This is a genomic window from Vibrio kasasachensis (assembly GCF_050337565.1).
GTDB classification, from domain to species: Bacteria; Pseudomonadota; Gammaproteobacteria; order Enterobacterales; family Vibrionaceae; genus Vibrio; species Vibrio kasasachensis.
This window is the reverse complement of sequence record NZ_JAKJTB010000014.1, coordinates 55026-112696: the sequence shown is the minus strand read 5'-3', so window position 1 is coordinate 112696 and position 57671 is coordinate 55026. Positions and strand designations below refer to the sequence as shown.

At 44.6% G+C, this 57671-nt stretch carries 48 protein-coding genes and 1 pseudogene (1 of these 49 only partly in view); 33 read left to right on the top strand and 16 right to left on the bottom strand.

Features of this window, described 5'->3' with window-relative positions:
• Window positions 1-148: 148 nt before the first annotated feature.
• The gene (locus tag L4C38_RS12385) at window positions 149-2560 is read right to left on the bottom strand and encodes a bifunctional aspartate kinase/homoserine dehydrogenase II (RefSeq protein ID WP_428797867.1); all 2412 of its coding nucleotides are present in this window, start codon (window positions 2558-2560) and stop codon (window positions 149-151) included.
• Window positions 2561-3727, bottom strand: coding sequence for an O-succinylhomoserine (thiol)-lyase (locus tag L4C38_RS12380; RefSeq protein WP_428797866.1), 1167 nt, complete (start codon window positions 3725-3727; stop codon window positions 2561-2563).
• 221 nt (window positions 3728-3948) lie between these two features.
• Between L4C38_RS12380 and metJ the strand changes: the two genes are divergently transcribed.
• Complete coding sequence (gene metJ / locus L4C38_RS12375; RefSeq protein ID WP_428797865.1) at window positions 3949-4266, top strand: met regulon transcriptional regulator MetJ; 318 nt, start codon at window positions 3949-3951, stop codon at window positions 4264-4266.
• 131 nt (window positions 4267-4397) lie between these two features.
• Here metJ and L4C38_RS12370 read toward each other — a convergent pair whose 3' ends face one another.
• Together L4C38_RS12370 and rpmE are read right to left on the bottom strand one after the other, a co-directional pair.
• On the bottom strand, window positions 4398-5672 hold the full coding sequence (locus L4C38_RS12370) for a malic enzyme-like NAD(P)-binding protein (RefSeq protein ID WP_428797864.1): 1275 nt from the start codon (window positions 5670-5672) through the stop codon (window positions 4398-4400).
• A 215-nt stretch (window positions 5673-5887) separates the two neighbouring features.
• Window positions 5888-6109, bottom strand: coding sequence for a 50S ribosomal protein L31 (gene rpmE, locus L4C38_RS12365; protein WP_428797863.1), 222 nt, complete (start codon window positions 6107-6109; stop codon window positions 5888-5890).
• A gap of 317 nt (window positions 6110-6426) precedes the next feature.
• Between rpmE and priA the strand changes: the two genes are divergently transcribed.
• From priA to L4C38_RS12350, 3 genes are all read left to right on the top strand, one after another.
• Window positions 6427-8628, top strand: coding sequence for a primosomal protein N' (priA, locus tag L4C38_RS12360; protein WP_428797862.1), 2202 nt, complete (start codon window positions 6427-6429; stop codon window positions 8626-8628).
• A 240-nt stretch (window positions 8629-8868) separates the two neighbouring features.
• Window positions 8869-9912 carry a DNA-binding transcriptional regulator CytR gene (gene cytR / locus L4C38_RS12355; protein ID WP_428797933.1) on the top strand — a complete coding sequence of 348 codons (1044 nt, stop codon included), beginning with the start codon at window positions 8869-8871 and terminating at the stop codon, window positions 9910-9912.
• 155 nt (window positions 9913-10067) lie between these two features.
• A complete protein-coding gene (locus L4C38_RS12350; protein ID WP_428797861.1) occupies window positions 10068-10604 on the top strand; it encodes an SPOR domain-containing protein in 537 nt (178 codons plus the stop codon).
• A 111-nt stretch (window positions 10605-10715) separates the two neighbouring features.
• Here the strand turns inward: L4C38_RS12350 and galE are convergent, their stop codons facing one another.
• Entirely contained in the window at window positions 10716-11732 is a 1017-nt protein-coding gene (gene galE, locus L4C38_RS12345; protein WP_428797860.1) for a UDP-glucose 4-epimerase GalE, read from the bottom strand.
• A 172-nt stretch (window positions 11733-11904) separates the two neighbouring features.
• Between galE and hslV the strand changes: the two genes are divergently transcribed.
• The 3 genes from hslV to L4C38_RS12330 all read left to right on the top strand — a co-directional run bounded on the left by hslV (window position 11905) and on the right by L4C38_RS12330 (window position 15727).
• Window positions 11905-12447: an ATP-dependent protease subunit HslV gene (hslV, locus tag L4C38_RS12340; RefSeq protein WP_428797859.1), complete on the top strand. Its 543-nt coding sequence runs from the start codon at window positions 11905-11907 to the stop codon at window positions 12445-12447.
• A 42-nt stretch (window positions 12448-12489) separates the two neighbouring features.
• Window positions 12490-13824 carry an ATP-dependent protease ATPase subunit HslU gene (hslU, locus tag L4C38_RS12335; RefSeq protein WP_428797858.1) on the top strand — a complete coding sequence of 445 codons (1335 nt, stop codon included), beginning with the start codon at window positions 12490-12492 and terminating at the stop codon, window positions 13822-13824.
• 301 nt (window positions 13825-14125) lie between these two features.
• A complete protein-coding gene (locus tag L4C38_RS12330) occupies window positions 14126-15727 on the top strand; it encodes a BCCT family transporter (protein WP_428797857.1) in 1602 nt (533 codons plus the stop codon).
• 94 nt (window positions 15728-15821) lie between these two features.
• Here the strand turns inward: L4C38_RS12330 and frdD are convergent, their stop codons facing one another.
• The 4 genes from frdD to frdA are packed head-to-tail and all read right to left on the bottom strand — an operon-like array spanning window position 15822 to window position 19191.
• Window positions 15822-16199, bottom strand: a complete 378-nt coding sequence (gene frdD, locus L4C38_RS12325) for a fumarate reductase subunit FrdD (protein WP_428797856.1) — start codon at window positions 16197-16199, stop codon at window positions 15822-15824.
• 12 nt (window positions 16200-16211) lie between these two features.
• Window positions 16212-16595, bottom strand: a complete 384-nt coding sequence (frdC, locus tag L4C38_RS12320; protein ID WP_428797855.1) for a fumarate reductase subunit FrdC — start codon at window positions 16593-16595, stop codon at window positions 16212-16214.
• A 2-nt stretch (window positions 16596-16597) separates the two neighbouring features.
• Window positions 16598-17371: a succinate dehydrogenase/fumarate reductase iron-sulfur subunit gene (locus tag L4C38_RS12315; RefSeq protein WP_428797854.1), complete on the bottom strand. Its 774-nt coding sequence runs from the start codon at window positions 17369-17371 to the stop codon at window positions 16598-16600.
• Window positions 17371-19191: a fumarate reductase (quinol) flavoprotein subunit gene (gene frdA, locus L4C38_RS12310; RefSeq protein ID WP_428797853.1), complete on the bottom strand. Its 1821-nt coding sequence runs from the start codon at window positions 19189-19191 to the stop codon at window positions 17371-17373. Before frdA ends, L4C38_RS12315 begins: the two co-directional genes overlap by 1 nt.
• Window positions 19192-19603: 412 nt before the next feature.
• On the opposite strand from frdA, the gene epmA reads away from it, so the two are divergent.
• The 5 genes from epmA to cysE all read left to right on the top strand — a co-directional run bounded on the left by epmA (window position 19604) and on the right by cysE (window position 23837).
• A complete protein-coding gene (gene epmA, locus L4C38_RS12305; RefSeq protein ID WP_428797852.1) occupies window positions 19604-20569 on the top strand; it encodes an elongation factor P--(R)-beta-lysine ligase in 966 nt (321 codons plus the stop codon).
• Window positions 20570-20724: 155 nt separating this feature from the next.
• Complete coding sequence (locus L4C38_RS12300; RefSeq protein ID WP_428797851.1) at window positions 20725-21159, top strand: rhodanese-like domain-containing protein; 435 nt, start codon at window positions 20725-20727, stop codon at window positions 21157-21159.
• Window positions 21160-21306: 147 nt separating this feature from the next.
• Window positions 21307-21777, top strand: a complete 471-nt coding sequence (secB, locus tag L4C38_RS12295) for a protein-export chaperone SecB (protein WP_182108782.1) — start codon at window positions 21307-21309, stop codon at window positions 21775-21777.
• A gap of 170 nt (window positions 21778-21947) precedes the next feature.
• A complete protein-coding gene (gene gpsA, locus L4C38_RS12290; RefSeq protein ID WP_428797850.1) occupies window positions 21948-22982 on the top strand; it encodes an NAD(P)H-dependent glycerol-3-phosphate dehydrogenase in 1035 nt (344 codons plus the stop codon).
• 33 nt (window positions 22983-23015) lie between these two features.
• Entirely contained in the window at window positions 23016-23837 is an 822-nt protein-coding gene (gene cysE / locus L4C38_RS12285) for a serine O-acetyltransferase (RefSeq protein ID WP_428797849.1), read from the top strand.
• Between the two features lie 79 nt (window positions 23838-23916).
• Here cysE and L4C38_RS12280 read toward each other — a convergent pair whose 3' ends face one another.
• The 3 genes from L4C38_RS12280 to argE all read right to left on the bottom strand — a co-directional run bounded on the left by L4C38_RS12280 (window position 23917) and on the right by argE (window position 28975).
• On the bottom strand, window positions 23917-24456 hold the full coding sequence (locus L4C38_RS12280) for a PadR family transcriptional regulator (RefSeq protein ID WP_428797848.1): 540 nt from the start codon (window positions 24454-24456) through the stop codon (window positions 23917-23919).
• A gap of 433 nt (window positions 24457-24889) precedes the next feature.
• Entirely contained in the window at window positions 24890-27523 is a 2634-nt protein-coding gene (ppc, locus tag L4C38_RS12275) for a phosphoenolpyruvate carboxylase (RefSeq protein ID WP_428797847.1), read from the bottom strand.
• 312 nt (window positions 27524-27835) lie between these two features.
• Complete coding sequence (gene argE, locus L4C38_RS12270) at window positions 27836-28975, bottom strand: acetylornithine deacetylase (RefSeq protein ID WP_428797846.1); 1140 nt, start codon at window positions 28973-28975, stop codon at window positions 27836-27838.
• Between the two features lie 177 nt (window positions 28976-29152).
• Between argE and argC the strand changes: the two genes are divergently transcribed.
• The 4 genes and pseudogenes from argC to argH all read left to right on the top strand — a co-directional run.
• The gene (argC, locus tag L4C38_RS12265) at window positions 29153-30154 is read left to right on the top strand and encodes an N-acetyl-gamma-glutamyl-phosphate reductase (RefSeq protein ID WP_428797932.1); all 1002 of its coding nucleotides are present in this window, start codon (window positions 29153-29155) and stop codon (window positions 30152-30154) included.
• Window positions 30155-30176: 22 nt separating this feature from the next.
• Window positions 30177-30968 carry an acetylglutamate kinase gene (gene argB, locus L4C38_RS12260; protein ID WP_428797845.1) on the top strand — a complete coding sequence of 264 codons (792 nt, stop codon included), beginning with the start codon at window positions 30177-30179 and terminating at the stop codon, window positions 30966-30968.
• 55 nt (window positions 30969-31023) lie between these two features.
• Window positions 31024-32241 (top strand): argininosuccinate synthase, encoded by a 1218-nt coding sequence (locus L4C38_RS12255; RefSeq protein ID WP_428797844.1) that lies wholly within the window; start codon window positions 31024-31026, stop codon window positions 32239-32241.
• A 133-nt stretch (window positions 32242-32374) separates the two neighbouring features.
• Window positions 32375-33748: pseudogene (argH, locus tag L4C38_RS12250) on the top strand (argininosuccinate lyase); the annotation flags it as partial.
• Window positions 33749-34533: 785 nt separating this feature from the next.
• Here the strand turns inward: argH and L4C38_RS12245 are convergent.
• The 3 genes from L4C38_RS12245 to L4C38_RS12235 all read right to left on the bottom strand — a co-directional run bounded on the left by L4C38_RS12245 (window position 34534) and on the right by L4C38_RS12235 (window position 37766).
• Window positions 34534-34782: a DUF3624 domain-containing protein gene (locus L4C38_RS12245; RefSeq protein ID WP_428797843.1), complete on the bottom strand. Its 249-nt coding sequence runs from the start codon at window positions 34780-34782 to the stop codon at window positions 34534-34536.
• A gap of 561 nt (window positions 34783-35343) precedes the next feature.
• Complete coding sequence (locus L4C38_RS12240) at window positions 35344-36816, bottom strand: dihydrolipoyl dehydrogenase (RefSeq protein WP_428797842.1); 1473 nt, start codon at window positions 36814-36816, stop codon at window positions 35344-35346.
• Between the two features lie 221 nt (window positions 36817-37037).
• A complete protein-coding gene (locus L4C38_RS12235; RefSeq protein ID WP_428797841.1) occupies window positions 37038-37766 on the bottom strand; it encodes a glutathione peroxidase in 729 nt (242 codons plus the stop codon).
• A 165-nt stretch (window positions 37767-37931) separates the two neighbouring features.
• Between L4C38_RS12235 and oxyR the strand changes: the two genes are divergently transcribed.
• Window positions 37932-38822 carry a DNA-binding transcriptional regulator OxyR gene (oxyR, locus tag L4C38_RS12230; protein WP_428797840.1) on the top strand — a complete coding sequence of 297 codons (891 nt, stop codon included), beginning with the start codon at window positions 37932-37934 and terminating at the stop codon, window positions 38820-38822.
• Between the two features lie 108 nt (window positions 38823-38930).
• On the opposite strand, the gene L4C38_RS12225 is transcribed toward oxyR, so the two are convergent.
• On the bottom strand, window positions 38931-41447 hold the full coding sequence (locus tag L4C38_RS12225; protein WP_428797839.1) for a penicillin-binding protein 1A: 2517 nt from the start codon (window positions 41445-41447) through the stop codon (window positions 38931-38933).
• A gap of 141 nt (window positions 41448-41588) precedes the next feature.
• Between L4C38_RS12225 and pilM the strand changes: the two genes are divergently transcribed.
• The 16 genes from pilM to astD all read left to right on the top strand — a co-directional run.
• Entirely contained in the window at window positions 41589-42593 is a 1005-nt protein-coding gene (pilM, locus tag L4C38_RS12220; RefSeq protein WP_428797838.1) for a type IV pilus assembly protein PilM, read from the top strand.
• Window positions 42577-43155 carry a PilN domain-containing protein gene (locus L4C38_RS12215; protein ID WP_428797837.1) on the top strand — a complete coding sequence of 193 codons (579 nt, stop codon included), beginning with the start codon at window positions 42577-42579 and terminating at the stop codon, window positions 43153-43155. The genes pilM and L4C38_RS12215 overlap by 17 nt, the downstream gene beginning before the upstream one ends.
• Entirely contained in the window at window positions 43148-43738 is a 591-nt protein-coding gene (locus tag L4C38_RS12210) for a type IV pilus inner membrane component PilO (protein WP_428797836.1), read from the top strand. Before L4C38_RS12215 ends, L4C38_RS12210 begins: the two co-directional genes overlap by 8 nt.
• Complete coding sequence (locus tag L4C38_RS12205) at window positions 43731-44243, top strand: pilus assembly protein PilP (RefSeq protein WP_428797835.1); 513 nt, start codon at window positions 43731-43733, stop codon at window positions 44241-44243. Before L4C38_RS12210 ends, L4C38_RS12205 begins: the two co-directional genes overlap by 8 nt.
• A gap of 23 nt (window positions 44244-44266) precedes the next feature.
• On the top strand, window positions 44267-46003 hold the full coding sequence (locus L4C38_RS12200) for a type IV pilus secretin PilQ (RefSeq protein ID WP_428797834.1): 1737 nt from the start codon (window positions 44267-44269) through the stop codon (window positions 46001-46003).
• Window positions 46004-46167: 164 nt separating this feature from the next.
• Window positions 46168-46686, top strand: coding sequence for a shikimate kinase AroK (aroK, locus tag L4C38_RS12195; RefSeq protein WP_428797833.1), 519 nt, complete (start codon window positions 46168-46170; stop codon window positions 46684-46686).
• Between the two features lie 30 nt (window positions 46687-46716).
• The gene (gene aroB / locus L4C38_RS12190) at window positions 46717-47805 is read left to right on the top strand and encodes a 3-dehydroquinate synthase (protein WP_428797832.1); all 1089 of its coding nucleotides are present in this window, start codon (window positions 46717-46719) and stop codon (window positions 47803-47805) included.
• A 33-nt stretch (window positions 47806-47838) separates the two neighbouring features.
• On the top strand, window positions 47839-49275 hold the full coding sequence (locus L4C38_RS12185) for an SPOR domain-containing protein (RefSeq protein ID WP_428797831.1): 1437 nt from the start codon (window positions 47839-47841) through the stop codon (window positions 49273-49275).
• 133 nt (window positions 49276-49408) lie between these two features.
• The gene (locus L4C38_RS12180; protein ID WP_428797830.1) at window positions 49409-50233 is read left to right on the top strand and encodes a Dam family site-specific DNA-(adenine-N6)-methyltransferase; all 825 of its coding nucleotides are present in this window, start codon (window positions 49409-49411) and stop codon (window positions 50231-50233) included.
• 100 nt (window positions 50234-50333) lie between these two features.
• Complete coding sequence (gene rpe / locus L4C38_RS12175) at window positions 50334-51005, top strand: ribulose-phosphate 3-epimerase (protein WP_428797829.1); 672 nt, start codon at window positions 50334-50336, stop codon at window positions 51003-51005.
• Window positions 51006-51014: 9 nt separating this feature from the next.
• Window positions 51015-51695: a phosphoglycolate phosphatase gene (locus L4C38_RS12170; RefSeq protein ID WP_428797828.1), complete on the top strand. Its 681-nt coding sequence runs from the start codon at window positions 51015-51017 to the stop codon at window positions 51693-51695.
• A 245-nt stretch (window positions 51696-51940) separates the two neighbouring features.
• Window positions 51941-52957, top strand: a complete 1017-nt coding sequence (trpS, locus tag L4C38_RS12165; protein ID WP_428797827.1) for a tryptophan--tRNA ligase — start codon at window positions 51941-51943, stop codon at window positions 52955-52957.
• 135 nt (window positions 52958-53092) lie between these two features.
• Window positions 53093-53671 (top strand): aminodeoxychorismate/anthranilate synthase component II, encoded by a 579-nt coding sequence (locus L4C38_RS12160; RefSeq protein WP_428797826.1) that lies wholly within the window; start codon window positions 53093-53095, stop codon window positions 53669-53671.
• A gap of 422 nt (window positions 53672-54093) precedes the next feature.
• Window positions 54094-55308 (top strand): aspartate aminotransferase family protein, encoded by a 1215-nt coding sequence (locus L4C38_RS12155; RefSeq protein WP_428797825.1) that lies wholly within the window; start codon window positions 54094-54096, stop codon window positions 55306-55308.
• Between the two features lie 91 nt (window positions 55309-55399).
• Window positions 55400-56419: an arginine N-succinyltransferase gene (gene astA, locus L4C38_RS12150; protein ID WP_428797824.1), complete on the top strand. Its 1020-nt coding sequence runs from the start codon at window positions 55400-55402 to the stop codon at window positions 56417-56419.
• A 35-nt stretch (window positions 56420-56454) separates the two neighbouring features.
• Window positions 56455-57671, top strand: the 5' portion of a protein-coding gene (gene astD / locus L4C38_RS12145; RefSeq protein ID WP_428797823.1) for a succinylglutamate-semialdehyde dehydrogenase. Its footprint extends 241 nt past the window's final position; 1217 of the gene's 1458 nt are visible here — the first part of the coding sequence; its start codon is at window positions 56455-56457; its stop codon lies off the right edge, out of view.

Sequence of the window (57671 nt, the reverse complement as noted above, 5' to 3'; positions counted from 1 at the left end):
AGTGTATTGAATGCCATTTAAAGTCAACAAGCTGACTATGAATAATATTCAAGTTGATAATTATAAAAATTCAAGTTGGGTTTCTGGAGCTTAAAAAACTTGGGCTTAAAAAAAAGCGCGATGAATATCTCCATCGCGCCTTTAAGGGTTAAATTTGACTAGAAAGCAAATTCAAGTCTGACTGAATTGCCCCAGCGGTGACTTCACGCCCCGCTCCCGGACCTCGAATAACCAGTGGGTTATCTTTGTACCATTTACTTTCTATAGCGAAGATATTGTCACAAGGTAAAAGGTTAGCGAGCGCGTGTTCACGAGTGAGTGCCTCAACGCTAACGGTCGCTTTGCCATTTTTCTCTAGGCGAGCAACATAACGTAGTACTTTGTCTTCTCGCTGAGCTTTCGCTAAGCGCTCCGCTAATCGTTCACTCAGAAGATGGCTATTATCAAGAAAGTCATCGAGAGATAAGTCGGTTAGCTCTTCAGGCACCAAGCTTTCAACTTTTACATTCTCAGGTTCGAGAACTAAGCCAGACTCGCGCGCTAATATTACTAATTTACGCATGACATCAGAGCCATCAAGATCGTGGCGAGGGTCGGGTTCAGTCAGTCCTTGCTGCCAAGCGAGATCGACTAATTCGGCAAATGGTACGCTGCCATCATACTGCTGGAAAAGCCAAGATAATGTGCCTGAGAATATGCCAGATAGAGCGACGATTTCATCGCCACTTTCTCGTAAATCACGAACCGTGTGATTGATCGGAAGACCAGCGCCAACTGTAGCGTTATAGAGCCAGTGGCGATTAATTTTGGCAAAGGCATCTTGCACTTGGTGGTAATACTCACTAGAAGCAGAGCCCGCTAACTTGTTCGCCGATATTAAATGCATGCCTTGCTCTGCAATATCAATGTAGCGATCAGCTAGCTGTTGGCTTGCCGTCACGTCTAACACTACTACTTCATCATAGCCTTGAATTGCTCCGAGTTGTTCAATCCACGCTCCGGGTTGGTACTCAATGGCTTCAATATCAAATTGTGCGTTTGCTTGAGACGCGTCAATGCCTTGTGGGTTAAACCAATAGGTTTGGCTATCGATGATGGCAACCAGCTCGAAATTCATGCCACGGCGTTTTTCCAGTTCCGTTTTTTGTTCAGTAAACAGCGTGAGCCAACTACTGCCAATATTGCCTTTTCCACATAAGGCAATGGCAATACGTTTTTGCGCTTGAAATAGTTGACTGTGAATACCTTGAACAAGTTTTTCTGTATCAGTTTTACGTAGTACAGCCACCAGGCTTAACCCGGAGTGAGATTCACAAATAAACTCGATCGGAGCCATTTTTAGTTGTTGGTAAAAACCATAACAATGGTTGGGGTTTTTTGTTACGCCTGCACCAACGGCGGCGACCATTGAGTAACCTTCTTTTAGCTTCAGCTCGGCTTCGGTTGCGATATCTTGTAGATGACGCATTGCTCCGCCTGCAATTTCTTCCGTGTATGTTAAGCGTAGGCAGTGTTGATCGTCTTGTACTTCAAACGCGAGAGGTTCGAGTTGTGCACGAATCAGGCTGGCTAATGTTGCTTTGTGCTGACGAAGGAAGTCATGACCTGAGGGGAAATGTAGCTCAATGATTAGAACGTCATCTAACGAGGAGATGATTTTTGCCCCTCGACCAGATGCGAGTACTCGTTCGATACGGGTAGATCCTGATTCGGGCTCATAGCTGCAGCGAAGGTGACAATCCATGGTGCTTTGTGCGACAGGTTGTAACGTGCGGCTATGTAGAACAGGGGCGGCTAAACGAGCGAGCTCACTGGCTTCATCTAAGCGTAATAATGGCAATAGGCAAGCATCAGCAACAAGGCGAGGGTCGGCGCTGTAAACACCAGCGACATCACTCCAAATCGTCACTCTCGATACCTCAGCTAACGCACCAATGACGGTGGCTGAGTAATCTGAACCATTGCGGCCAAGTAGAACGGTTTGTCCTTGGCTATCTTGTGCCATAAAGCCCGTAATCACCACACGATGATGGCTGTGCTGAGTCAATATTTCTTTAAGTAATGGGTAAGATGCCCCTCGATCGACTTCCGGCTGAGTGCCAGATTCGGCACGTAAAAACGTTCGTGAATCTTGATCACGCGCAGGAAGATTATGTTGATTGAGAAGTGCGGCAAGTAAACGTGAAGACCAGCTTTCGCCACGCCCAAGAACGCAAGCCTGTTCGGCTTCAGTTAACGGCGCTTCTAGCTCACCCAATAATTTGAATTCGTCAGTGAGTTGTTCGAGTAGTTGTTCTTTTTCTTCACCGTCTAGTAGTTGTTCGATTAGATCAAATTGAAACTTTTTCAGCTCTTGCAGTGCTTCATGAGCGAGCCGACCATCTTTATGCAACCCATCAATAAACTCGATTAGGCGGTTAGTGGTTTTGCCTGCGGCTGAAACAACGATAAGGTCATCTTGTTTCGAATACTCCTTGAGAATATTAACTACACGGCGATAACACTCAGGGTCAGCCAAGCTGCTACCACCAAATTTATGCAGCTGTCTCTCAGCGCTCATTTAGTTTTCCTCCAATGCCAATTTAAAGGCTTGCTCAAGATCGGAAATTAGGTCTTGTACATCTTCCAAACCGATGGATAGACGCAGTAATTGCTGTGATATTCCCGCTTCTTCTAGAGCGGCTTCACCCATTGCTCGATGCGTCATGGATGCAGGGTGGCAAATCAAACTTTCAACACCACCCAAAGATTCAGCCAAAGAAAATAACTCAAGTGCGCCAACAAAGCTTTTTAGTTGTTCAAAATTGCCAGCAAACTCAAAACTCAGCATAGAACCAAAGCCGGATTGCTGTTTGGTGGCGATGCCATGACCAGGATGTTGAGGTAAGCTTGGATGGTAAATTGTGCCCACGCAGGCGTGGGATTTGAGATACTCGAGAATGTCGACTGAACTTTCTTCATGTACTCTCATTCGCGCTCCAAGAGTTCGTAAGCCGCGCAGAGTCATATAACTATCAAACGGTGTGCCGGTAGCACCAATGCAATTGCCCCACCATGCCAATTCTTCAGCGTGTTGTTCGGTTTTAGTGATCACCACGCCGCCAATCACATCAGAGTGACCGTTAATAAACTTTGTCGTGGAGTGAATAACAAAATCAGCGCCAAGTTCTAGCGGCTTTTGGAACACGGGTGTCAAAAAGGTATTGTCGACTGCCACTAATGCTTCGACTTGATGCGCTTGCTGGCAAACGTGTTCGATATCTACCACGCGTACCAATGGGTTAGATGGGGTTTCAATTAGTACTAGTTTGGGCTTTTGCGCCAACGCCTCTGTAAGGGCTTGTGGATCAGATTGATCAACAAACAATACCTTAAAATCTCCTTTCTGCGCACGAGTGTTAAATAGACGGTAGGTACCGCCATAGCAGTCATGCGGCGCGACAATTAAATCATCAGGTCCCAGAAAGGTGGTTACCCACAAGTTGAGGGCGGAGGTTCCACAGTTGGTAATGATCGCCCCTTTTCCACCTTCGAGCTCATACAGTGTTTGTTCCAACAAGCCACGATTTGGGTTGCCTGATCGGGTATAATCGTATTTTGGGACATCACCAAAAGCTGGGAAACCATAGTTGGTCGAAAGATAAATAGGTGGAACCACAGCATGGTGCTGGGTATCCGACTCGATGCCAGTGCGGACCGCGATAGTAGCAGGCTTGCGGGTGCTCATAAGTGTTTCCTTCCGAACAATAGTGACTTGTCAGTTTGAATGCGTTATATCTACACAATACTTGTTGATACAATACATTCACAATCCATTCACGCTACTTTACTGCTGTTAACTTAAGACGTCAACACATCCAGACGTCTATATGTCTTTGCTTGTAGCCTTAAAAGCCGCTAAAATTACACTTTGCATAAATTAATGACTAACAATAACGAAGGTGCGCAATGGCAGACTGGAATGGCGATTACATTAGCCCATATGCTGAACATGGAAAGAAGAGCGAACAAGTAAAGAAGATTACAGTTTCAATTCCATTGAAAGTATTAAAGGTATTAACTGATGAACGTACACGCCGTCAGATTAATAACTTACGCCATGCAACTAATAGTGAGTTACTGTGCGAAGCATTTTTACATGCTTATACAGGGCAACCACTGCCGACGGATGAAGATTTACGTAAAGATCGTCCTGATGATATTCCAACAGAAGCGAAGCAGTTGATGACCGATATGGGCATTGAATTTGAAGCGTTTGATGATTAATTGTTAGAAGCTGGAGCCTAGCACCAATCCAGCAGAAAACAAAAAACCGCAGATATTTGAGTCTGCGGTTTTTTGATCTGCTAATACTTAGGAATTGAAATGTATTGGCGTGAGAATTAAGTCGTATAACTCTATGCCATATAATTCTCAGGCATCTCGATTCGTGCCACACCAGAATCAACAGCTGCTTGCGCGACTGCCTTTGCTACTCTAGGCAGTAGGCGAGGGTCCATTGGTTTAGGAATAATGTATTCGTGACCAAATTCAAGCTTGTCAGCCCCAGCGGCAACGAGCACTTCAGCCGGTACTGGCTCTTTTGCTAATTGGCGGATGGCTTCAACCGCAGCCAGTTTCATCTCGTCATTAATCTCACTGGCGCGCACATCCAACGCCCCGCGGAAAATAAACGGAAAACAAAGCACGTTATTGACTTGGTTAGGGTAGTCGCTGCGACCTGTACCCATAATGAGGTCATCACGGACTTGATGAGCCAACTCAGGTTTTATTTCAGGATCAGGGTTAGAGCAAGCAAAGACAATCGGCTTATCTGCCATTAGCGTCAATGCCTGTTGTGGCATCAAGTTAGGTCCAGATACACCTAAGAAAATATCCGCGCCTTCAATCACATCTTCGAGTGTGCGCTTGTCGGTATTGTTGGCGAATAGCTTTTTATATTCATTAAGATCATCGCGTCGAGTATGAATAACCCCTTTGCGATCAAGCATGTAAATTTTCTCACGCATTGCGCCACATTTGATCAGCAATTCCATACATGCTACTGCCGCCGCTCCAGCGCCAAGGCACACGATAGTGGCCTCTTCTAGCTTCTTACCTTGCAGTTCAATGGCATTGAGCATGCCTGCTGCCGTGACAATTGCGGTGCCATGCTGGTCATCATGAAACACGGGTACATCGCAACGTTCAATCAGCTGTTTTTCAATCTCAAAACAGTCTGGTGCTTTGATATCTTCAAGGTTAATACCACCAAAGGTATCTGCGATATTCGCTACCGTATCAACAAACTCTTCAATTGTGCGGTGCTTTACTTCGATATCAATTGAATCAAGCCCTGCGAAGCGTTTGAACAGCAGTGACTTACCTTCCATGACAGGTTTTGATGCCAGAGGACCTAAATTACCCAAACCAAGAATAGCGGTACCGTTAGAAATAACCGCGACCATATTGCCTTTTGAGGTGTACTTATAAACATTGTCAGGATTTTGTGCGATTTCTCGCACTGGCTCCGCAACACCTGGGCTATAGGCTAGAGCAAGGTCTTTGGCTGTTTCTGCTGGTTTTGTTAGCTCGATAGAAATTTTTCCTGCGATAGGAAGGGCGTGGTAATCCAGAGCTTGCTGACGAAACAGTTCTTCGGCGGTCAATTCTTGTGTATGGTCATCTGACATAAGGGATGTTTCTCATTGTTGTTAATTGTTAAGCGGAAGTTATTTTAGTGGAAGCAAATCAAGCTGCATAGGTAAGATTGCGATTGATATTGTTATTATAGATATATTAATCGCTGATAAGACCAGTTTGCTCGCATTTTGGTAAAGGTTCCCCAAAAAACGGGTAATAAAAAAGGACGCCTGAGCGTCCTTTTAGAATCGGTCTAGAGAAGAAATTACTTCTTGCTAGTAGATAGAGCACCGAAACGCTTGTTGAAGCGATCAACACGGCCGCCTGTATCAACGATACGTTGCTTACCAGTGTAGAATGGGTGACATTTGTCACATACGTCTAGGTGGATAGAATCCTTAGCTAGAGTAGAGTTGAACTCAAAAGAGTTACCGCAAGAACAAGTAGCGCTTACAGCTTTGTATTCTGGGTGGATGCCAGTTTTCATTGGAGAACCTTAATAATAGGCCGTGTCGCTATCCGATTCTAAGCCGGACACCACACGTAGTTAATAAAAAATATCGCATACCGCTTGGTGATAAACATCAAGCCATATGCTAAGGCGCAATATAATAATGAATCTGTACTTGAGGATCAACTGATTTACTCGATTAGCTGCTACTTTTTTCACCAGTAGAGTGCCGCCAAGCAACAAGTACTAATTTTAGAGCTTGAGTGGGGGAAACTGGGGAGAAAATAGAATCGCTCTCCGTTTTGCTTTAGACTTGACGGTGTTTATTACTCAACAGTATTTAGCCAAACTTTATGCGTCCTACCATTGCTCGAGTAGCTTTGCCGGTTCCACTGGATAAGCAATTTGATTATCTAATCCCTAGCCATTTATTTCCGGTAATTGGAGGACGAGTGTCGGTGCCATTTGGTCCCAAAACACTGATCGGTGTTGTTACCGAACTGACCAACCAGTCCGCGTTTAAGCAAAGCCAACTTAAGTCTTTAAAACAGGTGCTTGATACACAACCAGTGTGGTCTGATTCTATCTATCAACTGCTGATGTGGTGTAGTCAATTCTACCAATATCCACTCGGTGATACGCTCGCCAATGCAATGCCTTCAGCGCTACGAAAAGGAAAACCAGCCGACTTTTCGACTTTAGTCGAGTGGCAATTGACCTCAAAAGGTAAAGACCAACTTATGTCTGGTTTTGGTCGCGCGGTAAAACAAGAGAGGGCAATGCGCGCGCTGGAAGACGGCGCAGTGTCGCATCAGCAATTGCTTGCTCAAGAGATCAGTGGCACGGTACTAAAAGCGTTGCAAGAGAAAGGCTGGGTTGAATCCATTGAGCGAAAACCAGTGGTTCAAGCTTGGAGCGAGCAGGTAGAAGCGGATGTTGATAAGCCAAAGCTGAACCAAGAGCAGGCAGTGGCTATTGCGACGGTAAATAGTGCTAACGGTTTTGGTTGCTATTTACTGGAAGGTGTCACTGGTTCAGGTAAAACAGAAGTGTACTTGAACTTGATTAAGCCAGTATTAGAGAAGGGCAAGCAAGCCTTGATACTGGTTCCTGAGATCGGTTTAACGCCACAAACTATCAACCGTTTTCGTCGACGTTTTAATGTACCAGTTGAAGTTATTCATTCTGGTTTAAATGAAACAGAGCGTATGAATGCGTGGCTTAGTGCCCGTGATAAGGTGGCAGGAATTGTCATTGGTACTCGTTCAGCGCTACTAACGCCATTTGCTGATTTAGGCATAATTATTGTCGATGAAGAGCATGATAGCTCTTACAAGCAACAAGACAGCTTGCGCTATCACGCCCGTGATGTGGCGGTAATGCGAGCGAATAAAGAACAGATCCCCATTTTACTTGGTTCGGCGACACCAGCGCTAGAGACACTGCAAAATGCGTTGAGTGGCAAGTACCACCATTTGCAACTTTCTCAGCGGGCGGGCAACGCTAAGCCAACCACGAATAAAGTACTCGATGTCAAAGGGCTGTATTTAGAAAGTGGCTTATCAGCCCCACTGATTGCTGAGATGCGTAGGCACTTAACAGCGGGTAATCAAGTCATGCTGTTTCTCAATCGGCGAGGCTTTTCACCGGCTTTAATGTGCCATGAATGTGGCTGGATAGCTGAATGTAAGCGTTGTGATGCTTACTATACTTACCATCAAAACAGCAATGAGATTCGCTGCCATCACTGTGGCTCGCAACAGCCTGTTATTCATCAGTGCCAAGGGTGTGGCTCGACCAACCTTGTTACGGTTGGTGTGGGTACCGAGCAACTCGAAACGCAATTAAAAACACTTTTTCCTGATTACAAAGCGATCCGTATTGATCGAGATAGCACTCGGCGAAAAGGCAGTTTAGAAAGTGCGTTAACGGCGATCCGAAAAGGTGAGTTCCAAATTTTAATTGGTACACAGATGTTGGCGAAGGGGCACCACTTCCCGGATGTCACTTTGGTCGCATTGCTGGATGTAGACGGATCACTGTACAGTAGTGACTTTAGAGCATCAGAGCGATTAGCTCAGTTATTTATTCAAGTTGCAGGGCGTGCAGGGCGCGCGAGTAAGCCTGGTGAGGTGATATTGCAAACTCACCATCCTGAACATGCCTTATTGCAAGCATTACTGAATCATAGTTATCGCCATTTTGCTGATACGGCGTTAGAGGAAAGAAAGGTAGCAATGCTGCCTCCTTTTACCTATTTAACCTTGTTTCGTGCCGAAGCGAACAACAGTGAAGTGGTTGAAGATTTCTTACGGCAGGTTCGCTTTACGCTTGAAGCGCACCCATTATTTGATGGTGAATGCCAAGTGTTGGGACCAACGCCTGCACCGCTAGCCAAAAAAGCAGGTAAGTTTCGTTGGCAACTGCTATTGCAAACTCAAACTCGACCAATAATGCAGCGTTTGTTAGCCAGTGCTAAACCAGCTATTGAGTTATTGCCTAATAGCAAAAAAGTACGTTGGTCGCTAGACATTGAACCGCAAGATTTAAGCTAGTTACCACTTTACAATGTTACGTACGCTAGATCAGAACGTAATTTTGTGACGTAAGTCTCTGTGCCGGGTTGGGTTTTGTTAAATCTCCCGTAACTTTATAGCTCGAAATAAATAAACTAGTACTAGGTGCATTACGCATCATAGTGAATACTTCGAAATGGCAATCGGTTGTGTGTTTTATAGACTTAATTAAGAGTGGGTATTAGCCCATCAATATCAATCAGGCTTGGGTGGCTCACGCTGCTTAACAAGGAAAAATTTAAGAGGGTTACATTTATGGCGACAATGAAGGATGTTGCCCAGCTCGCGGGGGTTTCAACAGCGACGGTGTCAAGGGCGTTGATGAATCCCGAAAAAGTCTCGTCTGCAACGCGAAAGCGCGTTGAGGATGCAGTCTTAGAGGCTGGCTATTCACCAAACTCATTAGCACGTAATCTACGTCGCAATGAGTCCAAAACTATCATCGCGATCGTTCCAGATATTTGCGATCCTTATTACACGGAGATAATCCGAGGTATTGAGGATGCGGCAATGGAGCATGGCTATATTGTTTTGCTCGGTGACAGTGCTCAGCAGAAAAAACGCGAGAACTCTTTTGTTAACTTGGTCTTTACTAAGCAAGCAGATGGCATGTTATTACTCGGAACGGATTTGCCATTTGATGTGAGCAAACCAGAGCAGAAAAATTTGCCGCCAATGGTAATGGCATGTGAGTTTGCTCCTGAGCTTGAATTACCCACGGTTCATATTGATAACCTAACCTCAGCGTTTGAGGTGGTAAATTACTTAACTCAACTTGGTCACAAGCGTATTGCTCAAATTTCCGGTCCTCAAGCTGCGGTACTGTGTCAGTTCCGTCAGCAAGGTTATTTGCAAGCGTTGCGTCGTGCCGGAATTAGCATGAATCCGGCTTACAGTGTTCATGGTCAATTTACGTTTGAAGATGGCGCGAAAGCCGTGCGTCAGTTGCTTACATTACCTGAGCCTCCAACCGCTATTTTCTGTCATAACGATGCCATGGCGATCGGCGCAATTCAAGAAGCGAAACGTTTGGGGTTGCGTGTACCACAAGATCTTTCGGTGGTTGGTTTTGATGATATTGAATTTGCGCAGTACTGTGATCCACCATTAACAACCATTTCTCAGCCTCGTTATGAGATCGGACGTCAAGCTATGTTAATGATGCTTGAAATCTTACGTGGGCATGATGTTCGAACTGGTTCTCGACTGCTAGAAACCAACTTAGTTGTGCGTAAGAGCGCGGGGCCACCGCGAGCGATCTAACTAAATTAACTACGGCGCTCATTGAGCGCCGTTTGTTTTTGCAACCTTGTGTCAAAAATCAAACTTCATTGTGTCAGGAATAGATTGCGACGCTATTATCCGATGACGTTCTGGATTAAGATGTCACGAGAACTAACTGATTTTGTAGTACAACTGTGGCAAGTAAAGATTACGTAAAACGTGGTGCTAGTAAAAGACCCGTAAAAAAGAAACCAGCACCAAAGCGCAAGCCTTGGCGTAGTGGTCTATTGGCGCTAATTATTCTGAGTGGCTTTGGTTATGGGCTGTATACCTTAAGCCAAGATCCTGAACCGCCAGCGACCGTTGTACAAAAAGAAAAACCAGCTAAAGCAAAACCTGCCAAGGTTATTCCACCACCACCAGAAGAGAAGTGGGACTATGTCGATAGCCTGCCGAATCGTGAAGTGGAAGTGAAAGCCAAAGAGCAAGTGATCTCTGATATCCCTTATATCATGCAATGCGGCGCCTATAAGAGCGAGCAACAAGCTGAAGTGCGTAAACTTGATATTGCTTTCCAAGGTATCAATAGCCAAGTTCGAAAGAAAAAGGGCAGTTCTTGGTACCGTGTGGTGCTAGGCCCATACAAACTCAAGCGTGATGCCGAGCGTGATAAGCATAAGTTGCAGCGCGCCAAGATTGAACCATGCGCTATCTGGAAAGAATCTCAGTAGAGTAGGAGCGCACTTTGGCGATATAGCCATGGCGGCGAATTGAATAAAAAGAGGCATACCTGTTGGTGTGCCTTTTTTATTTTGTCCGAGTTGAATGACGATCAGTTCGAGTTATTGATCAGAGAAACCGAGTGGGTTGTTAGATTGCCAACGCCAAGCATCTTGAGTCATATCTTCTAAAGATCGCGTGGCTTTCCAAGCGAGATCTTGTTCCGCTTTGCTCGGATCTGCCCAACACTCTGCGATATCTCCAGGGCGCCGATCAATTAACCGATAAGGTATTGGCTTATTGGATGCTTTTTCAAAAGCATGAATCATATCAAGCACGCTATAACCGTTTCCTGTCCCTAAATTATAGATATGTAGACCAGCTTTCGGTGCTATTTTTTCAAGTGCTGCGATGTGCCCATCGGCTAAATCCATCACATGAATATAGTCGCGAACGCCTGTCCCATCTTTGGTTGGATAATCACTGCCGAAAACAGAGACGAATTCTCTTCTGCCTACTGCGACTTGAGATACATATGGCATTAGATTATTTGGAATGCCTTGAGGATCTTCGCCTAGCTCTCCCGATGGATGAGAACCTACAGGGTTGAAGTAACGGAGCAGGGTAATGCTCCAATCTGGGTTGGCTTTTTGAAAATCAGAGAGGCACTCTTCGACAATCAATTTGCTACGACCATAAGGGTTTGTAGCACTGGTTGGAAAATCCTCAGTAATTGGAACACAGGCTGGATCACCGTAGACTGTGGCTGAAGAGCTGAAGATGAGTTTTTTCACACCCGCCTCTCGCATAGCATCAACCAACACTAACGTGCCGTTGACGTTATCATCAAAATACTCGAGTGGTTTTTCCACAGATTCACCAACGGCTTTTAGTCCAGCAAAGTGAATCACCGCTTCAATATGGTGGTTTATAAGTACATCCAATAACGCGTCTTTATCGCGAACATCAGCTTGAATAAATATAGGGTCGATAAAAGAAACTTGTTTCATTTTTCTTAGTACGGATTTCTTACTGTTGCATAAGTTATCCAATAGAACAGGAGTGATGCCAGCATGAAGCAGCTGGATGCTGGTGTGGCTCCCTATATACCCCGTTCCGCCTGTGACTAAAACGTTCATATTCTACCGAGTCCAATTCGTCCTTGTATTCTACAAAGTGTAGGTCTTGCTGGGAGTAATACCCAAAAAGAAATGCGGTATTTCTTAGAACAAGACTTCTCCCTTGAATTCTTCTTAATCGATCCGCATATAATGATTAATAACGAATTTTAAGAATTATGAGGCTCTACTCGTGACTACCATCGTATCAGTACGTCGAAATAATAAAGTTGTCATCGCGGGCGATGGACAAGTATCACTGGGTAATACAGTGATGAAAGGCAATGCACGTAAAGTTCGTCGTTTGTACAACGGCAAAGTATTGGCGGGTTTTGCCGGTAGCACTGCAGATGCATTCACATTGTTTGAGCGTTTTGAAAGCAAGCTGCAAATGCATCAAGGTCACCTAACTAAAGCGGCGGTTGAACTAGCGAAAGATTGGCGTAGCGATCGCGCATTGCGTAAGCTGGAAGCGCTACTCGCAGTCGCTGATGAAACGGCATCATTGATTATTACTGGTAACGGTGATGTTGTGCAGCCAGAGCATGATTTGATCGCGATTGGTTCAGGTGGCAACTTTGCCCAAGCCGCGGCAATGGCTCTGCTAGAAAATACAGAATTAGATGCGCGTGAAATTGCCGAAAAATCATTAACGATTGCGGGTGATATCTGTGTGTTCACCAACCATCACCACACTATTGAAGAACTAGAAGCTCCAGCTGAAAACGCGGAATAAAACCAAAGATAGTGGCACAACCATTTTTTAAGGAATTTGAATATGTCTGAGATGACACCTCGTGAAATTGTTCATGAATTAAACCGCCATATCATTGGCCAAGATAATGCAAAACGCTCAGTTGCAATTGCACTGCGTAACCGTTGGCGTCGAATGCAGCTTGAAGAGAGCTTGCGCGTAGAAGTGTCGCCCAAAAATATTTTGATGATTGGTCCTACAGGTGTTGGTAAAACGGAGATAGCACGCCGTTTAGCCAAGTTAGCCAATGCGCCATTCATTAAAGTGGAAGCGACCAAGTTTACTGAAGTTGGTTACGTGGGTAAGGAAGTCGAAACGATTATCCGCGATCTTACTGATGTTGCGATTAAGATGACCACCCAGCAAGCGATGGAAAAAGTAAAATTCCGTGCAGAAGAGCAAGCAGAAGAACGCGTTTTAGATGCACTGCTTCCGCCAGCTCGTGATGCTTGGGGTAAGAATGAGCAACAAGATGACAATAGCTCAAACACACGTCAGATTTTCCGTAAGAAGCTACGCGAAGGTCAGCTAGACGATAAAGAAATAGAGATTGATGTTGCTGCACCGCAAATGGGCGTAGAGATCATGGCTCCTCCAGGTATGGAAGAGATGACCAACCAATTGCAGGGCATGTTTTCGAATCTTGCTGGTGACACGACAAAAAAACGCAAACTGAAAATTAAAGATGCGTTGAAATCGTTGGTTGAAGAAGAAGCCGCGAAATTAGTTAATCCAGAAGAGTTGAAAGAGCAGGCGATTTATAACGCAGAAAACAACGGTATCGTATTTATCGATGAAATTGACAAGATCTGTAAGCGTGGCGAAAGCTCAGGTCCAGATGTTTCTCGCGAAGGCGTACAACGTGATTTATTGCCATTAATTGAAGGCAGTACCGTTTCAACTAAACATGGTATGGTTAAAACCGATCATATTCTTTTTATTACTTCGGGCGCTTTTCAGGTGTCTAAGCCGTCAGATCTTATCCCAGAACTTCAAGGTCGTTTGCCAATACGTGTTGAACTAGAAGCGCTTTCTAGCCATGACTTTAAGCGTATTCTAACCGAACCAAAAGCGTCTTTAACCGAGCAATACATTGCACTGATGAAGACTGAAGAAGTTGATATTGAATTTACTGAAGATGGTATTGTGCAAATCGCAGAAGCAGCATGGACGGTAAACGAAACGACAGAGAACATCGGTGCTCGCCGTTTGCATACCGTAATGGAGCGCTTGATGGATGAAATATCGTTTGAAGCAACCGACAAACCAGGTACCAAAATGGTGATTGATGCAGCTTACGTTAATCTTCGCCTCAGTGAGTTTGTTGAAGATGAAGATCTAAGTCGTTTTATTCTTTAGAAAGCGACCCAATTATTGAGCCTCACCATTTGGTGGGGCTTTTTTTATGCAACAACCATAGTGTTGTCAATAAAAATCGCATAAAAATTTATAAGAATAATTGTTTATTTATTATTGGCTTACGCACATTGCCACCTATCTTTGATAAATTTTTTTTAAGGTTTCCATTAGGTGGCTATGTGCAATTTGATAAAACTATATGTATGATAGCTCGCCTTTGTGATCAGCCTCACGCTATGGATGGATTTGTGAGGGAAATACGCCTAACCCGATAATTCGGGCCAATTAAAGCGAGACTACAATGTCTAAAGGCACTTTGGCGGCAGGACTTACCTGCATTTCTGACGCCGAGTATTCGGCTGAATCGTTTACCCAATCGAGTAAACCCTCTATCCGCTCTCAACTGGAGCTGTCTAACCCAGTGCTGTGGTTAAGTGGATCATTTTTAACACTTTTCGTTCTATTAGCGGTTCTAGATGCTGAGCTGCTGACTTCTTTAGTTAATACCGGTTTTAGCTATGCGACCCAATGGTTTGGTGGCTACTGGCAATTGTTACTTTTCGCAAATTTCATCATCGGTCTATTCCTTGCTTTAGGGCAAACGGGCTATGTTCGCTTAGGTGGACTTTCGTCGCCTGAAATGGACACCTCTAAATGGTTGTCGATTGTTCTGTGTACTTTATTGGCTGGTGGCGGTGTCTTTTGGGCTGCGGCTGAGCCTATTGCCCATTTTGTTTCCGCTCCTCCTTTTTATAAAACCAGTGGTGATGCAAGAGAGATGGCAATTAATGCCTTGTCTCAATCATTTTTACATTGGGGCTTTTTAGCTTGGGCAATTTTGGGTTGTTTATCGTCGATTGTTTTAATGCATCTCCATTATGAGAAAGGTTTGCCGCTTAAACCACGCACCTTGCTTTACCCGGTTTTTGGCCATCGAGCCATTGAAGGCTGGTTAGGTAATACTATTGATGCCTTGAGTATTATAGCCGTGGCGGCAGGTACGATCGGACCGATTGGTTTCCTTGGTTTGCAAATCAGCTATGCGTTAAATGCTCTGTTCGGGCTGCCTGATCAATTCGAAACGCAAACACTAGTTGTAGTGCTGGCGATGGCTTGTTACACCTTGTCTGCATTAAGTGGTTTGAGTCGAGGTATCCAATTGGTGAGCCGTTACAACATCGTATTATCTCTGGTGCTTGTGGTCTTCATCCTGATTGCCGGACCAACCAGCTTCATCATTGATGGCTATATTCAAGGTGTTGGTCAGATGGTGGATAACTTTGTGCCGATGGCGCTATATCGCGGTGATACGGGGTGGCTTAGCTGGTGGACTGTGTTTTTCTGGGGTTGGTTTATTGGTTACGCGCCAATGATGGCGATCTTCATTGCTAGAATTTCTCGTGGACGCACCATTAGACAGTTAATTTTGGCGATCAGCATAGCGGCTCCGTTGATAACTTGTTTTTGGTTTAGCATCGTTGGTGGAAGTGGGCTGGCATTTGAATTAGCCAATCCGGGAAGTATTCAAACCGGTTTTGAAGGTTTTAATTTACCGGGCGCGTTATTAGCGATAACACAGCAATTGCCATTCCCAACGCTAATCTCAATCTTGTTCTTGATTTTGACTACAACATTTATTGTGACGACGGGTGATTCAATGACGTACACCATTAGCGTTGTTATGACGGGGAATAGTCAACCCAATGCGTTGATCCGCATTTTTTGGGGTGTTGTTATGGGGACAGTGGCGATAGTACTAATTTCCATGGGAGATGGTGGAATATCTGCGCTGCAATCCTTTATTGTGATTACCGCAGTACCGACGTCGTTCATCATTTTACCTTCTCTATGGCAGGCACCAAAAATGGCGCAGCAGATGGCGAAAACGCAAGGGCTTGTGTAACGATTTCGATAGCGCGGTTTAGCTGGTTGATTGATGGCTGAATAAAAAATCCCCCTGTGCGCGAGGGGGATTTTTTTGCCAGTAAATTGTGATATTAAATCATGAAAATAAAAATAACCGACAGTGCTGAGATTAAGCCAGCAAAGGCATAACAAGCAACTTTACCCGCTACACCAGCGTGGATTTTCAGATCATGCATCCCATGATGAAAGCGATGCATCGCATGCCACATTGGTAGAGCGAGTGTTCCAATGATAAATAGCGCGCCGATAAGGCTGGTAGCAAAATCAGCCACGCGTTCATAGCTTAACGATTCAGCATCAATAATGCCTAGCGGAGCGAGAATACCAAGGACTAATACGGTGATCGGTGTGATCATGGCAAACCATGTACCGCCGGCGCCAAATAAGCTCCACCAAATAGGCTCATCTGAGCGACGTGGAGCGCGGTCAACTTTGTAATTTGGATTCATAACGTAGCTCCTTTAAACGATGATCAGCACAACCAGAGAAATGAACGCAACAGCTGCCCATTGAGCAAGCACGATCACTTTCTTATCGACTGGCTTGCCCTTGATACGTATCGGCATCACTTGCGGCATCATGCTAAAGAAAGTTTGCGCATGAAGCAGGCTACCAGCTAGGGCTACGATGTTGATCGCGACCACAACAGGATTTGCCATAAACTCAAGCCAGCCTTGCCAAGCTTCAGGCCCTTTCACTAGCGCACCCAAACCGAAGGTTAGAAAGATAGTGAAGAGAATAAGAGGCAGTACAGTTGCTTCACGTAGCATGTAGAAGCGATAGACAGGGCTACTTTGCCACCAAGTACGTTTCATTTCACGTACGTAAGGTTTACGATTACTCATCCTTAAGCCTCCTCAGTGTTTTTTGCTGATTGAGCGGGGGTGCCATCCGGTTTCAACATCGCAATGACAAAATCCATTGAAGATTCAATTTTGCCTTGGTTAACCGCTGCGGCAGGGTCGACGCTCTTCGGGCAAACTTCAGAACAGTAACCGACGAAAGTACAACCCCAAGCGCCATTTTGACCGTTGATAAGTGGCATACGTTCCGCTTTACCATTATCACGGCTATCTAGGTTGTAACGGTGTGCCAAAGTCAGAGCTGCTGGACCGATAAATTCAGGGTTTAAACCGAATTGCGGGCAAGCGGCGTAACACAAACCACAGTTGATACAGCCAGCAAACTGCTTATATTTCGCCATCTGTTCTGGGGTTTGGATGTTGGTGCCATCTTCTGGTTTTCGATCGTTACCAATAATGTAAGGCTTGATGGCTTCTAGGCGCTCAATAAATGGCGTCATATCAACAATTAAATCTTTTTCAATCGGAAAGTTCGCTAGTGGTTCGATCTTTACGCCATCAGGGTATTCACGCAAAAAGCATTTACACGCAAGCTTAGGTACGCCATTGACCATGATGCCGCATGAACCACAGATAGCCATACGACAAGACCAACGGTAAGACAGCTCTTTATCTAGGTTATCTTTAACGTAGCCAAGAGCATCAAGCACTGACATGGTGTCATCAAACGGCACTTCGAAATTTTGATAGTGTGGTTCTGTATCTTTCTCTGGGTCATAACGCAGAATATCTACTTTTTGGATGCGATTTGCTGACATTATGCTTGCTCCTCTGCGTTATTTTTCTCAGTGTTTTCTGTTACTTCAGCTGCCGCCGCTTTCTCCGCCGCTTCACCGTATAGACGCGCCTTAGGCTGTGATTTAGTGATGGTTACATCACTGTAATCAATGCTCGGTGCGGCATCTTCTTGGTAGAAGGCAAGAGTGTGCTTAAGATAGTTTTCGTCATCACGTTCTGTACAGTTGTCGTCCAAGCGCTGATGCGCCCCGCGAGATTCGCGGCGTAAAATGGCGGAATGAGCCATTGCTTCCGCTACTTCAAGACCGTAGCCCACCTCGATTGCGTATAGGAGGTCAGTATTGAATACTTTACCTTTATCTTTAATACCAATGCGTTTGTAGCGAGCTTTAAGCTCGGTAATTTTATCTATGGTTGCTTGCATTAAGTCTTCTTGGCGGTAGATACCACAACCAGCTTCCATCGAGTGACCCATTTCAGTGCGGATGTCTGCCCAGTTTTCATCACCTTCTTGGTTCATTAGTGCGGCAATACGCTCCTCGACAGCTTTTACTTGAGTTGCGATAGCGTCTTCGTTCCAGCCTTTGAACTCAGTTGCGCGTTTCACAGCATGTTCACCGGCCACTCGACCAAATACAACGAACTCTGCTAGCGAGTTAGAGCCCAAACGGTTGGCTCCGTGTAGGCCAACGGAGGCACATTCACCAACCGCAAATAGACCTTTGATGCGAGTTTCGCATTGCTTGTCGGTTTCAATACCACCCATGGTGTAGTGAACGGTTGGGCGGATTGGGATCGGATCTTTTGCAGGATCAACGTTAACGTAGGCTTTTGATAGCTCGCAGATAAAAGGTAGGCGCTCTTGCAAGTATTCTTCACCAAGGTGACGAAGATCGAGCAGTACCACATCACCAAGAGGGTGCTTGATGGTGTTGCCTTTTTGTTGTTCGTGCCAGAATGCTTGTGAAACTTTGTCACGAGGACCCAGTTCCATGTATTTATTTTTTGGTTGACCAACAGGAGTCTCAGGTCCCATGCCGTAATCTTGTAGGTAACGGTAACCGTTTTTGTTAACGATAATACCGCCTTCACCACGGCAACCTTCGGTCATTAAGATACCAGTACCTGGTAGACCTGTTGGGTGATATTGAACGAACTCCATATCACGTAAAGGTACGCCATGACGATAAGCCATCGCCATACCATCGCCCGTTACAATGCCGCCGTTTGTATTGCAGTGGTAGACACGACCAGCGCCACCGGTAGCCAATACAACCGACTTAGCTTTAATGGTAACCAGTTCGCCTTCTGCCATATGAATAGCAACAAGACCTTGCACTTCACCATCATCAACCAAAAGATCCAGTACAAAGTACTCATCAAAGCGTTTGATGTTTTGGTACTTCATTGATGTCTGGAATAGAGTATGCAGCATGTGGAAGCCAGTTTTGTCGGCTGCGAACCAAGTACGCTCCACTTTCATACCGCCAAAGCGACGAACATTAACCTCGCCGTTGTCTTTGCGACTCCAAGGGCAGCCCCATTGCTCCATTTGGATCATTTCACGTGTCGCATTTTCAACGAAGTACTCAACCACATCTTGTTCGCATAGCCAATCACCACCACCGACGGTGTCGTTGAAGTGGTTATCTAAGCTATCTTCATCTTTAATTACTGCTGCCGAACCACCCTCTGCTGCGACGGTGTGAGAGCGCATCGGATAAACTTTAGATATCAGGGCGACTTCCAAGTCAGGGTTTGCTTCTGCCGCTGCAATTGCTGTACGAAGACCAGCGCCGCCAGCGCCGATCACTGCGATATCTGTGATGATAGTTTTCACAGTTACCCTCCAGTGTGTAGTTAGTGCGGTCGAGCCGCTTTGTTATAATAAAGAATCAGTGGAGTGGGTCATGTTCTAGCTTGAAAATAACGTGCTACACGTGATTCAAAAGTGTTACTAAGCAGTGTATGAGAGGGATGGGGGGTAAAAATTGATTTGGTCCGACTTTTAAAGCGGTAATGCATTCAAGAGCATAGAATTTATAGAATATGTGAGGCTTGTCACGGCGTGTTATTGCGGTGATTTCGTGAAGAATTAAGCGGGTGTTAGTTCAGTGTAATGAGAAGTTTGTTTTTCTTGAGATTTAGCATTATCAAAGCTTTAGTCTTGGGGTGTTTTCAAACACTTGCTTCAAACTGGAAAAATGATATGTTCGCCGACTATTAGTCTGATTGATATACAAGGTAGCAAGATGAGTTGGCAACCAACCGCATCGATTGAATTGCTTAAACAGCGCGCTGAAATTCTCAGTCAAATTCGTCATTTTTTTTCCGAGCGAAATGTACTTGAAGTTGATACGCCGGCAATGAGTCATGCCACAGTAACAGATATCCATTTGCATACCTTTCAAACGGACTTTATAGGACCGGGATACGCTAATGGCAGTAAACTGTTCTTGATGACCAGCCCAGAATTTCATATGAAGCGCTTACTTGCTGCGGGTAGCGGCTGTATTTATCAAATCAATAAGGCGTTTCGCAATGAAGAGAATGGTCGCTATCACAACCCAGAATTTACGATGCTGGAGTGGTATCGAGTTGGATTTGACCATCATGAACTGATGGATGAAATGGATGCTTTATTGCAGTTGGTGCTACAGGTAGGAAAAGCCGAGCGCATGACGTATCAACAGGCTTTTATTTCCGTTTTAGAGGTATGCCCACTTGAAGGAAGCATGAATGAGCTCAAACAAGTGGCGAGTAAATTGGGCTTGAGCGATATTGCTGACCAAGAACAAGATCGTGATACCTTGCTGCAACTGCTATTTAGTGTTGGCGTAGAACCAAAAATTGGTCAACAAATACCGGCTTTTGTTTATGACTTTCCCGCCAGTCAAGCGGCATTAGCTAAGATTAACCTAAATGATGAACGTGTTGCAGATCGCTTTGAGGTGTACTTCAAAGGTATGGAACTGGCGAACGGCTTTCATGAGTTAGATAACCCAATTGAGCAACGGGCTCGTTTTGAGCAAGATAACACCAAGAGACTCGCAATGGGGTTACCTGCTCAGCCAATTGACTACCACCTAATTGAAGCTCTGCATTCAGGCTTGCCAGAATGCGCAGGTGTAGCGTTAGGGGTTGATCGTTTGATCATGCTCGCACTCGGTTGCGATCATATTGATCAAGTCACTGCATTTCCCTTCCCAATTGCCTAAACGATAGTCTTAAATATTGCTATAAAGCGTGGTAGCGATCTCCGATTCTTTCAGTTCTAGACTCGCTTAGAGCTAACAAGCCCGTTATACTCCCAATCTAATTTTAAAACTGGGGCTACCAGCTAGCCCCTCTTATTTATACAAGAGCACAGGATATGCAAGAGTACATCGCTTTTTTCCAAGAAAATATGATTATGTCAGTGGTATGGGTTGGCCTGGTGGTTGCTCTTATCATGAATATTGTTAAAACATCGACAGCAGCTTATAAAGAGATTACTGCGGGTGATGCGACACAAAAAATCAACCGCGAGAATGGTGTCGTTGTCGACATTCGCTCAAAAGATGAGTTTAAGAAAGGTCATATTACCGAAGCAGTTCACATTTTGCCGTCTGACATTAAAGCTGGCAATTTTGGTAGCCTTGAAAACCGCAAAGCTGACCCAATTATTGTGGTATGTAAGACAGGTCAAACCGCTCAAGAAAGCGCAAACCTTCTCGCAAAATCTGGCTTCGAGCAAGTATTCGTGATGAAGAATGGTTTGGTGACTTGGAGCGATGCTAACCTACCGCTAGTACGCGGAAAGAAATAATAATTGCGAGTTACGTTGATCGATTAATCGACGTTTGACCAAGAGAGATGTGAACTGCAGCACGGATTTCATCGTTTAGTTAGAGCTAAACACATCTCTCCGCTAGTCTCGAGCATAGTTTGAAATTAAGGATTAAAGGATTCAATAATGGCTGAAGCAGCACCACAACAAGAAGCGCAAAATTTTGTTATTCAACGTATCTTCCTAAAAGATGTTTCTTTTGAAGCGCCAAACTCTCCAGAAATGTTCCAAAAAGATTGGAACCCTGAAGTGAAGCTAGATCTAGACACGCAAAGCCGTGAACTAGGTGAAGGTGTGTATGAAGTTGTTCTTCGCCTTACCACTACAGTGAAAAACGCAGAAGAGACTGCGTTCTTATGTGAAGTACAGCAAGGCGGTATTTTCTCAGCTGAGAACATGGAAGCTGGTCAACTTGCACATTGTCTAGGTGCATTCTGCCCGAACATCCTATTCCCATACGCTCGTGAAACTATTTCAAGCCTAGTGATGAAGGGAACTTTCCCTCAACTAAACCTTGCTCCAGTTAACTTTGATGCGCTGTTCATGAATTATCTACAGCAGCAAGCGCAGCAAGGCGAAGCTCAAGAAGAAGCATAATTAACGTTATTTTTTAATGCGTTAAGCTCTAACTAGAATGCACAAGGCATCGCGAAGTAAGCATGCGTTGTGCATTTTTGTTTTAAGCTTTCATTGTTATACCTAAGTGGCTTTTTTAGCCAAAGATCATTTAGGTATAACAACGAAATAAATAGTGAACAGGCGGACGAATGACAAATTCAAACATCAATAATGCCTACGGAAAAGAGATTGCAATGACGGTATTGGGAGCGGGCTCTTATGGTACCTCGCTCGCGATCTCACTTGCCCGTAATGGCGCCAATGTGGTGATTTGGGGGCATGAGCCTGAGCACATGGCGAAACTAGAAGCAGATCGTGCTAACCACGAGTTTTTACCAGGGATTGATTTCCCAGACTCTTTGATCGTTGAGTCTGATTTGGAAAAAGCAGTGCAAGCTAGCCGCGATTTACTTGTCGTAGTGCCAAGCCACGTATTCGGCATTGTGCTGAACAACGTGAAGCCATACTTACACAATAATTCCCGAATTTGCTGGGCAACCAAAGGTCTAGAGCCAGAGACTGGTCGTTTATTAAAAGACGTGGCGAACGATATGCTAGGTGAAAGTTATTCACTAGCGGTTTTATCGGGACCTACCTTTGCCAAAGAGTTAGCGATGGGTATGCCGACAGCCATTTCAGTTGCGTCACCAGACCCACAGTTTGTTGCGGATCTACAAGAGAAGATTCACTGTGGCAAAACATTCCGCGTTTATGCAAACAGTGACTTTACTGGTATGCAATTAGGCGGCGCTGTTAAAAATGTGATAGCGATTGGTGCCGGCATGTCAGATGGTATTGGTTTTGGTGCTAATGCTCGTACTGCGTTGATTACGCGTGGTTTAGCAGAAATGTGTCGACTTGGCGCCGCATTAGGTGCGCAAAAGGAAACCTTCATGGGTATGGCGGGGTTGGGTGACCTTGTACTAACCTGTACGGATAACCAATCACGAAATCGTCGTTTTGGCTTAGCGTTGGGGCAAGGTAAAGATGTCGACACCGCACAGCAAGAAATTGGTCAAGTGGTCGAAGGTTATCGTAATACCAAAGAGGTGTGGATGTTGGCTCAGCGAATGGGCGTAGAGATGCCTATCGTTGAACAAATTTATCACGTACTGTATCAAAGTAAAGATGCACGTGAGGCCGCTAAGGATTTATTAGCGCGCGATAAAAAATCAGAAGCATGACGAAAGGAAGTCGTTTAGGAAGGTTTTATTAATATGAAGCATTGTGAAAAAAAACAGATATGGCAGACCATTGTTCAAGAAGCGCGTGAGCAATCTGAACAAGAGCCAATGCTCGCGAGTTTCTATCATGCGACTATCATTAAGCATGACAGCTTGTGCGCGGCACTTAGCTACATTCTTGCCAACAAGCTTGATACCGTATCAATGCCTGCAATGGCAGTCCGTGAAGTTGTGGAAGAAGCGTTTGCTTCTGATCCTCGCATTACAGAAGCCGCAGCTTGTGATATCTGTGCAACGGTCAATCGTGACCCTGCTGTATCAATGTATTCAATTCCATTGTTGTATCTAAAGGGATACCACGCTTTACAAGGCTATCGCGTGTCAAATTGGTTGTGGAAGCAAGGGCGTGTTGCGCTGGCGACTTATTTACAAAACCAAATATCAGTAGCGTGCCAAGTGGATATACACCCAGCAGCGCGGATTGGTCGTGGCATCATGCTTGATCATGCAACAGGGATTGTTATTGGTGAAACTGCAATAGTCGAGAACGATGTGTCTATTCTGCAAGATGTGACTTTAGGTGGTACTGGTAAAGAGTGTGGCGATCGCCATCCTAAGATCCGCGAAGGTGTAATGATTGGTGCTGGTGCCAAAATTCTCGGAAATATCGAAGTGGGTGAAGGGGCGAAAATTGCATCGTGTTCAGTGGTGCTACAAGACGTTCCAGCACACACAACAGTGGCAGGCGTTCCGGCTAAAGTGGTTGGACGACCTCAATCAGATAAACCATCACTCGATATGGATCAGCAGTTTAACGGTAAGTCACAAAATTTTGAGCATGGTGATGGTATCTAGCCAATACTCACCTTGTGAATAGCAAAAAGGTTGGCGATGATGCCAACCTTTTTATTTACCTGTCTTTCAATGTTTAAGCTTAAGCTAGTTCTTCTAATTCAGCTAAAACCTCATCTGCCCATACAACCCAAGCTTGGCGGATTAAAAGATTTCGACGAAGAGTCAACCGTTCTAAACGCTGCTGCTTGTCTAAAGTGGCAGTGTTAGAGTAGTACGCGCTTTCAATTTCTTTATAGTGTTCAACAAGTTTGCGAGATTCTTCAACTAAGATTGCAAGTTGATCTTTGAAAGGTGTTGAAGGTTGCACTGAGCACGCTATCAATTTTGCTGAGAACTCATCACGTACTGTTGGGTGAGCAGTCGGTTGATCAAACCATTCACCTAAAGCTATGCGACCAGCATCGGTAATTGAATATACTTTACGGTCAGGCTTGCCTTCTTGTGGTTCTAACACGCATGTCACAAGGTGGTTTTGCGCCATCTTGTTAAGTTCGCGGTAAACCTGCTGATGGCTCGCTTTCCAGAAGTAGCCGATGGTAGCAGAAAATTCTTTGGTGATGTCGTATCCAGTTGCATCGCGAGTGCTAAGAACTGTGAGAATTACGTGTGGTAATGACATGTCTTCAATCCAAATGGTCAATAAACTCAATTCAACTGCCAACACCTTGGTGTGCTTCTATAGGCACGAGTGTTATGTCGATGTAGGCAGTACCAACATAAAAAAGTTGGTCATGTCACCTTAATAAAGCCGTTTTTCACCTAGTTCGGTATTGTCTACCGAAGACTGCGATCTGTTGATTTTATGTGTATCACAGCGGAGCGATATTATATCTAAATAATAAGCATAAAGTGGAATAGATGGGATGAACTGAACAAAAAACTGATAAAACTCTCAATAAAAAACAGGCTGCCGAATTATATGCTGCTTAAATGGTTTTTATGTCTCAAAAGTGATATTTTATATCATACAGGTAGGAAACGTTGCGATTAATATCACGAGGATTTCTTTGGGTAGGCGAAAAAAAGCCACTCGTAAGAGTGGCTCAAAATTGTTAACCGGTGTTGCGCATGCCTGCAGCAATGCCGGCAATTGTGACCATTAAGGCTTCTTCAAGCTCTGGCGAAGGTTCATCCACTTGACGAGTTCGGTACAGTAATTCAGCCTGAAGCATATTGAGTGGCTCTACGTAAATATTACGTAAGCGAATTGACTCTTGTCCCCATGGGTCGCTTTGCATGAGGTTTTCGTTGTTTTCAACATTAAGTACCGTCTTAATGTCTTTTTGTAACTGTTCACGCAGTCGGTCACCTAACGGTAGTAAAGCTGGATCGGCCAAACGTTCGTCGTAGTAGCGAGAGATACCAATGTTACATTTCGAATACACCATCTCTAGCATACCTAAACGAGTCGAGAAGAATGGCCATTCACGACACATCTCTTCCAATAGCTCTTGCTGGCCGTGGTCAATCGAGTATTGGATTGCTTCACCTGCGCCAAGCCATGCCGGTAGAACTAGTCGATTTTGGCTCCATGAAAAAATCCATGGGATGGCACGTAAGCTCTCTACGCCACCATTTGGGTTGCGCTTCGCTGGACGAGAACCAAGGGGTAATTTGCCCAATTCAAGTTCAGGGGTTGCTTGACGGAAGTAAGGAACAAAGTCCGGCTCATTACGAACGACATTGCGATAAGCTTGGCAGCTCATATCAGAAAGTTCGTTCATCAGATCGCGCCACTCTTGCTTTGGCTCTGGTGGTGGTAACAGGTTAGCTTCAAGAATCGCACTGGCATACATATTAAAACTGTTTACTGCCACGTCCGGTAAACCAAGCTTAAAGCGGATCATTTCGCCTTGTTCAGTTACGCGTAAACCGCCTTTTAAGCTCTTTGGTGGCTGCGAAAGCAACGCTGCATGTGCAGGCGCACCACCACGACCAATTGTACCGCCACGGCCATGGAATAAGGTCAGTTCGATGCCTTCTTCCTCAGCAACATTCACTAGTGCATCCATTGCGTGATATTGCGCCCAACCAGCCGCCATCACACCCGCATCTTTAGCTGAGTCAGAATAACCAATCATCACCATTTGGTGATTTTGAATAAAGCCGCGATATAGGTCGATGCTCATCAACTGCTTGATAACTGCTTCAGCGTTGTTTAAGTCCTCAAGCGTTTCAAACAATGGACAAACGTCCATGCGGTATGGGCAACCAGCTTCTTGCAGTAACAGATGTACGGCTAAAACATCAGATGCAGTGCGTGCCATGGAAATGATGTAAGCACCAAATGCATCACGCGGCTGAGCAGCAATAATTCGACATGTGTCGATCACTTCCTGAACGGGTGCAGATGGCTTCCAGTCACGAGGCAACAATGGGCGTTTTGAGCTTAGCTCTTGAGTTAGGAATGCAAGCTTATCTTGTTCACTCCACTGATCGTAATCGCCAATGCCTAAGTAACGGGTTAGCTCAGAAATAACATCCGAATGACGAGTGCTCTCCTGGCGAATATCATGGCGAACAAGGTGCACACCAAATGCTTTAACGCGTCGTAGCGTATCAAGCAGAGAACCATCGGCAATCACGCCCATGCCACACTCATGCAGAGATTGGTAACAAGCATACAGTGGTTGCCAAAGTTGGTCTGAGCTTTGTAATGGGGCTTTTACCGCGAGCTTCTCGCCACGGATTTTGGCATCCAAAATATCTTTAGTGTCGTTCAAAAGCTTACGCAGTTGCTTTAAAATCGCACGGTATGGTTCGTGTACATCGTCGCCAGCAAGTTCGCGTAGTTCGTCATTACAGCGAGTCATTGATAACTCGCTGACTAATTCATTGATATCACCTAAGTAAAGGTCCGCGGCTTTCCAACGAGAAAGCAGCAGTACTTCGCGGGTAATGGTGTGGGTAACAAATGGATTACCATCGCGGTCGCCACCCATCCATGAAGTAAAATGCACTGGAGCGGCATCAATTGGTAGCCCTTCACCAAGGTAAGACTCTAAGCGTTCATCTAATTCACGTAGGAAATCGGGTATCGCTTCCCATAGTGAGTTTTCGACCACGGCAAAGCCTGATTTTGCTTCATCAAGCGGGGTTGGGCGTTGCTGGCGGATCACATCTGAGTGCCAGCTTTGTGCGATTAATTGTTCTAAGCGACGCTCGGTTTTTTGGCGCTCTTTAGCCGAGAGTTCATGGAGCTCAAGCTTAGATAGACACTCATTGATTTTGACCAATTTATTGATCATGGTACGGCGAGTGATTTCAGTTGGATGTGCTGTGAGCACCAGTTCGATATTTAGGTTACGTACGGCTTGAGCGGTATCGAACTTACTAATCTTATTTTCGGTGAGCTTAGCAAAAAGGGTGTTGATGGCATCTGGTTCGCAGACATGCGCATCACAATGACGTGAAATAGTGTGGTATTGCTCTGCCATATTCGTCAGGTTTAGAAACTGATTGAAAGCGTGAGCAACAGGAGTGAGCTGTTCATTAGGTAGACTTTTGATTTCTTCAATCAAATTTTCACGAGCTGCTGGGTTACTTGCTCGTGCTGATTTAGAAAGCTTACGTATCGTCTCTACTTTTTCAAGAATCGCTTCTCCGTGCGCATCCTTGATCGTTTTACCGAGCAAGTGACCTAGCATATTCACATTACTTCGCAGAGCAGAGTATTTCTCGTTCATTATCATCCTGCCTTGTAAAAAAATTACATCCATTGTTCCCTGTTGATTGATAATTTAGCGAAAAATATCGCCTTCAGTCAAATACTGTCAGCTATTTTTCTATAAATGGTATTAATCGAAGTTATTGGAGAAGATGGATAACTGTGCCTAAATTACTGAAAATTTATTACAAAACCAATTGGTTTTTCTGCATAAATTACGCGACTGTCTTAGGCTGAACTCTCGATAGGTGTTTAGTTTTAATGGTTATTTTGTCTTGATTCGATGGAAAAAGCTGGCGGAATGCCAGCTCTAGCAAGACGAATTCGATGGTTAGTCGAAGCAATACTTATACATAGATTTTGAAAGAATATGGATAGTTGGTTCGATAAACTCAAAAGCTAAAAACTCATCCGGCTGGTGAGCTTGCTCTATAGAACCCGGACCAAGAACTAAAGTTGGACAAAGCTGGCTTAAGAATGGAGCTTCAGTGCAGTAGTTAACGGTTTGAGATGGTGTTTCACATAATTGTTCAACGCCACTCACAAAGGGGTGTTCGTGACTGCATTCAAATCCTGGTACGGGTTCATGCAATGGAGTGATTTCTATTCTACCTGGCCATTTGGCTTGCACTTCATTTAGCGCACTGCGCAGCATGTTGCTTAACCCATCTAAACTGATCCCCGGCAGCGGCCGCACATCATAATGCAATTCACAACAGCCACAGATTCGATTGGCACTGTCCCCGCCATGAATATGACCGAGGTTAAGTGTTGGGCTTGGAATCGCGAATCCCGGGTGGTGGTACTCTTTAATTAATTTGTTGCGCAGCTGCATTAACGCAAACATTACTTCATGCATGATTTCAATTGCATTGACACCCAGCGCAGGGTCGGAAGAGTGCCCTGATTTTCCTGTTACGCGAACCGCATTAGCGACATGCCCTTTGTGTCCTCGAATCGGGACTAGGCTGGTTGGCTCACCGATGATGCAGTAATCCGGTTTAATCGGAGTTGTATCGGTGAAGTGACGCGCGCCCAGCATTGAGGTTTCTTCATCACAGGTGGCGAGAATATATAGCGGTTTGGTTTGTTTACTCCAATCGACTTTTTTTACTGCTTCAATAATAAAAGCAAAGAAGCCTTTCATATCGGCAGTGCCTAAGCCATAAAAACGATCATTCGCTTCGGTAATGGCGTGAGGTTCAAAATTCCAACGCCCTTCATCGAACGGTACGGTGTCGCTATGACCAGCCAATAGTAAGCCGCCATCACCTTGTCCTTTCTTGGCGACGAGGTTGAATTTTCCCGCAGCGGCTTCGATGATGTCGACTTCAAATCCAATATCTTTCAGCCAAGTCGCGAGCTTCTCGATAACTTGTTGATTTCCTTCATCCCAACTCGGATCGGAAGAGCTAATGGAAGAAGTAGAAATTAGGCCATGATAGATCTCTATAAAGCTGGGTAGTTGCATAATATCTTCGTTTCCCTGTTGACAGACGTTAACTAAGAAGGTAAAACATAATAAATCATTTTTAATGAATAAAAAATCATTAAAAGGCAAATTAAATAGTTTTTTAGTCACTAATCCCTAAGCAATTTGGATTTGCAGGTCGGCGAGTGACGCTCAATAAAGATACGGATGTCTAAAATGCTAAAAACAACCATCATTGGTGCCACTGGCTACACCGGAGCAGAACTTGCACTGATGGTGCACAAACACCCAGAGCTTACGCTATCAGGTTTATACGTTTCCGCCAACAGTGTCGATGCTGGCACACCTATTTCCGCACTACACGGGAAGTTAGCTGGCTTAGTGGATGATCAAGTTCAACCATTAGTTGATGTTGAAGCCGTGGCGAAAAATGCGGATGTTGTTTTCCTCGCAACTGCCCACGAAGTGAGCCACGATTTAGCCCCGACATTACTTAAACATGGCTGCCAAGTGTTTGACCTTTCCGGAGCTTTTCGTGTTAAGAAAAGCGGTTTCTACCCGACATTTTATGGCTTTGATCATCAACACGAGCAATGGCTAGATAATGCTGCTTATGGCTTGGCTGAATGGGCGAGCGAAGAAATAAAACAAAGCCAGTTGGTGGCGGTTCCGGGGTGTTACCCAACGGCTTCCCAGTTGGCAATCAAACCGCTCAAAGATGCAGGGTTAATTGATACTAACCAATGGCCAGTGATAAACGCCACTAGTGGCGCTTCGGGTGCTGGGCGTAAAGCCTCATTAGTCAATAGCTTGTGCGAAGTGAGCTTACAACCATATGGTGTATTTACTCATCGCCACCAACCAGAAATTGCTTCACACCTTGGTTGTGACGTGATTTTTACCCCACACTTAGCAGATTTCAAGCGTGGCATATTAGCTACAATCACGATGAAACTGACAGCGGGCGTGACGGCAGAGCAAGTTGCAAATGTTTACCAAACCGCTTATCAGGGTAAGCCTTTAGTGCGTCTAGTGGATGGTATGCCTAAGTTGCAAAACGTTCAATTTACACCTTTTTGCGATATTGGTTGGCAAGTTCAAGGTGAACACATCATCGCGTGTGCGGTTATTGATAACTTATTAAAAGGTGCATCGAGTCAAGCGATGCAATGTTTGAATATCCACTATGGATACCCTGAATTAACGGCACTGATTTAATCAGTCATATCAAGGAGCAGTTATGACAGATAGCAAACAAACACCATTGGTGATCAAATTAGGTGGGGCAGCGTTGTCGAGCACTGACACGCTAAGTCAGGTTTTTGGAGCAATTGCACGTTATCAAACTCAGGCTCAACGACCGATCGTGATTGTCCATGGTGGTGGCTACCTAGTGGATGAGTTGATGAGCAAGCTGCAATTACCAACAGTGAAGAAGCAAGGTTTACGTGTGACACCTTACGAGCAAATATCGTTAATTGCAGGGGCGTTAGCTGGCACTGCGAATAAGCAACTGCAAGGTCAGGCAATTAAAGATGGTTTGAATGCGGTTGGTTTAAGCTTAGCGGATGGTGGTTTGTGTCAAGTTGTAGAACTTAACCCAGAGCTTGGTGCAGTGGGTAAAGCCACACCGGGTAATGCCACCGTACTACAAGCGATTTTAGCTACTGGTGCACTACCGATTATTAGCTCAATCGGCTTAACAATCGAAGGGCAGTTAATGAACGTCAATGCAGATCAAGCGGCAGTAGCGGTGGCTGGTGCGCTAGATGCAGATCTCGTTTTGTTGTCAGATGTGAGCGGTGTATTGGACGGCAAAGGCAATTTGATCAAGAGTTTAGATGAGAAAAAAGCCAATCAATTAATAGATGGTCAAGTGATCACCGATGGCATGGTCGTAAAGGTACAGGCAGCCCTACAAGCTGCCACTGACCTTGGTCGTCCTATTGAGGTTGCAACTTGGCGCTACCCAGAAAAATTAGCCCAGCTGTTTGCGGGTGACAGTATCGGCACTCAATTTTTGCCGCAGTAAACATTAACAAGGATTAGTCCCTAAGCCGATAAAGCTTAGGCTCGGAGAGTTAAAAATGAGCAAAGTAAACGTAAACAAAGTAGTTGTGGCTTATTCTGGTGGTCTAGATACCTCAGTGATCATTCCATGGTTAAAAGAGAATTACGATTGTGAAGTAGTGGCGTTCGTGGCCGATGTTGGTCAAGGCTACTACGAGCTTGAAGGCATTGAAGCTAAAGCAATTGCGTCAGGTGCATCTGAGTGTTACGTGATGGACCTTAAAGAAGAGATGGTTGCGCAATACATTAACCCGACCTTAAAAACCGGTGCGTGCTACGAAGGTAAATACCTACTAGGTACCTCAATGGCTCGTCCAATCATCGCTAAAGCTCAAGTGGAAGTGGCGCGTAAAGTTGGTGCGGATGCGCTTTGTCATGGTTGTACGGGTAAAGGTAACGACCAAGTCCGTTTCGAAGGTGCATTTGCTGCTCTAGCTCCGGATCTAAAAGTGATCGCACCATGGCGTGAGTGGGATTTGGTTAGCCGTGAAGAGTGTCTTGATTATCTTGAAGAGCGCAATATTTCTTGTTCTGCGTCGATTACAAAAATTTACTCACGTGATGCGAATGCATGGCATCTATCAACAGAAGGGGGTGTTCTAGAAAATACTTGGAACGCAACCAATGAAGATTGCTGGGCATGGACAGTCGATCCTGAGCAAGCGCCAAATGAAGCCGAATACGTGACGTTGAAAGTAGAAAAAGGTGAAGTGGTTGCGGTTGATGGCGAAGTAATGAGCCCATACAACGCACTGGTTTACCTCAATGATAAAGGTGCTAAGCACGGTGTTGGTCGTATCGACATTGTAGAAAATCGTCTGGTTGGTATGAAATCTCGTGGTTGTTACGAAACGCCAGGAGGCACCATTATCATGGAAGCACTGCGTTCAGTAGAGCAATTGGTGCTAGATAAAACCTCGTTTGAATTCCGTGAAGAACTGGGTGTGAAAGCCGCTCAACTTGTATACGATGGTCGTTGGTTTACACCACTTTGCAATTCTGTATTGGCAGCCGCGGAAGAGCTAGCGAAAGACGTGAATGGTGAAGTAGTTATTAAGCTTTACAAAGGTCAAGCAACAGCGACTCAGAAGCGTTCAGACAACAGTCTTTACAGTGAAGAGTTTGCAACTTTTGGTGCTGACGAAGTTTACGACCAAAGCCACGCTGATGGATTTATCCGCCTGTACTCGCTACCAAGCAGAATCAGAGCGCTTAATGCAGCAAGCAAAAAGTAACTGAGTCAAATGAATCTGGTTGAGGCGTTATTTTTTGATCAGATGATATAGCTCGGCGGAGTCCGAGCATTGTGTAGCCTTATTAGGATCTAGCTAGCATTGGCTAGATCCTTTCATTATCAGGAGAGATGCAATGGCACTATGGGGCGGTAGATTTACCCAAGCAGCAGATACCCGTTTTAAAGATTTCAACGATTCGCTTTGTTTTGATTATCGTTTAGCGGTACAAGACATTGTCGGCTCAATAGCATGGTCGAAAGCGTTAGTGACCGTTGGTGTACTTACAGGCGAAGAACAGCAGCAATTAGAATTGGCGTTGAATGAGCTTAAAGAGAGTGTTGAACAAAATCCGAAACAGATTTTGACATCGGATGCAGAAGACATTCACTCATGGGTAGAGCTGCAACTGATCGCTAAAGTCGGCGATTTAGGTAAAAAGCTCCATACAGGTCGTTCGCGTAATGACCAAGTGGCGACAGACCTCAAGCTTTGGTGCCGGGAGCAAGCTGAGGTACTGCTCACTGCGCTAGAACAATTGCAACAACAAATGGTTACTGTTGCGCAGGCTCATCAAACGACTGTGTTGCCAGGCTACACTCACCTACAACGTGCTCAACCTGTGACATTCGCGCACTGGTGTCTAGCGTATGTTGAGATGTTTGAGCGCGATCACTCACGTCTAAAAGATGCACTAGCGCGTCTTAATACATGCCCATTAGGTTCTGGCGCATTAGCGGGTACCGCTTACGCGATGGATCGTGAGCAGATTGCGCAAAACCTTGGTTTTACACGCGCAACGCGTAATTCATTGGATTCTGTTTCCGATCGTGATCATGTGATCGAACTGATGTCAGTTGCCTCTCTCTCGATGCTGCACCTTTCTCGCCTTGCCGAAGATATGATTTTCTACAATTCAGGTGAAGCTAACTTTATTGAGTTGGCCGATACAGTGACATCTGGTTCTTCACTGATGCCACAAAAGAAAAACCCAGATGCACTCGAACTTATCCGTGGTAAAACCGGTCGAGTGTATGGCTCACTTGCGGGCATGATGATGACAGTGAAAGCACTGCCATTGGCGTATAACAAAGATATGCAAGAAGACAAAGAAGGGCTGTTTGACGCGCTTGATACTTGGTTTGATTGTATAGAAATGGCGGCACTGTGTTTTGATGGCATCAAGGTTAATGGTGAGCGTACGTTAGAAGCGGCGCAACAAGGTTATGCTAACGCAACAGAGCTAGCGGATTACTTAGTAGCAAAAGCAATTCCATTCCGTGAAGCTCATCATATAGTGGGTGTTGCCGTTGTCGGTGCGATTGAAAAGGGTTGCGCGCTAGAAGAGCTCTCCATTGAGGAGCTAAAAGTATTTTCTCCTGTGATTGAAGAAGATGTTTACGCGATCCTTACGATAGAATCATGCTTAGCGAAACGTAATGCTTTAGGCGGCGTGGCACCAGAGCAAGTAGCCTTCGCAATAGCGCAAGCTCAAGTTCGTTTAAAGAAGTAATAAAATCAAAAATAGACGCTAAGTGACTGTTTTAAAATTGATTTTAAAAAAGATCCAAAAAAGATCGATAAAAAGTTGAACCATTGAGAAAAGGCTCGGTCTATAACATTACCACTGCTTTTTCTTAGACTTATCTAAGAGAGCCCCGAAACCTGATATTGGTTTCGGGGCTTTTTTCTTTCTACCCCTCTATACCCTGCCTAGTTGAAGCCACAGCGTTGTTTACCTGCTTTCGAAAATCTCATCACATAGTTCCCTATGCTCAGAGACTTTTCTCACTTGGACGCCTAACTGTGACTCCAACTAGTTTGGGTATACTCGGTTTTTGAAGCCACAGCGTTGTTAACCTGCATTCGAAAACCTCATCACATAGTATTCCTGTGCTCAGAGACTTTTCTCATTTGCTCGCCTAGCTGTGAATCTAATTAGTTTGAGGAAGATTTTTGGTATTGGTGTAACAGTGCTGTTGTTCCAACGAATCTGACAACATCAAGCGTTTAAAAATACGCAAAGATGAGTAACACACTAGGTAAAAATTCAGGACGAATTTTTAGGTTTTCGGTGTCGGGAACGCCTAAAACCGACCGAACTACAGCATCAAGACAAAGCGCCTTTCTGATGACTCTTTGGCGTAGCAAAGAGTTATTGGACCGCTTGTGTAAAGGGGAAAGAAAAGCGCCGGACTTATAAGCGGGACATATACACTCCTCTGCCTAATTGAAACCACAGCGTTGTTGAGCCGTACTCGAAAACCTTATTATTTGCACCAACCGTGTCGTAGGCTATTTCCTTTTGCCCGACTTAAGGGGAATGACGATCCAGCGCATCCACAAATGCACGGCTAGTAAGCCACTGAAGGCTATGATTGCAGTAAGTAGGGCGATCGATTCAATGCTTTTCGGATTGTCTCGAAATACCAGCCACCAGATTGCTGCGCTGATGAGCGACAAAGCTGTCAATTGATAGACACAGCGCATGCAGCGACCAATCTTTTTCCAAAACCAGTTTTGTTGGCAAGTAGAACAGCTCATATTTTCTGATTACAGAGAGAGTAGGGGCACTTATTGTAATGCATCTTCGACTAGATGGTTAATATATACCCGTCATACTTGAAGTTGCAGCGGTGTTGGCTGTGTTCGTGCGCCCCAATCATATATTCACCTATGCTCAGGGGACTTTCTTACTTGCCGCCTACCTGTATCTTCAAGTTTCTTGGCTATAAAAGCATGCAACTTGAGGATGATCAAAAATGGAAAATAATATTCACAAATAAATAGTAGCACGCTGGTGGTGTACTTTACTTGCTTCAAAAATAATCAAAATAATCAAAATAAGCTTGCTCGCTAATTAGCGGGATAGAGTGAGGAGAAGTAAAGTGAGTACAGAATTGAAAACAGCACTAGTGATGGGCTCAAGCTGGTTTGTCATTGGGGCTACGGCGATTATATTAGTTAGCCTTCATGCAATGCACTAAATTCCCTGCTTAATTGAAGCCTCAGCGTTGTTGACCTGCATGCTATAGCTCATCAAATATGACAAAGCCTCGCATTGCGAGGCTTTGTCATATTTGTGATAAAAGTGAGTGGCGAGGATTAACAACCAGGACCGCAATCTAGACAGTGCTTAATCACTTCTGGACCTAAATGTAATTTGGCATTCAAGTCACGTAGCGCAGTACGCACGCCTTCTTCAATCACTGGGTGATAGAAGGGCATATCGAGCATTTCGGAGATGGTCATCTTGCTTTGGTGCGCCCAAGCTAATAGGTGTGCTAAATGCTCTGCATTTGGTCCCATCATTTCCGCACCTAGAAAACGTCCTGTTCCTTGCTCACCGTAGACATGCAACAAGCCTTTGTTGCGCAGCATTACTCGTGAGCGACCTTGGTTTTCAAAAGAAACTTCACCAATGGCGAAACACCCACAGCTGCCTAAACGAGTTTCCAATTGTTTACGTGTTTCCCCCACCATCGCAATTTGTGGGTCAGAGAATACCGCTGAAATAACAGAGCGACGTAGACCTGCGCGAATGTCAGGGAAACGCCCAGCATTGTCACCCGCGATACGTGCTTGATCAGCCGCTTCGTGCAGCAACGGTATTTGGTTACTTGCGTCACCCGCAATAAAGATACTAGGCACAGATGTTTGCAGTGTGTAGTAATCCGCAGTTGGAACACCACGTTCATCTAATACTAGCGAAGTGTTCTCAATTGCCAATTTATCGACATTAGGACGACGCCCAGTTGCAGCCAGTACGTAATCAACCGTGAAAATTTCGAGCTTACCATCATGGTTAATAAATTGAATCTCAACTTTGTCTTGATCATTTTGCTTAGGTGAAGAGATACGTTTCATACTTTCAACCTGAACATTCGGGTCTAGGTAAAACTCTTCTTGGAAGGCTTTGGTGGCGTAAGCCATCACGTCAGGGTCAGTGAGTGGACCAACTTGACCACCTAAACCAAATACCTTTACTTTTACGCCTAAGCGGTGCAGCGCTTGTCCTAGCTCTAAACCAATGACGCCGGGACCAAATACCGCAACTGATTCCGGGAGGTCATCCCAATCAAACACGTCATCGTTGATCACGAGTCGATCACCAAGTTCATTCCACACAGCAGGGTAAGCTGGGCGAGAACCAGTAGCAATCACAATACGGTTAGCTTTGATTTCAGTATGGTCATCCACCAAAAGTGTGTTGTTATCGATGAATTTTGCATAGCCTGAGACTTTGTCTTCAGCAGGGATTTCATCGACACCTTCTAGAACAAAACCAACAAAGCGATCTCGTTCACGCTTGATACGATCCATTACCTCGCGACCATTGATCTTAATGTCACCTTGAGGGTAAACACCAAAGCCCGGAGCTTTCTCAATTTGGTGAACGCTTTCAGCGGCCGCAATCAGTAATTTAGATGGCATACAACCTACTCGAGCACAGGTTGTACCGTAAGGACCACCTTCAATGATCACTACATTGTCAGCATGAGCTTTTGCTGCGCGGTATGCGCCAAGACCAGCCGTACCACCACCGATAACGGCAACATCAACAATTAACTGTTTCATAATGGATTCTCGTTTTCTATTCTCACCAAACGCTTAGTTGAACGTGTCGGTGAATCTTTATTTGGTATAAATCTAGATAAATAGAAACCCTTCGATAAGGATTGCTACTTATCTAGATTGGTATTTGTGTTTTTAAAGAAGTCTCCCGAACCCTATAGGTGTCGGGAGACGATAGGCTTGAAGTTTGAAGGCTGGTTAGCCGACCTATCTGGCTAGGTGAGTTAGCCTAGGAATGCTTCTAGTTCTTCGCTGCCACCGATGTGTTTACCGCCGATGAATACTTGAGGAACTGTCGTGCGACCAGAAATTGCACGTAGGCTTACTGTGGTTGCATCTTTACCTAGTACCACTTCTTCGTAGTTCAGACCTTTGTCGATAAGGTTCTGCTTCGCCTTCATACAGAAAGGGCAACCAGGTTTAGTGAAGATAGTGATGGACTCTTGTTCTTTATGTCCTGGCGCAATGTGGTTAAGCATTGTATCAGCGTCAGACACTTTGAACGGGTCACCTGGTACATCTTCTTCAATAAACATTTTCTCGACCACGCCGTTTTTCACTAGCATGCTGTAACGCCATGAGCGCTTGCCAAAACCGATATCATTTTTCTCAACTAGCATACCCATGCCATCAGTGAAATCGCCGTTACCATCAGGAATGAATGTGATATTTTCTGCTTCTTGGTCCGCTTTCCAAGCGTTCATTACAAACGTGTCGTTTACAGAAACACATAGGATGTCATCTACACCGTTGTCTTTAAAAACTGAATACAGCTCGTTGTAACGAGGTAGGTGGCTAGACGAACACGTTGGTGTGAACGCACCTGGTAAGCTAAATACGATAACCGTTTTGTTTTTGAATAGTTCATCAGTGGTTACGTTAACCCAAGCATCACCTTGGCGAGTAGGGAAAGTAACTTGTGGTACCGCTTGACCTTCTTTTGATGCAAACATGATTGTTTCCTTTTCAATATAATTCGGTAAGAGCTTAATCTTTTTTTCTGCTCTGTTTCGTTTTGTTGAGCTCATTATTAAAAAAAAACTTTGATAGCTCTAATCGTTTGGTGCTATGGTTTTGATAGATTTATCCTATTGATGGGTTCGGGAAGGAATTGGGTTATGAATATTCGTGATTTTGAGTACCTCGTTGCGTTAGCGGAGCACAATCACTTTCGTAAAGCCGCAGAAGCATGTTTTGTTAGCCAACCAACCTTAAGTGGTCAAATACGTAAGTTAGAAGATGAATTGGGTACATCGTTGTTAGAGCGTAGTAGCCGGCGTGTTTTATTCACCGATGCTGGTTTGCAGTTGGTTGAACAAGCGAAGAAAATTCTGAGTGAGGTTAAGCTTTTTCGGGATATGGCGAGCGATCAAAGTGGTGCAATGACAGGACCGATGCATATTGGTTTTATCCCTACGGTTGGTCCTTATCTTTTGCCGCGTATCATACCTAAGCTTAAAGAACAGTTTCCTGATTTGGAGTTGTTTCTGCATGAAGCACAGACCCAACAATTGGTGCGCCAGTTAGAAGAAGGTAAGCTTGATTGTTTAGTGTTGGCCTCTGTTGCTGAGACCGCGCAATTTAAAGAGATTGAAGTTTACAGTGAACCACTGAGTGTTGCCGTGCCTTGTGAGCATGAATGGGCAAAGCTTGATGAAGTGGATATGTTGGAGCTTAATGGTCGCACGGTTTTAGCATTGGGTGATGGGCATTGTTTACGCGATCAAGCCTTAGGCTTTTGCTTTGCTGCGGGGGCGAAAGACGATGAACGCTTTAAAGCAACCAGTCTCGAAACGCTACGCAACATGGTTGCTGCGGGGGCGGGGATCACTTTGTTGCCGAAACTTGCTTTACCAAAAGAAAGAAACAAAGATGGTGTGTGCTATTTACGCGCGGTTAACCCTGAACCGACACGCAGCATCGTTGTGGCGTATCGTCCGGGCTCACCATTTCGAGCGCGCTTCGAACAACTAGCACAAACCATTCAGCAGCAGCTTGAATCATATTAGTTCAGAAGTTTCGCTTAGAAGCTTGGTGCTTTATTATGATAGATAGAGAAAGAGGTTGGCATTTGCCAACCTCTTTTATTTTTCGACTTATATGTCGCGACCATCAGACTAGAACAGTTCTTCACTTTCGTCAGTCGTATAGATGGTATCGGTCAATTCATCTGAGACGTACTCCGTTGGTTCATGCCCTTCACGGAAATATTCAAACATTGAGCTGCCATCAAATTTATCGGTGAGCAAACCTGAATCGCGATCAATTCGAATCCGCACAATTCCTTGTGGGATGTGCTTTTCTTGCTCTGCATTAAGTGACAATGCGGTGTGCATAAAATCGACCCAAGCTGGTTCCGCGGTTTTCGCTCCTGCTTCTGCGCCAGTGATTTGATCTTTGCCTAAATTACTATTGCGTGTTGTTCTACCGAGTTTGCGGCTATGATCATCAAAGCCAACCCATGCAATGGCGACAACTCCTGGACCGTAACCATTATACCAAGCGTCTTTGGAATCGTTTGTTGTACCGGTTTTACCACCAATATCACGACGTTTAAGTTTCTGAGCACGCCAACCTGTACCGTTCCAGCCAGTACCATCACGCCAGCTACCACCACCCCAAATATTGCTGTACATCATTTCACGAACTAGGAATGCACTTTGTTCTGAAATAACTTGTGGAGCATATTGTGGCTCTTCAAGGCTTTCTGCTGTGACATCTTGTTCATTGAACTCATTATCAGCGGTTGCTGTTGCTGGGCAATTTTGCTGGCAAATGGTTTTTGGTGATGCCTCAAACTCAATCTCACCATAAGGGTCTTCGATTTTATCGATGTAGAATGGCTCTACATAGTAACCACCGTTGGCAAAGACAGAGTAGCCTTGAGCCATTTTGATTGGTGTTAAGCTACCAGCCCCTAAAGCTATGGTTTCAGAGCGTGGAACATCCTCAATAGCAAAACCAAACCGCGTTAGATATTCACGTGTTGCGTCTAAGCCTACTTCACGTAGTACACGTACCGCCATGACGTTTTTAGATTGAGCAAGACCGATACGGAGACGTGTAGGTCCAACATAGGTTGGTGGAGAGTTCTTTGGACGCCATGCTGTGCCTTGGCTTTGATCCCATTGATTAATAGGGGCATCGTTAATTAACGTTGCCAGCGTCAAGCCTTCATCGATGGCCGCTGAATAGATAAACGGCTTGATACTTGAACCTACCTGGCGCACCGATTGAGTCGCTCGGTTGAATTTGTTGTGCACAAAGTTAAAACCACCAACCAGAGATATGACTGCGCCATTTTCTGGGTTCATCGCTACAAACGCAGTGTTCGCGTTTGGTACTTGGCTTAGTTGCCAGTGGTATACCACTTCGCCTTCATCTTGCTGGATTGCGACTTCGCGCACCCAAATTTGCTCACCAACGTTGAGCACATCTGTCGCTTTCTTCGGTGCAGAACCTTGGCGTTTATCGGTACGGAACTGACGAGCCCATTTTATGCCATCCCAATCAAGCTTCGCGTCACCGTTGTTTTTAATCGTTACCGTTGCTGATTTAGCGTCAACAGCGGTTACAACAGCAGGTGTTAATTCACCATAGCTTGGTACATTGCGCAGTGTTTTCGCGATATCTTCCGCCGGCATTGGTGCAGCTTTAGGTTTCCAAAGTATTTTTTCTGCACCGCGGTAGCCATGGCGCTCGTCGTATGCAAACAAATTGTTGATTGCTGCATCGTTGGCTGCTTTTTGCAGTTTTGAGTTAACCGTGGTGTAGACACTCATGCCTGAGGTATAAGCATCTTCACCGTAGCGTTCAACCATCCAAGCTCGTGCAAGTTCGGCCACATAAGGTGCACTTAACGCGATTTCAGCGCCGTGGTAGCGTGATATAAGTGTTTCTGCACGGGCTTCATCATATTCTTGTTGGGTGATGTATTTCTCGCTCAACATACGAGCCAAAACCACATTACGGCGATTAGTCGCGCGCGTAATTGAATAGATCGGGTTCATAGTTGATGGGGCTTTAGGCATACCTGCAAGCGTTGCTAATTCACTCAAAGTGAGCTGATTAAGGTCTCTTCCAAAATAGACACGAGCAGCGGCACCAAACCCGTAAGAGCGGTGACCGAGAAAGATTTTATTGACATAAAGCTCCATGATTTCAGACTTACTTAAAAGCTGCTCGATGTGGATAGCAATAAAAATTTCTTTAATCTTACGCATGATCTTCTTTTCATTCGACAAGAAGAAGTTACGCGCAAGCTGTTGAGTAATCGTACTTGCCCCTTGCTTGGCTGAACCAGACATAGCGACAACAATCGCAGCACGTGTGATACCAATAGGATCGATGCCGTAATGGTCGTAGAAACGACTATCTTCGGTAGCAATCAGAGCTTCGATTAAATGATTGGGAATGTCATCGTACTTTACCGGGATACGGCGTTTTTCACCAAACTGCGAAATCAATTTGCCATCTTGGCTATAGACCTGCATAGGGGTTTGAAGTTTAACGTCTCGCAAAGTTGCTACGTCTGGTAGTTCTGGTTTCACATAGAGGTAGAAACCGAAAATTGTACCCACTCCAAGAATCATGCAAACCAATGTGAAAATGAGCAATCGCTTTATGAACTTCACCGGATATTCCCTGATTGATTGAGGTCGTCAAGGCACTATGCCTTGTAACCTTAGCTAACAATTTAGCTTGCGTTAATATTGTGCTTTTCCCGGCAACGATGCTGTTTACGCAAATGGAACCGATGCCTGGAGCACAGAGATATGAGTTTATCATTTATCACTGGAGTTGATATTGGTCACTACAGCATAAAAGCCGTTGTCATTAAGCCAGTGAAAGGCACTCTTGTACTCACGGATTTCCGAGAGTTAGTCATAGAAGAAAGCATTTTCTCCGATAACCACCTATTAAATTATCAGCAAATTGTAAATAAACTAAAAGAACTAAGGAAGGCTTTGCCTCTTTTTAGTCGAAAAGTCGCATTATCTGTACCTGATAATTCTGTTATTTCTAAAGTATTACAGATTGATAAGCATTTATCTGTGCAAGAGAAAGAGTATGCCATTATTGAGCTTTTTTCTCATCAAACTCCTTTTGAACTAGAAGAACTTTGCCTCGATTACTGCGCTATTCCCATAAATAATCCTTCAGAATTAACCGAACCCATTCAAATTTATGCTACCAAAAAAGAAGTGGTCGACAATCGTGTCGATGCTTTTCGCAAGGCTGGCTTTACCCCTCTACTGCTTGATGTTCATGCTCACGGTCTAGTTCGTTTGTGGCAGGCCGTTGCAAGTATTCAAAATCGTTCGAACTGGTTGTTATTAGAAGTCGGGTACACGCGATCTTCATTAGTTATTGATTTCGTCGGACAAGCGCCATGGTGTAAAGAATTGCCGATAGGTGTAGAAATCATAAATCATCCAATTGAGGACGATGCATCAACTCATCATTGTTCCACTATGCATTTTATCAATAGTCTAGTTGAGCGGATTCAGCGTCAATTACAACTCATAGGTACGATGGATAAAAAACAACTTCAAGGTATTTGGCTTACGGGAGGCGGGGCAAATACGCCGATGCTGGCTGAAGAGTTAGCAAGCCGTCTCGATGTTGAATGTGAGTTGTTTGATCCTCTTTCATTACTTATTTCGAGTCCGCGTTACAAGAATCAGCGACTTCCTTGTGGCTATAGTTATGCCTCTGCAATGGGGTTGGCGCTTCAAGGGATAGATTGGATGGAGCAAGGTCATGCTTCATCGAATTAATTTACTTCCTTGGCGTGAGCAACAGCGAAAGGCGCACAAACAGAGATTCCTTAGGTCCATTGTTGGCTGCTTGATGATCTCGGCTGCGATTCAGTGGTGGGTAGGGTTTTATATCGAGAGTCAGAAACAGAGCCAGCATCAGCGTTTAACTTTCTTGCAAGCTCATATGGCTAGCCTTGATATTAAAATACAAAAGATGGAAGCATTGGAGAAAGAGTATCAAGCATTACTTACTCGCTTGAAAGTGGTTGAAGGATTACAAATTCAGCGAAATAAGACCACGGAGCTGATGAATTTACTGCCGACACTCATTCCTGAAGGTGTTTACATCGATACCATCAAGATGAGCCACCAACAAATCAATATTACTGGGATCAGTGATACCACATCACGATTAGCGACAATGCTTGAGCGCTTTGAAAACTCTATTTGGTTGGATGAAGTGGCAATGCATTCCATCGTTCACGATAAGCCGCGTTTTGGCGAAAAGTTTCAATCGTTCAGTGTCTCTTTTGATTTTCTACTAGCAGCAGAAAAAATGCAGGAGGCACAAGGTGGCTAACTATACCGAGCTTGATGTAGGAGATATCGCTCAATGGTCGTTATCTGCTCAGTGCGTGGTTTTAGTCGTGTTATTTGCAGTGTTACAAGTGGTTGGTTATTGGTGGTATCTCGATGGGCGACAAAGCGAATTGAGTCAATTACGACAGCAAGAGCAAATATTAAAACAAACCGTGCACATCAAAACTAACAAAGCCGCAGCATTGCCACAGTTACAAACACAACTTGACAAGATCCGGCAGCGTTATGAGCATTTATCCCTACAATTTCCAGTCCAAAACGAGTTAGCAATCATGCTGGCAGCCGTCAATGAGAAGGGATTGCAAAATAACCTCACCTTTACTCGCATGGATTGGGGGGCGAAAGAAAGCCAAGGGGTTCTATATCGCTTGCCGCTCAATATCGAACTAACAGGCGACTACGATGATATTGGTCGATTCTCTCAAGCGATATCGGCTTTACCGAGGGTGATCAACTTTATGGATGTTGAATGGAGGCGAGCCCGTTTAGAAAGCAGCATGCTTCATTTTCAAGTGCGTGCTTATACCTATCAATTCAAGCCAGAGGCGGAAGATGATGATTAGATGGATAGCATCACTGTTGGTAGCGACATTTTTGATCGGATGCCGTGCGAACCCAGATTCGTTGGATGATTTCATTACTCAAACACAACAGCAAGCGCAGTTTGAGGCGATAGTTCCTGTCCCGATGCTAGCCCTTGAAACCGCAGACTATCAAGCTCATTCGGAAAGGTCGCCATTCGTATTACCTAGAGCTGCTTTAGTCATGAGTCAGTCCAAAAAACGCCTAGATTGCTGGCAACCACAAACAAGAATAAAAACGGGTCAACTGGAGCAATTTGCTTTGAATAAGTTGAGTTTAAAAGGCGTTATGAGTCGAAATGGTGATAACTCTGCGCTGGTTCAGATGCCAAATGGGCACATTGTTAAAGTCACCACGGGTCAATATTTGGGCCTGAATAATGGTCGCATTGCCAAAGTAACGGCTTCTTATATTCAAGTTAACGAAACGCTACCAGATGGGTTGGGGTGTTGGAGTCGTCGTAACGTGAAACTAGCACTCAGATAGATTTTAATCATCGAGATAACGTAATGATAAGTAGATTTAAAACAACCACGCAATGGATAGCGATAATCAATGTTTTTGTCAGTTATGTATTCCTCTCGTCTGTATGTTTAGCTCAAGAGGCGAGTAATCAGTTTAAAAGTGTCGATTTTCGAGTTGATAGCGAACGTAACGCCAATATTATTATTGAGTTGAATGATGAACAAATAGTGGTAAATCTACAGAAAACCCCACAAGGTTTGATGGTAGAACTGCTCAATACCACCATCAAAAATAATCACTTGAAGCGATATGATGTGCGTGATTTTGCGACTAATGTACAAACATTTGAGCTATTTAGACAAGTAAGAAAGGTGCAATTATTAGCGAAAATTGAAGGCGAATTTGACTATCGATATTCGTTAAATCGAAATGTTTTAGAAGTAAAAATTAGCCAATCCCAAGCTCCTAACACAGCAAAAAAATCGTCAATTTTAGAACAATCTGACAAGAAGATTTCGATCAATTTTCAAGACATCCCAGTGCGCAATGTGTTGCAACTTATTGCCGAGTATAACGATTTTAATCTAGTTGTGTCGGATACGGTCACAGGCAATTTAACCTTACGTTTGGACGGTGTGCCTTGGCCTCAAGTGCTTGATATCATTTTACAAGTAAAAGGATTGGATAAACGAGCAGAAGGAAATGTGTTGTTAGTGGCTCCGAGAGTCGAGCTCGCTCAAAGAGAAAAGCAACGTTTGGAAAATGCGCGCTTAGGCGATGAGTTAGGTGAACTCAAATCTGAAATCATTAAAGTCAACTTTGCTAATGCCGGTGATATTGCTGACATGATAGATGGTGGCGGTTCGATGAGTATGTTGTCTGAACGAGGTTCTATTACCGTTGATGAGAGGACGAACTCACTACTGATCAGGGATTTAAAAAACAATATTGATGTAGTGCGTGGAATTGTGATTTCACTCGATATCCCAGTAAAACAAGTACAGATTGAAGCGCGCATTGTAACGGTAAACGAAGGCAGCTTGGATGAATTAGGCGTTCGATGGAGTTTAAATTCAAGTGGTGGGAAAGTTGGAGGCTCTCTCGAGGGGAATTTTTACGAACGGGGTTTATATCAGGGGGGAGATTCCGATGAAAACAATCGAGCCGCTATATCACCGGATGATATTGGTGATTTTCTTAATGTGAATTTAGCTGCAGCGGTAGGAAATTCTTCGACGATTGCCTTTCAGGTGGCGAAACTAGGCTCAGGTACATTGCTCGATTTGGAGTTATCAGCACTGCAACGCGAATCAAAAGCTGAGGTTATTTCGAGCCCGAGATTGATCACTACCAACAAAAAATCGGCATATATCGAGCAAGGGACCGAAATTCCTTACCTTGAATCTTCATCTAGTGGAGCGACTTCGGTCGCATTTAAAAAAGCAGTATTGAGCCTCAAAGTTACCCCTCAAATTACCCCAGATAATCGCTTGATTCTTGATCTTAGCGTGACACAAGATCGGCCTGGAGAAGTGGTTAAAATAGGTACAGGAGAAGCCGTGTCGATAAACACTCAACGCATTGGTACTCAAGTGCTGGTGGACAATGGAGAGACAGTCGTACTCGGTGGAATTTTCCAACATAGCGTGACGGATACAGTGGACAAAGTACCACTGTTAGGAGACATACCTTTACTCGGTGTTTTGTTCCGTAGAAGTTACCAAAAAATGGGCAAAAGTGAGCTGCTAATCTTCGTTACGCCCAAAGTAGTTGCGCAGTAATTGGAAAATAAATTTGCATTAGGGCGACCTTATCTAGATAATTTCGGGTCTGATCACGAAACATCTGTGAGGAATAGGTGTCACAAGCATCTTCTAAGTCAGCCCCGTGCTGTCCCTTCTTGTGGCGATGTCATTGAATTAACGTTGTAAATTACTGCTAAAACATGGCTGAGAAACGCAATATTTTCCTTGTTGGCCCAATGGGAGCCGGCAAAAGTACAATTGGTAGGCATCTAGCTCAACAGCTTCATATGGAGTTTGTTGACTCGGACACCGTAATCGAAGAACGCACAGGCGCTGATATCGCTTGGGTTTTCGATGTTGAAGGTGAAGAAGGCTTCCGCGCTCGCGAAGAAAAAGTGATTAATGACCTAACCGAAGAACAAGGCATCGTCCTTGCTACGGGTGGTGGTTCAATCATGAGCAAAGAAAACCGAAATCGTCTATCTGCTCGCGGTATCGTTGTATACCTAGAAACGACAATCGAAAAACAACTTGCACGCACGAACCGTGACAAGAAACGTCCACTGCTACAAACAGATAAACCGCGTGAAGTGCTCGAGGCTTTGGCCGAAGATCGCAACCCGCAATACGTAGAAATTGCGGATTATACTGTACGTACTGACGATCAAAGTGCAAAAGTGGTAGCCAACCAGATCGTAAAAATGCTAGAAGAGAGATAACAATTATTTATCTTGAATTGGAGCATAACCATGGAACGGATTACGGTCAGCTTAGGCGAGCGTAGCTATCCAATATCAATTGGTGCCGGATTATTTAATGATCCGGCCCACCTTTCCTTCTTAACTGCGAAGCAAAAAGTAGTAGTGATAAGTAATATCACTGTTGCACCGCTATACGCTGACAAAATTCTATCAATGCTGGCACAGCAAGGTTGTCAAGCATCGTTACTCCAATTGCCTGATGGCGAGCAATACAAAACCCTAGACACCTTTAATACCGTTATGAGTTATCTTCTTGAGCATAACTTTAGCCGTGATGTTGTGATCATTGCGCTTGGTGGTGGTGTGATTGGTGACTTAGTCGGTTTTGCTGCATCTTGTTATCAACGCGGTGTCGATTTTATTCAAATACCAACGACTTTGTTATCGCAAGTTGATTCGTCCGTAGGCGGCAAAACCGCGGTGAATCACCCATTGGGTAAGAATATGATCGGTGCGTTCTACCAGCCAAAATCTGTCATCATCGATACAGATTGTTTAAGGTCTTTACCTGAACGAGAATTTGCAGCGGGTATGGCAGAAGTGATTAAGTACGGCATTATTTATGATGCAGAGTTTTTTACTTGGCTAGAGCAGAATTTAGAGGCTTTGTACGCTTTAAATGAACAAGCATTAAAGTACGCGATTGCACGCTGTTGTGAGATCAAGGCGGAAGTGGTTGCTCAAGATGAGAAAGAATCCGGCATTCGTGCTTTGCTGAATTTGGGTCATACCTTTGGTCATGCCATTGAAGCTGAACTTGGCTACGGCAATTGGTTACACGGCGAAGCTGTGTCTGCGGGGACTGTCATGGCGGCAAAGACAGCGCAATTACGTGGCGATATTACTCAAGCACAACTTGAGCGGATTATCACACTATTGAAGCGTTCGAAACTGCCGGTGCATACGCCTGAGAGTATGTCTTTTGAAGATTTTATGCGACATATGATGCGTGATAAAAAAGTGCTAGCGGGTGAATTGCGTTTAATTTTGCCTACCGACATCGGTAGTGCTGAAGTGATTAAAGGCGTACCAGAAGCCGTCATTAAGCAAGCGATCGACTTCGGTCGTGGACTTTAATTACATCACGTCTCAAGATCTTAGGTTGATTTTATGAGTTTGACACATCAATCCAGAGTGCTGGAGTTAGACACACAGATTGAGTTATTGGAACGTCTCCAATTATTAACTCACTTTACTTCCAACTTCATTACCGTGTCAGGTGCACCAGGTTCAGGTAAAACTTGGATAGCTCAGCGATACTTAGAAGCGTGGGCGGATGATAAAAACCAAGCTCTATTGATGTGTCATCCGAATCAATCTGATGAGCAGCATCGTACGACGATTTTGACTCAGGTGTTATCTGAGCCATTGTTTAATCCTGCCGACAGTATGGTGACAAGTTTTGCACGTAATATGGAGCACTCTTCGTGCAATATTACGATTGTTGTGGATGATGCTCACTTGTTAAGTGAGTCGCTGATTTCTGAGCTGTGGCTCTTGATGGTGCGAGCTCAGCAACAAAGCCGTTGGACAATTAATGTTGTATTGTTTAGTCGTGTTGCAAGCCTCGACAGTCTGTTTCGACGTTTAAGCCACGGGCAAGATATCAAACCAATTGAGCTAGAAATAGAACCCCTTACTTCGCAAGAAGCCGGTCGATTCTTTGAACAATTGGTGATGCGTTTTGTCGAAGATGACATGGAAAGAAGGGTGCGCAATGCGTATCGAACGGTTGCGCGTCGTCCAGGGGAAATCATGGCTCTAGGGGATCAGAAGGTGGAAAAAAAGATCGTTATTCGCTCAATTATCGGCTCACCGATTAATATTGCAATTGTGGTGCTAGTGTTCTTGCTATTAATTGGTGGGGGCTATTGGTGGATGATGAATCAGCCAACTCCGGATGAAACGGCCAAGCAAATCACGGAACATGTTGAACAGACAGCGATTGCAACACTTGAAGAACCAGAAACATCGGTGAGTGAAGCGGCAGCAAGTGGTCACATTGTGATTGAAGATGTTGAAGATGATTCTAATGCACTGCCACCGGAAGTGACCGATGCTCCTGCTAGTGTGGGGGTGATTGAGGATAACTCTCAACGTGTTGTCATCACCTCTGAAGTGGTTGATGCGTTGTTGGAAAATGAAGCTGAAAAAGTTGATACCACCGAAATTGAAAAAATCGTTGATGACACACGACAGCAGATCCCGATTGAATCAAGTGTAAACGTCTTAACACCAATCACTTTCGAGTTTGCCAAAGATGAATTGAACAGTTACTCAGGACGTAGCTACACCTTGCAATTGGCAGCGGTTCGCAGCCGTCTTGAGGTACAAAATTTCCTAAACCGCTATGAGTTGAATGACAAAGCGCTTGTTTATCCAGCCACGCGTGATGGCGTAGAGTGGTTTATTATTGCCTACGATAACTACCCAACGATTCAAGTCGCACGTGATGCGGTTACCCAATTACCGGAGTCACTGCAAAAGCTCGATCCTTGGGCTAAATCGTTGAATCAAGTACAGCGTGAAATTGCCCGCAGTAATTAATATGATAAAGGTTGAGTGGAACCAGTGACTTTCTGTTCGCTCAGCCCAATTGACCAAGCCAATTGCTTTGGGTATGGCGCTAAATATGTTACATTCCGCAGCCTTAATTTGTGGTTGATAGATAGAGCAGTCGATGAAAAAGCAGCGTGCCTTCCTTAAATGGGCTGGTGGAAAATACGGTCTAGTTGAAGATATTCAGCGTCATCTGCCTGAAGCACGCAAATTGGTGGAACCGTTTGTTGGTGCTGGTTCGGTTTTTCTTAATACTGACTATGAACAATACTTACTAGCAGATATCAACCCCGATCTGATCAACCTCTACAACCTGCTAAAAGACGCCCCGCAAAGTTACATCAATGAATCTAAGCGTTGGTTCACAGCAGAAAATAACCGCAAAGAATTCTATTTAGATGTTCGATCTCAGTTTAATCAAACTGATGATGTGATGTATCGCTCGCTCGCATTCCTATATATGAACCGATTTGGTTTTAATGGCTTATGCCGTTACAACAAAAAAGGTGGCTTTAACGTACCATTTGGTTCGTACAAAAAGCCTTACTTCCCTGAAAAAGAGTTGGAGTTTTTTGCTGAAAAAGCGAAGAGAGCGACTTTTGTCTGTGAAGGCTATCAAGAGACATTCAAACGCGCCCGTAAAGGCTGTGTAGTGTACTGTGATCCACCATATGCACCGCTTTCAACCACCGCAAACTTTACTTCTTATGCGGGGAATGGTTTCTCACTTGATGATCAAGCTGATTTAGCCAATATCGCCGAAACGGCGGCGAATCAGCGTGGTATTCCGGTTCTGATCTCGAATCACGATACAACCTTAACCCGTCGTCTCTATCACGGTGCTGAATTGAATGTGGTCAAAGTAAAACGCACGATTAGCCGTAATGGTGCAGGACGCAACAAAGTTGATGAGCTACTTGCCTTGTTTAATTCAAACAAGGTCTAAAGCACACATTTCTTAATCAGCCACTATCATATGCCTGACTGCTTAGGTAGAATTGCGCCAAATTTACGCAATGAAGCCTATTTACTTTTTGAGGTCAGGTATGAAAGATTTCCTTATCGCTCCGTCGATTCTGTCTGCAGATTTTGCTCGTCTTGGTGAAGACGTAGAAAAGGTTCTTGCAGCCGGTGCTGATGTTGTGCACTTCGATGTTATGGACAACCACTATGTGCCAAACCTGACTTTTGGTGCTCCAGTGTGTAAAGCGTTACGTGATTATGGCATCACAGCCCCTATCGATGTACACCTAATGGTAAAGCCTGTTGATCGCATTGTTCCTGATTTTGCTAAAGCAGGCGCATCGATGATTACCTTCCATATTGAAGCGTCTGATCACGTCGATCGTACATTACAGCTAATCAAAGAACACGGTTGTAAAGCGGGTGTTGTACTTAACCCTGCAACCCCACTTGCTCACCTAGAATACATTATGGATAAAGTTGACATGATTTTATTGATGTCCGTGAATCCTGGATTTGGTGGACAATCATTTATTCCTAATACCTTGGATAAACTGCGCGCTGTTCGTAAGATGATTGATGAATCGGGTCGTGATATTCGCCTTGAAATCGATGGTGGTGTAAAAGCGGAAAACATTCGAGAAATCGCTGAAGCGGGTGCGGATATGTTTGTTGCCGGTTCAGCTATTTTTAGTCAATCAGACTACAAAACAGCGATTGACGAAATGCGCGCTGAATTAGCGAAAGTAAAATAGGGCAGAGCGTTGAAAGAACTTAAACTGATTGCGTTTGATCTTGACGGTACGTTACTCGATAGCGTACCGGATTTAGCGGTTGCAGCTGATCAAGCAGTAAAAGCGCTTGGTTTTTCTGGTGTAAATGAAGAGCAAGTACGTGATTACGTTGGTAATGGCGCCGATGTATTAATTGGTCGCGCATTAAGTCAAAGCTTAACCATCGACCCTGAATTTAGCCCAGAGCTACTCGCTAAAGGTCGAGAGTTGTTTGATGATTACTACGAGCAAAGTGGTCACAAGTTGACTCACCTATACCCTGCGGTAAAAGAAACCTTGGCTGAGCTGCAACAAGCAGGTTTTACATTAGCTTTGGTGACCAACAAACCATCTAAATTTGTGCCAGAGATCTTGGCACAACACGATATCGCAAAATACTTTGTTGATGTGTTGGGTGGTGATGCTTTCCCTGAGCGTAAGCCCAACCCCGTAGCGCTGAACTGGCTGCTGGAAAAGCACGCCTGTACCGCAGGTGAAATGCTGATGGTTGGTGATTCTAAGAACGATATTTTGGCGGCAAAGAATGCTGGTTGTCGTTCATTTGGTCTTACCTATGGTTATAACCATGGTGAGCCAATTTCCGCGAGCGCGCCTGATTTTGTCGCGGATAATATCGCAGAATTACTTGATGTTGTGACGGTTTCTGCTTGATTGAAATAAAATCACTAGCAAAATAGTCATCAAAATGAGTAAACTGGAAAACCGCATTTTCTCTGCTTTCTGAACGCCGTAGCTGCGTTGACTGCACGCCTCACCCTAATTACATAGTTTATCTATGCTCATTGGGAGCTGGGGTTCGTTTGCTAGTCGCCTTGTTACAGTATTCCTAAGTTTGAGGAGTAACACATTGCGGTTTACCCAATTTATTCAATTAAGAAGTCAAAGGAATTATTCCCATGAGCAAACCCATCGTATTGAGTGGTGTTCAACCGTCAGGTGAACTTAGTATCGGTAACTACTTGGGTGCTCTACGTCAATGGCAGCAGATGCAAGATGATTATGATTGCCAATATTGCGTAGTTGACCTTCATGCTATTACGGTTCGTCAAGACCCGAAAGCGCTGCATGAAGCAACGCTAGACGCATTAGCAATCTGTCTGGCAGTTGGTGTTGACCCACAGAAGAGCACGTTATTTGTTCAGTCACATGTACCAGAGCACGCTCAACTTGGTTGGCTTCTTAATTGCTACACCCAAATGGGTGAGCTGAGCCGTATGACTCAGTTTAAAGACAAGTCTGCGCGTTACGCGAATGATATCAATGCCGGTCTATTTGCTTACCCGGTACTGATGGCGGCGGATATTCTGTTATACGGTGCACACCAAGTGCCGGTTGGTAACGATCAGAAGCAACACTTAGAATTAGCGCGCGATATCGCGACTCGTTTCAATAACGTCTACTCTCCAGAGAGCCCAATCTTCACTATTCCTGAGCCTTACATTCCAACGGTGAATGCGCGTGTAATGAGCCTTCAGGATGCGACGAAGAAGATGTCTAAGTCAGATGACAATCGTAAGAACGTGATTACTCTGCTTGAAGACCCAAAATCGATCATCAAAAAGATCAATAAGGCGCAAACAGATGCTGAAACACCTGCACGTATTGCCAATGATTGGGACAATAAAGCGGGCATATCTAACTTAATGGGTCTGTACTCTGCCGCGACTAATATGAGCTTTGAAGAGATTGAAGCAAAATACCAAGGCGTTGAAATGTACGGTCCATTTAAGAAAGATGTTGGTGAGGCGTTAGTTGCAATGCTTGAACCAATTCAAGCTGAATACCACCGTGTTCGTGCTGATCGCGCCTATATGGACCAAGTGATGAAGCAAGGCGCAGAAAAAGCTTCTGCTCGTGCAGCGGTAACACTAAAAGAAGTGTACAAAGCTGTCGGTTTTGTTACTCGCCCATAAGCGCTGAAAGATTAAATAAGGTCAGCAATTTGCTGGCCTTATTTTTTTGAAGAGGCACTTTTTACTTGCCTTTGTGGTGCACTATTGCACAATACTCGCCCCGAGTAAGATTGATTATTGAGCTGTTTATCCGTCATGTTACTAATCATTGATAACTACGATTCGTTTACCTATAACCTTTACCAATACTTTTGCGAATTGGGTGCAGAAGTTCAGGTAGTACGTAATGATCAGATTGATATTGAGGGCATTGAAGCTTTAGAGCCCACTCACTTAGTGATCTCTCCAGGACCGTGCACGCCGAACGAAGCTGGTATTACACTTGAAGTTATAGAGCACTTCGCTGGTAAGTTACCTATTCTCGGTGTTTGTTTGGGGCACCAAGCCATCGCTCAGGTCTTTGGTGGGGAAGTTGTACGTGCTCGTCGAGTCATGCATGGTAAAACGTCGCCAATTCGCCATACTGGCATGAGTGTATTTAAAGGCTTGAATAATCCTTTAACCGTCACCCGCTATCATTCACTTATCGTCAAGAAAGATAGCCTTCCTCAGTGCTTTGAGCTTACCGCATGGACAGAGTTTGAAGATGGTTCGATGGATGAGGTCATGGGCTATCAGCACAAGACCTTGCCAATTGATGCTGTGCAATTCCATCCTGAGTCGATTAAGACTGAGCAAGGGCATCTATTACTCGCCAACTTCCTTTCGCGTTAGTCAGTTAATTTCTCAGTGCGGCTTTTCGCCGTACTGAAGTTCAGATACAGATCACCATTCTTAACATTTAAGTTACATTTGTTGTAATTTCCTCATTTGCAAAACTATTCGTTTACTCAACGCAATTTAGCAATGGCGCTTTATTTCGACTACTAAAAGCCTAGCTTATGGCTGAGTTAAGTAAAAAACGCTTCATAAAATTATGCTTATGGTGCATAAATAGTCATTGTTATATTTGTTTGATTTTCCCATAGGGCTTAATCAGCATAAAATACTATTGAAATAGTTAATTAAATGTAAATACAATGCCGTGTCAGTGGATACATAATACAAAAATTTGTTTCTATACTTATTAATAGTAATCAGAGCAAGGTAAGGATACAGAACCTGCATTGGCATGCGGTATCGAGAGGGAATGTGCGATGGCGATAGAAATGAAGGTAGAACGTGGACTATTTGATGAGGTGATGGTGCCTTGTTATAGCCCAATGGAAATGATCCCGGTTAAAGGTGAAGGTTCACGTGTTTGGGATAGTGCTGGAAACGAATATATTGATTTTGCCGGTGGTATTGCTGTCAGCTGTTTAGGGCATTGCCATCCAGCGATGGTGAAAGCACTCATCGAGCAAGGTCAAAAGCTATGGCATCTGAGTAATGTGATGACCAATGAGCCAGCTCTGCGTTTGGCGAAAAAACTCACTGAACTTTGCTTTGCTGACAAAGTCTTCTTTGCTAATTCTGGTGCAGAAGCCAATGAAGCAGCACTTAAGCTGGCGCGTCGGTATGCCGCGGATGTGTATGGCATAGAGAAATCTGAAATTATCGCATTTAAACAAGGTTTTCACGGTCGTACTTTTTTTACCGTTACGGTTGGTGGACAAGAGGCTTATTCAGATGGCTTCGGACCTAAACCCGGTAATGTGACTCACCTTGAATATAATGATGTAGAGGCATTGCGCGAACATATATCCGATCGTACTTGCGCCATTATGATGGAACCTCTGCAAGGCGAAGGTGGCATCATTCTGCCGACAGAAGAATTTGTGCAAACAGTGCGAGAGCTGTGTGACAAGCATAATGCGTTACTGATTTTTGATGAAGTGCAGACGGGTAACGGACGAACTGGGCAATTCTATGCTTATCAAGGTTTAGGTATTACACCTGATATTCTTAGCACCGCTAAGTCACTCGGCGGTGGCTTCCCTATTGGTGCGATGCTCACTACAAGTGTATTGGCTGGGCATTTAAAAGTAGGTACTCATGGTTCAACTTATGGTGGTAACCCACTAGCTTGCGCAGTCGCAGAAGCGGTAGTTGATATTGTCAGTGATCCACAAACTCTAGCTGGAGTGAGAGAGCGAGAAGTACTGTTCCGTGATGGTTTGAATAAAATCAATGCTAAGTATCAAATCTTTAGCGAAATTCGTGGTAAAGGCTTGCTGCTTGGTGCTGCCCTGAATGAAGATTGGCAAGGCAGAGCTCGCGATGTACTTTTGGCTGCAGGTGAACAAGGTTTGATGGTATTGGTCGCTAGTGCAGACGTCGTTCGTTTTGCGCCATCATTAGTGATCAATAAGCAAGATATAGAGCAAGGATTGGAAAAATTAGACAAAGCCATAGCTTCTTTAGTGGCATAACAAGCGCAGTTAAGCGCGCGAGAGATCAGCCTAGTAAGAAAGGTATCTTACGTAGTTGGCTGGTCTCCTTGAGCATCAGGAGGGAGTATCGATGCTGATTGTTCGTCCTATCGCCATGTCAGATTATGAAGCACTGCATATTTGTGCGGTTGAATCAGGACACGGATTTACATCTCTTCCGGTTAATGAAGAACTACTGACTAACCGAATTACCCATTCAGAATACAGTTTTAGTAAACCCAACGTAGTTGAGCCGGGTGATGAAGGTTATCTCATGGTTGGCTTTGACAGTGATACCAGCGAAGTGGCTGGTTGCACGGGTGTCGAGGCCGCTATTGGCTGGGATGTGCCTTTTTACTCCTACCATATCAGTACCATTGTTCATTCTTCACCCAAATTGGGTGTGAATAATGTGGTGAAGCTTCTGACGTTTGGCAATAACTACACAGGATGCAGTGAAATTTGCACTCTATTCTTAAGATCCAAATTTCGCGGCGGTCTTAATGGTCGTTTAATGTCTAAATGTCGTTTCCTTATGATGGCTGAACATCCTCACCGTTTCTCTAATATTGTGTTTGCTGAGATGCGTGGCGTTTCAGATGAGCACGGCAATTCTCCATTCTGGCAGTGGTTGCAAGAGAACTTCTTTAGCATTGATTTCACTATGGCTGATTACCTAACCGGAATAGGCAAGAAAGGCTTTATTGCTGACTTAATGCCAAAGCTGCCGATTTATATCAACTTACTTAGCAAAGAAGCTCAGGCTGTGATTGGTAAAGTGCACGAAAATACCAAACCAGCATTGAGCTTACTTGAGAAAGAAGGATTCACTTGCCGCAACTATGTCGATATTTTTGATGGTGGGCCAACGGTTGAGTGTGATGTTCGTAATATAGAGTCTGTACGTCACTCATTTCGAGCCAAAGTAAGCATCGCCGAGCACAGTAGCAGTAATCATTACTTAATCAGCAATACGTCATTTGAACACTTTAGAGCAGTTGCTGCTAAAGGGGCTTATGATCAAGCTACGGGGACGGTGATTTTAGCGCCTGATGTAGCTCAAGCATTGCAAGTTGAATCGGATGGTTTTGTGCGCATGTTGGCGCAGTAACATTGAAGTACGGATGATTCTAAGGAAGGAATAAGATGGCGAATTGGATTGCAGGTCAATGGTTATCCGGTCTGGGAGATATCATTCAATCAACCAGCCCCTACAATGGCGACGTTATTTGGCAAAGTCAGAGTGCCACAGCCCCACAAGTGAACGAAGCGGTTAGCGCCGCGCGTAACGCCTTTATTGGTTGGAAAAAACGTACGATTGCAGAGCGAGAACAAATCGTACAGCGTTTTGCTGATCTAGTGAAAGCCAATAGCGAACAACTGGCAGAAGTGATTGCGAAAGAAACTGGAAAACCATTGTGGGAAACCCGTACTGAAGTCGCTGCAATGGCAGGTAAGATAGCGATCTCCATTCGTGCTTATCATGAGCGCACTGGTGAGGCTCAACGCGATCTGGCGGGTAATCAAATCGTACTACGCCATCGACCTTTAGGTGTTATGGCGGTATTTGGTCCCTACAACTTCCCTGCTCATTTGCCTAATGGTCATATTGTGCCTGCAATATTAGCGGGGAATACGGTGGTATTTAAACCGTCAGAACAAACGCCGTGGACCGGTGAAGTGGCGATGAAGTTATGGCAACGAGCAGGCTTACCTGATGGGGTGATTAACCTAGTTCAAGGTAGTAAAGAAACCGGGGTCGCGCTGGCAGAATCAAAAGGGATTGATGGTTTGCTCTTTACTGGCAGTGCCAATACGGGACATGTACTGCATCGTCAGTTTTCGGGTCGGCCAGAGAAAATGCTGGCGCTGGAAATGGGCGGGAATAATCCGATGGTGATTTCAGAGCAGTATGGTGAACTTGATGCGACGGTTTACACCATCATCCAGTCTGCCTTTATCAGTGCCGGACAACGTTGTACTTGCGCTCGTAGGCTCTATGTACCGAGTGGTGATAAAGGAGACGCGTTGCTGGTGCGTTTGGTTGAGGCAACCCGCAATATTGTTATGGGTGAGCCTTTTGCCCTACCAGAGCCTTTTATGGGTCCACAAATTTCGATCGTTGCGGCACAGCATATTCTTGATGCTCAAACCAAGCTACAAGATTTAGGTGGGGAGAGCCTCATTGAGGCAAGAGCGGGTAAAGGAGCGTTTGTTAGCCCAGGAATCATTGATGTGACGGCAGTTACAGAGCTGCCCGATGAGGAATACTTCGGACCACTGTTGCAAGTTGTCCGTTACCAAGGGATTGAACAAGCGGTGGCACTGGCGAATGATACTCGCTTTGGATTATCCGCAGGCTT

What these genes read in the sequence shown, in the direction of transcription:
- L4C38_RS12385 (WP_428797867.1), bottom strand. Translation starts at nt 2,560, where the DNA reads ATGAGCGCTGAGAGACAGCTGCATAAATTTGGTGGTAGCAGCTTGGCT.
- L4C38_RS12380 (WP_428797866.1), bottom strand. Translation starts at nt 3,727, where the DNA reads ATGAGCACCCGCAAGCCTGCTACTATCGCGGTCCGCACTGGCATCGAG.
- metJ (WP_428797865.1), top strand. Translation starts at nt 3,949, where the DNA reads ATGGCAGACTGGAATGGCGATTACATTAGCCCATATGCTGAACATGGA.
- L4C38_RS12370 (WP_428797864.1), bottom strand. Translation starts at nt 5,672, where the DNA reads ATGTCAGATGACCATACACAAGAATTGACCGCCGAAGAACTGTTTCGT.
- rpmE (WP_428797863.1), bottom strand. Translation starts at nt 6,109, where the DNA reads ATGAAAACTGGCATCCACCCAGAATACAAAGCTGTAAGCGCTACTTGT.
- priA (WP_428797862.1), top strand. Translation starts at nt 6,427, where the DNA reads ATGCGTCCTACCATTGCTCGAGTAGCTTTGCCGGTTCCACTGGATAAG.
- galE (WP_428797860.1), bottom strand. Translation starts at nt 11,732, where the DNA reads ATGAACGTTTTAGTCACAGGCGGAACGGGGTATATAGGGAGCCACACC.
- hslU (WP_428797858.1), top strand. Translation starts at nt 12,490, where the DNA reads ATGTCTGAGATGACACCTCGTGAAATTGTTCATGAATTAAACCGCCAT.
- L4C38_RS12330 (WP_428797857.1), top strand. Translation starts at nt 14,126, where the DNA reads ATGTCTAAAGGCACTTTGGCGGCAGGACTTACCTGCATTTCTGACGCC.
- frdD (WP_428797856.1), bottom strand. Translation starts at nt 16,199, where the DNA reads ATGAATCCAAATTACAAAGTTGACCGCGCTCCACGTCGCTCAGATGAG.
- frdC (WP_428797855.1), bottom strand. Translation starts at nt 16,595, where the DNA reads ATGAGTAATCGTAAACCTTACGTACGTGAAATGAAACGTACTTGGTGG.
- L4C38_RS12315 (WP_428797854.1), bottom strand. Translation starts at nt 17,371, where the DNA reads ATGTCAGCAAATCGCATCCAAAAAGTAGATATTCTGCGTTATGACCCA.
- epmA (WP_428797852.1), top strand. Translation starts at nt 19,604, where the DNA reads ATGAGTTGGCAACCAACCGCATCGATTGAATTGCTTAAACAGCGCGCT.
- L4C38_RS12300 (WP_428797851.1), top strand. Translation starts at nt 20,725, where the DNA reads ATGCAAGAGTACATCGCTTTTTTCCAAGAAAATATGATTATGTCAGTG.
- secB (WP_182108782.1), top strand. Translation starts at nt 21,307, where the DNA reads ATGGCTGAAGCAGCACCACAACAAGAAGCGCAAAATTTTGTTATTCAA.
- gpsA (WP_428797850.1), top strand. Translation starts at nt 21,948, where the DNA reads ATGACAAATTCAAACATCAATAATGCCTACGGAAAAGAGATTGCAATG.
- cysE (WP_428797849.1), top strand. Translation starts at nt 23,016, where the DNA reads ATGAAGCATTGTGAAAAAAAACAGATATGGCAGACCATTGTTCAAGAA.
- L4C38_RS12280 (WP_428797848.1), bottom strand. Translation starts at nt 24,456, where the DNA reads ATGTCATTACCACACGTAATTCTCACAGTTCTTAGCACTCGCGATGCA.
- ppc (WP_428797847.1), bottom strand. Translation starts at nt 27,523, where the DNA reads ATGAACGAGAAATACTCTGCTCTGCGAAGTAATGTGAATATGCTAGGT.
- argE (WP_428797846.1), bottom strand. Translation starts at nt 28,975, where the DNA reads ATGCAACTACCCAGCTTTATAGAGATCTATCATGGCCTAATTTCTACT.
- argC (WP_428797932.1), top strand. Translation starts at nt 29,153, where the DNA reads ATGCTAAAAACAACCATCATTGGTGCCACTGGCTACACCGGAGCAGAA.
- argB (WP_428797845.1), top strand. Translation starts at nt 30,177, where the DNA reads ATGACAGATAGCAAACAAACACCATTGGTGATCAAATTAGGTGGGGCA.
- L4C38_RS12255 (WP_428797844.1), top strand. Translation starts at nt 31,024, where the DNA reads ATGAGCAAAGTAAACGTAAACAAAGTAGTTGTGGCTTATTCTGGTGGT.
- L4C38_RS12245 (WP_428797843.1), bottom strand. Translation starts at nt 34,782, where the DNA reads ATGAGCTGTTCTACTTGCCAACAAAACTGGTTTTGGAAAAAGATTGGT.
- L4C38_RS12240 (WP_428797842.1), bottom strand. Translation starts at nt 36,816, where the DNA reads ATGAAACAGTTAATTGTTGATGTTGCCGTTATCGGTGGTGGTACGGCT.
- L4C38_RS12235 (WP_428797841.1), bottom strand. Translation starts at nt 37,766, where the DNA reads ATGTTTGCATCAAAAGAAGGTCAAGCGGTACCACAAGTTACTTTCCCT.
- oxyR (WP_428797840.1), top strand. Translation starts at nt 37,932, where the DNA reads ATGAATATTCGTGATTTTGAGTACCTCGTTGCGTTAGCGGAGCACAAT.
- pilM (WP_428797838.1), top strand. Translation starts at nt 41,589, where the DNA reads ATGAGTTTATCATTTATCACTGGAGTTGATATTGGTCACTACAGCATA.
- L4C38_RS12215 (WP_428797837.1), top strand. Translation starts at nt 42,577, where the DNA reads ATGCTTCATCGAATTAATTTACTTCCTTGGCGTGAGCAACAGCGAAAG.
- L4C38_RS12205 (WP_428797835.1), top strand. Translation starts at nt 43,731, where the DNA reads ATGATTAGATGGATAGCATCACTGTTGGTAGCGACATTTTTGATCGGA.
- L4C38_RS12200 (WP_428797834.1), top strand. Translation starts at nt 44,267, where the DNA reads ATGATAAGTAGATTTAAAACAACCACGCAATGGATAGCGATAATCAAT.
- aroK (WP_428797833.1), top strand. Translation starts at nt 46,168, where the DNA reads ATGGCTGAGAAACGCAATATTTTCCTTGTTGGCCCAATGGGAGCCGGC.
- aroB (WP_428797832.1), top strand. Translation starts at nt 46,717, where the DNA reads ATGGAACGGATTACGGTCAGCTTAGGCGAGCGTAGCTATCCAATATCA.
- L4C38_RS12185 (WP_428797831.1), top strand. Translation starts at nt 47,839, where the DNA reads ATGAGTTTGACACATCAATCCAGAGTGCTGGAGTTAGACACACAGATT.
- L4C38_RS12180 (WP_428797830.1), top strand. Translation starts at nt 49,409, where the DNA reads ATGAAAAAGCAGCGTGCCTTCCTTAAATGGGCTGGTGGAAAATACGGT.
- rpe (WP_428797829.1), top strand. Translation starts at nt 50,334, where the DNA reads ATGAAAGATTTCCTTATCGCTCCGTCGATTCTGTCTGCAGATTTTGCT.
- trpS (WP_428797827.1), top strand. Translation starts at nt 51,941, where the DNA reads ATGAGCAAACCCATCGTATTGAGTGGTGTTCAACCGTCAGGTGAACTT.
- L4C38_RS12160 (WP_428797826.1), top strand. Translation starts at nt 53,093, where the DNA reads ATGTTACTAATCATTGATAACTACGATTCGTTTACCTATAACCTTTAC.
- L4C38_RS12155 (WP_428797825.1), top strand. Translation starts at nt 54,094, where the DNA reads ATGGCGATAGAAATGAAGGTAGAACGTGGACTATTTGATGAGGTGATG.
- astA (WP_428797824.1), top strand. Translation starts at nt 55,400, where the DNA reads ATGCTGATTGTTCGTCCTATCGCCATGTCAGATTATGAAGCACTGCAT.